At 68.4% G+C, this 45,874-nt stretch carries 46 protein-coding genes and 1 tRNA gene (1 of these 47 only partly in view); 23 read left to right on the top strand and 24 right to left on the bottom strand.

Features of this window, described 5'->3' with window-relative positions; genetic code table 11:
• Positions 1-77: 77 nt before the first annotated feature.
• Complete coding sequence (locus IEY26_RS06545; protein WP_188977044.1) at positions 78-3,905, top strand: Eco57I restriction-modification methylase domain-containing protein; 3,828 nt, start codon at positions 78-80, stop codon at positions 3,903-3,905.
• A 42-nt stretch (positions 3,906-3,947) separates the two neighbouring features.
• Here the strand turns inward: IEY26_RS06545 and IEY26_RS06540 are convergent, their stop codons facing one another.
• A complete protein-coding gene (locus tag IEY26_RS06540; protein WP_188977042.1) occupies positions 3,948-4,613 on the bottom strand; it encodes a tyrosine-type recombinase/integrase in 666 nt (221 codons plus the stop codon).
• A gap of 98 nt (positions 4,614-4,711) precedes the next feature.
• On the opposite strand from IEY26_RS06540, the gene IEY26_RS06535 reads away from it, so the two are divergent.
• Together IEY26_RS06535 and IEY26_RS06530 are read left to right on the top strand one after the other, a co-directional pair.
• On the top strand, positions 4,712-4,933 hold the full coding sequence (locus tag IEY26_RS06535; protein ID WP_188977040.1) for a hypothetical protein: 222 nt from the start codon (positions 4,712-4,714) through the stop codon (positions 4,931-4,933).
• Positions 4,934-4,962: 29 nt separating this feature from the next.
• Entirely contained in the window at positions 4,963-5,226 is a 264-nt protein-coding gene (locus IEY26_RS06530; protein ID WP_188977038.1) for a hypothetical protein, read from the top strand.
• A 381-nt stretch (positions 5,227-5,607) separates the two neighbouring features.
• On the opposite strand, the gene IEY26_RS06525 is transcribed toward IEY26_RS06530, so the two are convergent.
• The 3 genes from IEY26_RS06525 to IEY26_RS06515 form a co-directional block, all read right to left on the bottom strand.
• Positions 5,608-5,682 (bottom strand) — tRNA-Glu (locus tag IEY26_RS06525).
• 95 nt (positions 5,683-5,777) lie between these two features.
• Positions 5,778-6,899, bottom strand: coding sequence for a helix-turn-helix transcriptional regulator (locus IEY26_RS06520; RefSeq protein WP_188977036.1), 1,122 nt, complete (start codon positions 6,897-6,899; stop codon positions 5,778-5,780).
• Positions 6,900-6,937: 38 nt separating this feature from the next.
• Positions 6,938-7,141, bottom strand: coding sequence for an HVO_2922 family protein (locus IEY26_RS06515; RefSeq protein ID WP_188977034.1), 204 nt, complete (start codon positions 7,139-7,141; stop codon positions 6,938-6,940).
• Between the two features lie 120 nt (positions 7,142-7,261).
• On the opposite strand from IEY26_RS06515, the gene IEY26_RS06510 reads away from it, so the two are divergent.
• The 4 genes from IEY26_RS06510 to dpsA (IEY26_RS06495) all read left to right on the top strand — a co-directional run bounded on the left by IEY26_RS06510 (position 7,262) and on the right by dpsA (IEY26_RS06495) (position 9,544).
• Positions 7,262-7,717 carry a universal stress protein gene (locus IEY26_RS06510; protein WP_188977032.1) on the top strand — a complete coding sequence of 152 codons (456 nt, stop codon included), beginning with the start codon at positions 7,262-7,264 and terminating at the stop codon, positions 7,715-7,717.
• A 147-nt stretch (positions 7,718-7,864) separates the two neighbouring features.
• Positions 7,865-8,410 carry a DNA starvation/stationary phase protection protein DpsA gene (gene dpsA / locus IEY26_RS06505; RefSeq protein WP_188977030.1) on the top strand — a complete coding sequence of 182 codons (546 nt, stop codon included), beginning with the start codon at positions 7,865-7,867 and terminating at the stop codon, positions 8,408-8,410.
• A gap of 1 nt (position 8,411) precedes the next feature.
• A complete protein-coding gene (dpsA, locus tag IEY26_RS06500; protein ID WP_188977028.1) occupies positions 8,412-8,990 on the top strand; it encodes a DNA starvation/stationary phase protection protein DpsA in 579 nt (192 codons plus the stop codon).
• Complete coding sequence (gene dpsA, locus IEY26_RS06495; RefSeq protein WP_188977026.1) at positions 8,987-9,544, top strand: DNA starvation/stationary phase protection protein DpsA; 558 nt, start codon at positions 8,987-8,989, stop codon at positions 9,542-9,544. Before dpsA (IEY26_RS06500) ends, dpsA (IEY26_RS06495) begins: the two co-directional genes overlap by 4 nt.
• A gap of 6 nt (positions 9,545-9,550) precedes the next feature.
• Here the strand turns inward: dpsA (IEY26_RS06495) and IEY26_RS06490 are convergent, their stop codons facing one another.
• Entirely contained in the window at positions 9,551-9,739 is a 189-nt protein-coding gene (locus tag IEY26_RS06490; protein WP_188977024.1) for a hypothetical protein, read from the bottom strand.
• 368 nt (positions 9,740-10,107) lie between these two features.
• Here IEY26_RS06490 and IEY26_RS06485 point away from each other — a divergent pair, with 368 nt between their 5' ends.
• On the top strand, positions 10,108-10,494 hold the full coding sequence (locus tag IEY26_RS06485; RefSeq protein ID WP_188977022.1) for a metal-dependent transcriptional regulator: 387 nt from the start codon (positions 10,108-10,110) through the stop codon (positions 10,492-10,494).
• Between the two features lie 20 nt (positions 10,495-10,514).
• Here IEY26_RS06485 and thyX read toward each other — a convergent pair whose 3' ends face one another.
• On the bottom strand, positions 10,515-11,258 hold the full coding sequence (gene thyX, locus IEY26_RS06480) for an FAD-dependent thymidylate synthase (protein ID WP_188977020.1): 744 nt from the start codon (positions 11,256-11,258) through the stop codon (positions 10,515-10,517).
• A gap of 228 nt (positions 11,259-11,486) precedes the next feature.
• On the opposite strand from thyX, the gene IEY26_RS06475 reads away from it, so the two are divergent.
• The 3 genes from IEY26_RS06475 (at position 11,487) to IEY26_RS06465 (ending at position 16,309) form a co-directional block, all read left to right on the top strand.
• Positions 11,487-14,081 (top strand): PGF-CTERM sorting domain-containing protein, encoded by a 2,595-nt coding sequence (locus IEY26_RS06475; protein ID WP_188977018.1) that lies wholly within the window; start codon positions 11,487-11,489, stop codon positions 14,079-14,081.
• Positions 14,082-14,202: 121 nt separating this feature from the next.
• Complete coding sequence (locus IEY26_RS06470) at positions 14,203-14,544, top strand: cupin domain-containing protein (RefSeq protein WP_188977006.1); 342 nt, start codon at positions 14,203-14,205, stop codon at positions 14,542-14,544.
• 580 nt (positions 14,545-15,124) lie between these two features.
• Positions 15,125-16,309, top strand: coding sequence for an orc1/cdc6 family replication initiation protein (locus tag IEY26_RS06465; protein WP_188977004.1), 1,185 nt, complete (start codon positions 15,125-15,127; stop codon positions 16,307-16,309).
• Positions 16,310-16,412: 103 nt separating this feature from the next.
• On the opposite strand, the gene IEY26_RS06460 is transcribed toward IEY26_RS06465, so the two are convergent.
• A complete protein-coding gene (locus IEY26_RS06460; protein ID WP_188977002.1) occupies positions 16,413-17,675 on the bottom strand; it encodes a glycosyltransferase in 1,263 nt (420 codons plus the stop codon).
• A gap of 536 nt (positions 17,676-18,211) precedes the next feature.
• On the opposite strand from IEY26_RS06460, the gene IEY26_RS06455 reads away from it, so the two are divergent.
• The gene (locus IEY26_RS06455; protein WP_229773947.1) at positions 18,212-18,817 is read left to right on the top strand and encodes an MBL fold metallo-hydrolase; all 606 of its coding nucleotides are present in this window, start codon (positions 18,212-18,214) and stop codon (positions 18,815-18,817) included.
• A gap of 21 nt (positions 18,818-18,838) precedes the next feature.
• On the opposite strand, the gene IEY26_RS06450 is transcribed toward IEY26_RS06455, so the two are convergent.
• The 5 genes from IEY26_RS06450 to IEY26_RS06430 form a co-directional block, all read right to left on the bottom strand.
• Entirely contained in the window at positions 18,839-19,105 is a 267-nt protein-coding gene (locus tag IEY26_RS06450; protein ID WP_188976999.1) for a DUF5827 family protein, read from the bottom strand.
• Positions 19,106-19,263: 158 nt separating this feature from the next.
• Positions 19,264-19,866, bottom strand: coding sequence for a superoxide dismutase (gene sod / locus IEY26_RS06445; protein ID WP_188976997.1), 603 nt, complete (start codon positions 19,864-19,866; stop codon positions 19,264-19,266).
• A gap of 72 nt (positions 19,867-19,938) precedes the next feature.
• A complete protein-coding gene (locus tag IEY26_RS06440) occupies positions 19,939-21,636 on the bottom strand; it encodes a histidine kinase N-terminal 7TM domain-containing protein (protein ID WP_188976995.1) in 1,698 nt (565 codons plus the stop codon).
• A gap of 90 nt (positions 21,637-21,726) precedes the next feature.
• A complete protein-coding gene (locus tag IEY26_RS06435; protein WP_188976993.1) occupies positions 21,727-22,707 on the bottom strand; it encodes a UbiA family prenyltransferase in 981 nt (326 codons plus the stop codon).
• 166 nt (positions 22,708-22,873) lie between these two features.
• Positions 22,874-23,386, bottom strand: a complete 513-nt coding sequence (locus tag IEY26_RS06430; RefSeq protein ID WP_188976990.1) for a hypothetical protein — start codon at positions 23,384-23,386, stop codon at positions 22,874-22,876.
• A 94-nt stretch (positions 23,387-23,480) separates the two neighbouring features.
• On the opposite strand from IEY26_RS06430, the gene IEY26_RS06425 reads away from it, so the two are divergent.
• A complete protein-coding gene (locus IEY26_RS06425) occupies positions 23,481-23,780 on the top strand; it encodes a NifU family protein (RefSeq protein ID WP_188976988.1) in 300 nt (99 codons plus the stop codon).
• 10 nt (positions 23,781-23,790) lie between these two features.
• On the opposite strand, the gene IEY26_RS06420 is transcribed toward IEY26_RS06425, so the two are convergent.
• The 3 genes from IEY26_RS06420 to IEY26_RS06410 all read right to left on the bottom strand — a co-directional run bounded on the left by IEY26_RS06420 (position 23,791) and on the right by IEY26_RS06410 (position 26,831).
• Positions 23,791-25,224, bottom strand: a complete 1,434-nt coding sequence (locus IEY26_RS06420) for a cryptochrome/photolyase family protein (RefSeq protein ID WP_188976986.1) — start codon at positions 25,222-25,224, stop codon at positions 23,791-23,793.
• Positions 25,225-25,572: 348 nt separating this feature from the next.
• The gene (locus tag IEY26_RS06415; protein ID WP_188976983.1) at positions 25,573-26,034 is read right to left on the bottom strand and encodes a PaaI family thioesterase; all 462 of its coding nucleotides are present in this window, start codon (positions 26,032-26,034) and stop codon (positions 25,573-25,575) included.
• Positions 26,031-26,831, bottom strand: a complete 801-nt coding sequence (locus IEY26_RS06410; protein ID WP_188976981.1) for an N-acyl homoserine lactonase family protein — start codon at positions 26,829-26,831, stop codon at positions 26,031-26,033. The genes IEY26_RS06415 and IEY26_RS06410 overlap by 4 nt, the downstream gene beginning before the upstream one ends.
• 152 nt (positions 26,832-26,983) lie before the next feature.
• On the opposite strand from IEY26_RS06410, the gene IEY26_RS06405 reads away from it, so the two are divergent.
• The 3 genes from IEY26_RS06405 (at position 26,984) to IEY26_RS06395 (ending at position 29,366) form a co-directional block, all read left to right on the top strand.
• Positions 26,984-27,784, top strand: a complete 801-nt coding sequence (locus tag IEY26_RS06405) for an SDR family NAD(P)-dependent oxidoreductase (protein ID WP_188976979.1) — start codon at positions 26,984-26,986, stop codon at positions 27,782-27,784.
• 58 nt (positions 27,785-27,842) lie between these two features.
• Positions 27,843-28,262 (top strand): pyridoxamine 5'-phosphate oxidase family protein, encoded by a 420-nt coding sequence (locus tag IEY26_RS06400; protein ID WP_188976977.1) that lies wholly within the window; start codon positions 27,843-27,845, stop codon positions 28,260-28,262.
• 99 nt (positions 28,263-28,361) lie between these two features.
• Complete coding sequence (locus IEY26_RS06395; protein ID WP_188976975.1) at positions 28,362-29,366, top strand: TIGR04024 family LLM class F420-dependent oxidoreductase; 1,005 nt, start codon at positions 28,362-28,364, stop codon at positions 29,364-29,366.
• Positions 29,367-29,405: 39 nt separating this feature from the next.
• Here the strand turns inward: IEY26_RS06395 and IEY26_RS06390 are convergent, their stop codons facing one another.
• Together IEY26_RS06390 and IEY26_RS06385 are read right to left on the bottom strand one after the other, a co-directional pair.
• Complete coding sequence (locus tag IEY26_RS06390; RefSeq protein ID WP_188976973.1) at positions 29,406-30,920, bottom strand: lipopolysaccharide biosynthesis protein; 1,515 nt, start codon at positions 30,918-30,920, stop codon at positions 29,406-29,408.
• 111 nt (positions 30,921-31,031) lie between these two features.
• Positions 31,032-32,198: a glycosyltransferase gene (locus tag IEY26_RS06385; RefSeq protein WP_188976972.1), complete on the bottom strand. Its 1,167-nt coding sequence runs from the start codon at positions 32,196-32,198 to the stop codon at positions 31,032-31,034.
• Positions 32,199-32,279: 81 nt separating this feature from the next.
• Here IEY26_RS06385 and IEY26_RS06380 point away from each other — a divergent pair, with 81 nt between their 5' ends.
• Positions 32,280-33,437, top strand: a complete 1,158-nt coding sequence (locus tag IEY26_RS06380) for a glycosyltransferase family 4 protein (protein ID WP_188976970.1) — start codon at positions 32,280-32,282, stop codon at positions 33,435-33,437.
• Here IEY26_RS06380 and IEY26_RS06375 read toward each other — a convergent pair.
• Genes IEY26_RS06375 through IEY26_RS06360 form a run of 4 tightly spaced genes read right to left on the bottom strand, consistent with a single transcriptional unit; the run spans position 33,421 to position 37,116 of the window.
• Positions 33,421-34,182: a glycosyltransferase family 2 protein gene (locus IEY26_RS06375; protein WP_188976968.1), complete on the bottom strand. Its 762-nt coding sequence runs from the start codon at positions 34,180-34,182 to the stop codon at positions 33,421-33,423. The genes IEY26_RS06380 and IEY26_RS06375 overlap by 17 nt on opposite strands.
• The gene (locus IEY26_RS06370; RefSeq protein WP_188976966.1) at positions 34,166-35,137 is read right to left on the bottom strand and encodes an NAD-dependent epimerase/dehydratase family protein; all 972 of its coding nucleotides are present in this window, start codon (positions 35,135-35,137) and stop codon (positions 34,166-34,168) included. Before IEY26_RS06370 ends, IEY26_RS06375 begins: the two co-directional genes overlap by 17 nt.
• On the bottom strand, positions 35,134-36,141 hold the full coding sequence (locus IEY26_RS06365; RefSeq protein WP_188976964.1) for a GDP-mannose 4,6-dehydratase: 1,008 nt from the start codon (positions 36,139-36,141) through the stop codon (positions 35,134-35,136). Before IEY26_RS06365 ends, IEY26_RS06370 begins: the two co-directional genes overlap by 4 nt.
• A gap of 45 nt (positions 36,142-36,186) precedes the next feature.
• Positions 36,187-37,116, bottom strand: a complete 930-nt coding sequence (locus IEY26_RS06360) for a glycosyltransferase family 2 protein (protein ID WP_188976963.1) — start codon at positions 37,114-37,116, stop codon at positions 36,187-36,189.
• A gap of 177 nt (positions 37,117-37,293) precedes the next feature.
• On the opposite strand from IEY26_RS06360, the gene IEY26_RS06355 reads away from it, so the two are divergent.
• The 3 genes from IEY26_RS06355 to IEY26_RS06345 are packed head-to-tail and all read left to right on the top strand — an operon-like array spanning position 37,294 to position 40,205.
• The gene (locus IEY26_RS06355) at positions 37,294-38,334 is read left to right on the top strand and encodes a GNAT family N-acetyltransferase (protein ID WP_188976961.1); all 1,041 of its coding nucleotides are present in this window, start codon (positions 37,294-37,296) and stop codon (positions 38,332-38,334) included.
• Complete coding sequence (locus IEY26_RS06350; RefSeq protein ID WP_188976959.1) at positions 38,327-39,085, top strand: alanyl-tRNA synthetase; 759 nt, start codon at positions 38,327-38,329, stop codon at positions 39,083-39,085. The genes IEY26_RS06355 and IEY26_RS06350 overlap by 8 nt, the downstream gene beginning before the upstream one ends.
• On the top strand, positions 39,072-40,205 hold the full coding sequence (locus IEY26_RS06345; protein WP_188976957.1) for a glycosyltransferase: 1,134 nt from the start codon (positions 39,072-39,074) through the stop codon (positions 40,203-40,205). The genes IEY26_RS06350 and IEY26_RS06345 overlap by 14 nt, the downstream gene beginning before the upstream one ends.
• Here the strand turns inward: IEY26_RS06345 and IEY26_RS06340 are convergent.
• The gene (locus tag IEY26_RS06340; RefSeq protein ID WP_188976955.1) at positions 40,202-41,017 is read right to left on the bottom strand and encodes a hypothetical protein; all 816 of its coding nucleotides are present in this window, start codon (positions 41,015-41,017) and stop codon (positions 40,202-40,204) included. The genes IEY26_RS06345 and IEY26_RS06340 overlap by 4 nt on opposite strands.
• 81 nt (positions 41,018-41,098) lie before the next feature.
• Positions 41,099-42,421, bottom strand: coding sequence for a right-handed parallel beta-helix repeat-containing protein (locus tag IEY26_RS06335; RefSeq protein WP_188976953.1), 1,323 nt, complete (start codon positions 42,419-42,421; stop codon positions 41,099-41,101).
• Between the two features lie 124 nt (positions 42,422-42,545).
• On the opposite strand from IEY26_RS06335, the gene IEY26_RS06330 reads away from it, so the two are divergent.
• Together IEY26_RS06330 and IEY26_RS06325 are read left to right on the top strand one after the other, a co-directional pair.
• Positions 42,546-43,550, top strand: coding sequence for a DUF1616 domain-containing protein (locus tag IEY26_RS06330; RefSeq protein WP_188976951.1), 1,005 nt, complete (start codon positions 42,546-42,548; stop codon positions 43,548-43,550).
• Positions 43,551-43,626: 76 nt separating this feature from the next.
• Positions 43,627-44,634 (top strand): sugar phosphate nucleotidyltransferase, encoded by a 1,008-nt coding sequence (locus IEY26_RS06325; RefSeq protein WP_188976948.1) that lies wholly within the window; start codon positions 43,627-43,629, stop codon positions 44,632-44,634.
• 15 nt (positions 44,635-44,649) lie between these two features.
• Here the strand turns inward: IEY26_RS06325 and IEY26_RS06320 are convergent, their stop codons facing one another.
• Positions 44,650-44,916 carry a hypothetical protein gene (locus IEY26_RS06320; protein WP_188976946.1) on the bottom strand — a complete coding sequence of 89 codons (267 nt, stop codon included), beginning with the start codon at positions 44,914-44,916 and terminating at the stop codon, positions 44,650-44,652.
• A gap of 168 nt (positions 44,917-45,084) precedes the next feature.
• Between IEY26_RS06320 and IEY26_RS06315 the strand changes: the two genes are divergently transcribed.
• Positions 45,085-45,874, top strand: partial view of an NAD-dependent epimerase/dehydratase family protein gene (locus tag IEY26_RS06315; protein WP_188976944.1) — the 5' portion only. Its footprint extends 146 nt past the window's final position; 790 of the gene's 936 nt are visible here — the first part of the coding sequence; its start codon is at positions 45,085-45,087; the stop codon falls past the right edge of the window.

The raw sequence follows: 45,874 nt of genomic DNA, 5'->3' as shown, positions 1-45,874 counted from the left end.
CTCTAGGCCGTCTTCTATCGCCTCTCTGGTTCTCGTAAGACGGGGGCGCGGGCAATCGGCACGCTCCGTAACGAAGGATGTCTGCGAACTCTTCCTCGGGACAGACCGCTTTCGTCGCCCGGGAATTCGAGACGTCCGTTGACGCTGATGCGGTCGATCAGTCCATCGAGACGCTGGACGCCATCGTTTCGAATCTCCGTGAGCAGATCGACGACGACACGCTGGAGAAGGCCCTCCGCGCGGACCCCGGAAGTTACCAGCTCAAAGCGAGCATGACGCGCGACGGTCTCCAACCGGAATCGTTCACGCAGGACGCCGTCGTCGATCCGCTTCTCGACGCACTCGGATACGACTACGCGACCGAAGCCGGTGGCCTCTCGGGAGGTCGGACACTGGTCGCGGATTACGCGGTGTCGCTCCGCGAGCACGACGAAATCGACTCGACGAGACTCCTCATCGAAGCGGAATCCATTAACAAGGACCTGCACAGCCGGAAGCACGGGCTCGGGCAGGTCCGGGACTGGCTCAGTCAGCGGGAGTTCGAGTCGGACTTCGGCTTCGCAACCGACGGCCTCCGCTGGGTCTTCGTTCGGTACGATCCGGACTCGTACACCCACAACGTCATCGAGGAAGTAGACCTCCGCCCGGTCCTCCTCGCGCTCTTCGAGAATCAGGTCGGACGGCGCGAAGATCCGACCGCAGCTGTTCTCGATGCCGACCGAGACCTCGTCTCTCGTCTCCTCCGAACGTTCGAATACGAGAACTTCGTCACCATCGCGGGCGATGCCCGCCAAGTCATCGAACGCAAGCGCGAGGAGATTACGGACGAGTTCTACGACGACTACGTGCGGTACGTCTTCGGTGTCGTGGACGACGACGAGACGACCACGCGCTCGCTCGTCGGTGACGGCGTCGTCGCAGCGGACGGGGCGAACGAGGACGACGTCAGGCTATTCTCGGTCGAACTGATGAACCGGCTCGTCTTCATCAAGTTCCTCGAAGACAAGTCCCTCGTCCACCCCGACCTGCTCGACACCCTCAAGGACACCTATCAGGACGGGATGTATCCCGGGTCGTTCTACGAGACGTTCCTCCAGCCGCTCTTCTACGACGTCCTGAACGAGGAACGCGGGAACCGTCCCGCCAACGTTCAGAACATCGACCTCTTCGAAGGTATCCCCTACCTCAACGGCGGGCTCTTCCGGGCGACGATTGAGAACGAAGCGGACTTCGACGTCCGGAACTCCGTCCTCCTCTCCATCGTTGACCTCCTCGAACGGTACAGTTTCTCGGCGGGGGGCGCGCCGACCGACCTCGACCCGAGCGTCCTCGGGAACGTCTTCGAGAAGACTATCAACTACGTTACGAGCGACAACGCCGACACGAACAAGGAACTCGGAGCGTACTACACGCCCAGCGAGATAACGCGATTCTCCGCCGAGGAGACCGTCCGGCCAGCGCTCCTCGACCGGTTCGAAACCGCGCTGGTCGAACGCGCCGACTGGCCCGAACACGAGGCAAGGGGTTTCGACTCGGTGTACGACCTCATCGAGGAGCTCCCGGGGCGGTGGAGTACGATAAGCGCGCTCCTCGCCGAGGTTGACGAGTTCCGCGTGGTCGATCCGGCCTGCGGGAGCGGGCATTTCCTCACGTCCGTCCTCGAAGAGATCGTCAACGTTCGCCGAGCGCTGTACGCTCGGTCCGATTCCTACCCCGACGCGTACAAACTCCGCAAAACGACCGTCCTCAACAATATCTACGGCGTGGACCTAATGGGGCCAGCGGTTGAGATTGCGAAGCTCCGGTGCTGGCTCTCCGTCATCTCGGCGCTCGAAACCGAGAACCTCGACGACCTCGCCGAGGACGACGCGCTCGCGCTTCCGAACGTCGCGTTCAACCTCCGCGAGGGGAACAGCCTGATCGGGTACACGGGCTTCCCCGAGACGACCGATGAGGGTGATTACAGACTCGGGAGTTTCAGCGAGGACAGCGTCCGCGACCGCTATCATGACATCATCGAGGAAATAGAAGCGCACGAGAACGCGCTCGACAGCGAGACCGCTGAGGAACACCGAACGCGGGCGAACGAGAAACTGGAGATCGCCCGCGAGGAACTCATCGGCGATATACAGCGGGACTTCGAGGAAGCCGGCATTGAAGACATAGCCACGGAGACGGTCGCCGAGATGGAACCGTTCAACTGGGTGCTGGAGTTCGCTGAGGTATACGCCGATGGTGGCTTCGACGTAGTCATCGGAAACCCGCCGTGGGACAGAATCACTCCTCAGCGTGACGATTACTTCACCCGATTTGATCCCGAGTTCAGAACGCTCCTCCCGGAAGCGAAAAAGGCCCGACAAGACGAATTGATGGAAGACCCTGATATCCGGGAGGGGTGGGAAGAATACAAACGGAGCGTGGAGATTCAGGCGGATTACTTCAACAACACAGACGACTACGAACTTCAGCGGCCGACCGTCGCAGGTAGAACTCAGGCAACTGAGAACGATCTCTCTGCCCTGTTCCTCGAACGAGTCTTCCAGATAGCCCGTGACGACGGATACGTCTCGCAGGTACTACCGGGCGCAATTTTCAATGGCTCGTCGACCAAAGACCTTCGACTACATTTACTCGATGAGACAGAGATCAAGTCTCTCATCACATTCGAGAACAAGGGAATCTTCCCCGAGATAGACAACCGGTACAACTTCGGGGTTCTCGCTTTCGAGAACAGAGGTTCAACGGACGAACTCCAAGGAGTCTTCCAGCAAAACGATGTGAACGTGCTGAAGGAGTTCGAAGAACGCGCTATCTCCATCTCACGGAGGGTCCTACGAGAATATTCGCCTGAGGCCGCTATTTTCCCATATCTCGGCTCACAAGAGGAGGCAGACGTACTGGACGTGATCTTGTCTCACCCCGCGATTAGTGAAGAACAAGGAGATGCATGGCGGGTAGAACCATACGCAGAACTGCACCGCGGTAGTGACGTTGACCGCTTCATTGAGTCAGAAGAGGCCGGCGACTATCCTGTGCTTGGCGGGAGTAACATCTACCAGTTCATGTATGACTCGTCTGTCTTGGCTGACTTGGAGGAGCCGAAGTTCTGGAGCGTTGACGAAGAGGAAAACCCCGAGCTGAGCGCAAAGCGCCGGATTCGGGAGAAAAGCCTCCCGAAACTGAAGCGTGGTCTCTACGACGCCTTCGATGGCTCGGGTTCGCAGATTGGCTTCGTAAACGACCTTCTCGAAGAGCATCGCGGGGAGCCGCTGTCGGAGGACGACGTGCTTCTCGATTGCACTGAATATCGTATCGCCTATCGGGATATCGCCCGCTCAACTGACGAGCGAACGCTCATCTCGACTGTTCTCCCGAAAGGAACGGTCTGTCACGATAAGGCCCCGACCCTCCGGCCTTACGAGGTGTCTCCCGAGGAGGACGACCTCTCCGAAATGCCGCTTCACGGCGCTTACGAGCGCATTTACGCTGATGAGGAACTGTTCGTGACGGTCGGTCTCCTCAATAGCCTCCCGTTCGACTTCCTCATGCGGACGAAGGTGGACTCGACTGTCGTCTTTTACAAACTGAAAGAGTCACAGGCACCCCGCCTTACTGAGGGCGACGAGTGGTTCGACTACGTCTGGACGCGGGCCGCGCGGCTCAACTGCTACGGGGAGGACTTCAAGGAGATGCGTAACCGCCTCGGCGGTATCGAACCGGTGACGGAGATGGCCGAGCGCCGCGAGGTGCAGGCCGAACTCGACGCCGCTGCGTTCCACGCCTACGGGCTCGACCGCGATCAGACGGCGTTCGTCCTCGACGACTTCCACCGCGTACAGAACCCCCGCCTGATGGACGAGGAGTACTTCGAGACGGTGCTGGCGAAGTACGACGACCTCGCCTGAGAGCGCTCTCCTCACAGATCTACGGCTGACCGCCGTAACGTGTCAGTGGATATTGCTGAGCGCGCGGCGCGTCATCGCACCGTCGACGTTGAGGTACTGTTGGGCGGTTTCGAGGTCCTTCCAGCCGAACATCGCGCGAAGCGCGGGCATGTCCAAACCCCGACTGGCGTGATAGGAGGCCGCGGTCGCGCGGAGCCCGTGCGGTGACGTCGCGTCCGCCGGTAGTCGCGGCGCGTGATCGAGTGTCGTGTTGAGGCGGCGCTGTACCGTTGAGAACGAGTACGGCCAGCCGCCGTGGCGTTCGTCGAGGAACTCCAGTGCGACGTGGACGCGGGGCGAGAAGTGGAAGGGGACGGCGCGCGCGCCGGCGGTCGTCTTGGGCTGCCAGTACTCCCGTTCGAGTTCCGCGAAGCTCCGGTCCGACGACCGGACCTGCTGTTCGATGACCTGCCGACAGTACCCGCAGAGGCTGCCGTCTCGGCCCTTCGTACACTGGTGGTGGAGCGGAATGCGGATCATCTGGCGTTGCCAGTCGATCCACGACGAGGAGAGATGCGTGAACTCACCGGGCCGAAGTCCGAGGCGACCACCGACGAGGACGAGCGCGCGCGCTTCGAGCGCCTTCTCGTCGTCGTCGATCCGGTAGGTCGCCCGGATCAAGCGTTCGAAATCGCGCTCCGTCAGGGACCGCTCCCGAGTTGCTGGCATAGACCGTGCTACGCCGATCCGGTACACCACACTATCGCTCCACTCGGACGAATAGGGCGAATTATTCGAGTATCGATCCCAGTCAGATCCGGAGAGATATGCCAGTCCGAAACGCGAGTGAGGAGGGGGACGTCTCGGACCGAGCGCTCCGACGGTACTACGTCTCGACGCTCGTCTTCGGCGTCGATGCGCTCCTCCGCGCTGAGGGCGCGTTCTACAAGCCCGCGTTCGCCGGCACGAGATACGTAACGAACCGAGCGAGGTCGGCCTCTATCGCCTCCGCTACGTCCTCGGAGACCGAGCGTGGGCCTTGGGGATGAGCGAGATACACGCCACGCTTCGAGGGTCGATGCTCGGCCTCGTCGATCAGACGATGACGACCGCCGGCGAAATGGGTCCCAAGTTGAGCGCGCACGACGTGGACTGGACGTACATCGCCGGGGCCGCGTTCGTGGTGTCGCCACTTGAACAACATCTTGATCGACTTCTAGCAGTTGCGCTTGTGGGCGGCGCTGATGTCGCGCTTTGCGAGGTGGGTCATCCACGCGTCGGCGTGGTCGTGAGTGACGTTGGCGGTGTAGCCGCCTTCGAGTTCCTCCCAGACGTACCGTAGAAGCGGGCCATGCGGTAGCAGCGCGGTTCGACGGTCCCTTTGGCGTAGCCGGTGGCCGTGTCTGGGTCCTTACCGAAGTGAGGAGCCACTCGATGCAAGATTCGCGTTCGGCCTTGTAATCGAGTCGTTGTCGTGGATCGAGAAACTCGTCGGCGGGTTGGGTGACGAGCGGGAAGTCGTCGAGGTCCATCAGCGATCCCGCCTCAGTCTGCGGGTTTTTCCGTTTTCGGTGAGTCCTTCGAACCGAATTGATGCGACAAACGTCCTAATCGAAAGACGGCGTCGGGGCGTCCGAGTCCGCCTGTCTTTGTTGCCCTGGAGCAATGGTGATCACACTCATTGTTCACAGACCAGAATCTCAAGACGTCGGAAGGAAAGGAGTGCTCCGTCAGGGATTCGAACCCTGGTCCTTGCCGTGAGAGGGCAAGATGATTGGCCGGACTACACCAACGGAGCGTACCTGCATCGCCACGTCCGTTGTGGCGTGCGCATTCGGTAGAAGGACGCGGGTGTATAAAAACGCGTTGAAGCGTGAGCGTCGTGGGAAGGGTTCACTCGTCGGGGTCGGGGTCGGGGCGGTTGTCTCTGGCGGCGTCGGGTTCGTGGCCGGGGAGGGAGACGACGTTTTCGCGGCCGATGCGGAGGCGGGTGATCCGGTCGTCGTCTTCCATGTCGGAGAGGAGCATGCTGACTTTGGATTTGGACCAGTCGGTTTCGTCGACGATGGAGGCCTGACGCATGCGGCCGCCGTGGTCTTCGAGGAGGTTGATGACGCGTCGGTCGTCGGTGAGGAGGTCGGCGTCGGAGACGGCGGGTTCGGCGGCGACGTCGGCGGGCGGAGTGTCGGTGGAGGCGTCGGAGGGAGCGTCGCGGTGGCGGGTGTAGTAGGAGGCGGTGGCGGCGATGCCGAGGAGGGCGGCGAGGAGGACGCCGGCGAGGAGGAGGAGGGGGGAGACGCCGCCGTCACCGGTATCGCCGTTAGCGAGGGTAGTGCCGGTAGTGGTGAGAGCGGTGGTTCCGGGGGTCGTGGTGTTGGCGGTGGTGAGGACGATTCGGGGGCGTTCGTCGGTGAATTGGCGTTCGCCGAGCCAGGTGAGGGTGTCGCTGTCGGCGAGGGTGGTGCCGGAGAGGGCGTCGGGGGTGGGTTCGGCGGTGGCGAAGTCGAGGCCGGGGGCGGCGGTGACGACGAAGCGTTGGTCGTCGGCGATGTAGAGGCCGCCGTCGAAGAGGTCGCCGACGATGACGCGGTCGCCGTCGACGCGGGCGAACCCGGTCCAGGTAAAGCTCATCTCGATGACGCCGAGGTCGTCGTTGAGGCCGCGGACGGCGGCGTCGCGGGAGAAGTGGGTGGCGGTCATGGAGCGGCCGGTGGCGTTCTGGCCGTCGGCGACGAGGTCGGTGGCGCGGGTGCGGAAGGACTGGTAGAGGGCGGTTTCGTTGGCTTCGAAGCGGTCGGCGTAGGTGCGGAAGGCTTGGCGTTGGCTCTCGTTGTCGAGGGCGGTCTGGTAGGTGAAGGTCCAGCGGGCGCTGCCGTTCTCGTGGACGGTGACGGTGTAGTGGACGCTGTCGAAGTCGGTCTGGTTCGTCGCGGCGGCTGCGGGGGTGGCCGCGCCGGTGAGCGCGAGGCCGAGGACGGCGAACGCGGTGAGGAGGCCGGCGAGGACCCTCGTCATACCTTCGTTTTCACGGGTGACTGGATAAAGCCCTTCTCTTACTGTGTTCCGTCGGTGGTGAGGGGGGCGTCGGGAGCGTTGCGTTTGACGCTCTGTGCGCCCTGTTCGGCCTTCTGTTTGGAGGCGTAGCCCTGACCGGAGTCGGCGAGGATGTTGCCGTTGCGGTGGACGAGTCGCCAGCGCCACTGGCCGTCGGCGTCCTCGTAGAGCTCGAACCGGGCGTCGGAGTCAGCGTCGGACATAGGCGGGTGGTGGGGCGGCGGCGTGAAAAACGTGGGTGGCCGTGGGGGTCCCGTGACGTGGTCGGGGTCGCGTGTTCGGCCGCCCAGTCTTATTGTGGTCGGGGGAGAACCTCCGAGTGCATGTACGATAGAATCCTGCTCGCGACCGACGGGACGGTCGCGTCGGAGAACGCGGAGACGCACGCGATCGACCTGGCGGCGGAGCACGACGCGGAGCTGCACGCGCTCTACGTGGTGGACGAGAGCGTCTATAGCGCGTACAGCGGCGACGAGTACGTCGACGAGGCGGAGGGGCCGGAGCACGGGCTGGAAGAGCAGGGTCGAGAGGCGTTGGCGGAGGTGCGGACGGCGGCGGAGAGCGTCGGCGTCGACGTCGTGGAGGCCGTCGAGCACGGCGACCCGGCGGAGGTGACGGTGGCGTACGCGGAGAAGGCGGACGTGGACCTCATCGTGCTCGGGACGAAGCGCCGGCCGGCGGAGTACCGCGCGCTCCTCGGGAGCACGACCGACCGCGTGCTGCGGCTGACTGAGCGGCCGGCTATCGTCGTGAAGACGGAGACGAGCGCGGACCGGTAGCGGCGGGAGAACGAATCGGCAGCGTATCACGACTTTTCGGCTTCTACCGAACGCGCTCAGTTTCTGACAACCGAAATTTAGGCAGTGCGAAAAAATGTTTTCTTGGAAGTAACGTTTAAGTGCTTCACGCGAGTATCTCGAAGTGAAATGAACACCCAGAAGACGGTTCGCCGAGAAGCGGGTACGGTCGAAGAGAACGCGCTGCGTCTGGATCGGGAGAAGGCCGAGCAGGTCGTCGAAGCGCTGAACGTCGACCTCGCCGCGACGTACGTGCTCTACCACCAGCTCCGCAAGCACCACTGGAACGTCGAGGGCGCGGAGTTCAACGACCTCCACGAGTTCCTCGGCGACAAGGCCGAAGAGGCCGAAGCGTCGGCGGACGAGCTCGCAGAGCGCGTGCAGGCGCTCGGCGGCGTCCCCGTCAGCGGGCCCGCGAACCTCGAGGAGCACGCGCCCGTCGAGTTCGAGGGCGAGGACGTCTACGACATCCGGACCTCCCTGGAGAACGACCGCGAGATGTACGGCGACGTCATCGAAACCGTCCGCGAGCACGTCGGTCTCGCGGAGGGGTTAGAGGATTACGCGACGAGCGAGCTCCTCCGCGACGTCCTCGAAGACCTCGAGGACGCGGCGCACGAAGTCGACCACTACCTCGAGGACGACACGCTCGTCTTAGAGAGCGCGGCGCAGTAAGATGACGCAGCCACGGACCGGGCGGCTGGTTCACGACCTCGACGGCGCGACCGTCCGCCAGGCGTGGGGGACGGTCGAGGAGAACGCCGTCCGGCTCGACCGGGCGGACGCCGAACGGGTCGTCGAGGCGCTCAACGTCGACCACGCGAGCGCGTTCAACCTCTTCTACCTCCTCCGCAAACACTACTGGACGGCGGAAGGAGCGGAGCACGAGGAGGTCGCGGACTTCCTGAAGGACGCCTACCAGCGGGCTCGCGCGTTGAACGACGACCTCGCGGAGCGCATCACGCAGCTCGGCGGGGTGCCGGCGAGCACGCCGCCGCAGCTCCAGGAGTACGCGGCCGTCCACCTCGAAGCCGAACACCTCTTCGACCTGCGGTCGTCCCTCGAGGGCGACCTCGAGGCGTACGCGACGCTCGCCGCGAGCATGCGCGAGCACGTCGCGCTCGCCGCCGACGTCGGCGACGAGGCGACGCGCGAACTCCTCCAAGAGGAGCTCGAAGAGGTCGAGGAGGACGCGCACACGCTGGAGAACCTGCTGGCGGACGACACGCTCGTTCGAACGGAGGCGATGCGATGAGCGCGCCACACCTCCACAACCCCGGCGAGGAGGCGCTCCGCCGCGAGTGGGGGAGCGTCGAGGGGAACGCGCTCCGCATCGACCGGGAGCGAGCCGAGCGCCTCGTCGAGGCGCTGAACGCCGACCTCTCCGGGCTCTACATCCTGTTCAATCAGGTGCGCAAGCATTACTGGACGATGGAGGGCCGGGAGGTCGGGCCGGTCGTCGAGTTCCTGAAGGACGCGGCGGACCGGCTGGCGGAGATGACGGACGGCCTCGCGATTCGCGTGCACGCGCTCGGTGGCGTGCCCGTGAACGGCCCGATGGGGATTCGACAGCACGCGCCGTTCGGCATCGAGGCGGGCGACGTCTACGACGTCCGGTCGTCCCTCTCGAACGACCTCGACGGGTACGCGACGCTCGCCGCGAGCATGCGCGAGCACGTCGCGCTCGCCGACGACCTCGGCGACGAGGCGACGCTGGAACTCGTCCGCGAGCACCTGCGGACTATCGAAGCGGACGCACACGTCCTCGAACGGATGCTGGCGGACGACACGCTCGTCCGCACAGAGTAAGGAGACCTATTCTTCGGGCGTGACGGTGAGGTCGGTGGCGATCCAGCCGTCGCCGTTGCCGTCTTCGGTGAAGACGGCGCGGTCGGTGTGGATTTCTCGGCAGTAGACCGTGGGCGAGTCGGTCGCGTCCGGGTTCGGGCGCGCGTCGTCGTTTTCGGGGTCGTCGGGGTGTGCGGTCCGGCGAGAGGAAGCCATCACCCGCCTTTAGGTAGACCTAAACCAAAAACGTTCGGGTCGCCGTGACACCCGCGCGAGAAGCACGTTTTAGGCTTGCCTAAATTCCGAAAGAGGTTTAACGGTTTAGGCCGGCCTAACTCTCGTGTGCAGTGACGCATCGACCACCGGCGCGACGGGACGCCCGTGCGGACGGACGGCGCGTGAGTGCTCGACGGCGCGAGCCCGTCGGAGGCGTGTCGCGTAGGATGCCACGGCGTTCGCGCCGCGCGCGGCTCTGGGCCGGCGTCTTCCTCGGCCTCTGCGGGCGCGGGAAGAGCGAGGACGACACGGAGAGCGCGGAGGGCGGGGAGTGACGGCTTTCGGCCATCGTCGCGTGTTCACCGTCGGTGCGTAGCGTGGCGGGTGCGACCCGCTACCTGCGCGCGCTCTACGAACTCGCCGACGAGCCGGGCGAGCGCGTCTCGACCGGCGATCTCTCGGCGGCCGTCGACCGCTCGCGCGCGACGACCACCGAGACCGTTCAGCGACTCGAAGCCCGCGGCCTCGTCGACTACGAAGCCTACCAGGGCGTCCAACTCACCACCGAGGGCGTGCTCGAAGCGCGAGCCGCCGAGGAAGAGTACGAGGTGCTCCGCCGGTTCTTCGACGACGTCCTCGACGTCCCCGACCCGGAGCGGGAAGCCGACGCCGTCGCCGGCGTGCTCAGCCCCGACGTCCTCGACCAACTCCACGGCCTCGTGGAGACGCAGCGACTGGACAGCAACGCGGAGTGAACGGCGGCGCGTGCGGTGCGTTACGGCGCGAGGCGGTTCTTCCGGTTCTTCATGTTCTCCTCGTAGTAGTCGAAGGTGATGGGACACCAGTCGCCGGCGAGGTCGAGCACGGATTCGGTGAGTTCGCGGACCTCCCACTGGGCGTCGGCGGCGGCGCGCATGTCGGCGACGTGCATGAGCATGCGGGCGTTCAGGCTCATCACCATGTTGACGCTCGTGCCGATGGGCAGGACGAAGCGCGCGTCCTCGGGGGCCATCCCGAGGTCGAGGAGGTCCTGGTAGTCCTGGACGGACTGCTGGACGGAGTTCTCGAAGACCTCGCGGCGTTTCTCTACCGTCTCTTCGTCGACGCTCCCGGTCTTCTGGTTCCGGCCGACCCAGTCGGGGTCGTCGGCAGCGGGCGGCGTGACGACGAACTCGCCCTCGGTGACGTCCTCGGGGTCGACGTCGTCGAAGGCGACGTACCGCATGGACTGGACGTCGAAGGAGACGTGGCGGTGGCGAGTGATCTGCGCCATGCACGAGCGAGAGATGCCCTTCACGTGGAAGGTCGCCTGCACGTGCTCGAAGGGGCCGTAGTGGCCGTGTGCGAGCAGGTGGCCGATGAGGGTCTCCTTCTTCTCGGTTAAACTGTCGCCCTCGACGGACACCATGACGTCCTCGAAGGCCATGTCTCCACCGTACTCTGACATGTAATCGTTCCGAGCGGCGCGGCAGACGAGTTCCTCCGGGTCCGACGTGGCTTCGAGGAGTTCGACTTGCATACCGTGTTGTCGGCCGCGTGCCGGCGTAAAAGTTTCCGAATTTCCGAACCCGACCCAAAATACTATCAGTACATACCAAAAGTATACTATCACTGACTAGTCTGTTGGCCATCACTATTAACACCGGAGAATTCGTTCTCCGATGTGACACATGACAGAGTCAATAGCACACAGTACAGCGAGAGAGTCCGAAGAGAGCCCCGGAGCGGGCCACGGAGGAGGTTTGACATGACACGCGTTCGTGCTGTCGTCCTGTCGACGTTCCTCGTGCTCGCCGCCGTCGGCGGCACCGTCGCCTTCGCGGGCACCGCCGCGGCCGTCTCGAACGCCGGCGTCGCCCTGAACGACTCCACGGCCGGCGTCGTCACGAACCACGCCGTCACCGCGACCGTCGACTCCGACGAAGACGGCAGTTCGCTCGGCAGCGTCTACGTCGACTACAGCTCTGGTACGTCCGCGACTGACGTGAGCAACGTCGACCAATCCGACGTCACCGAGGCCTACATCGTCCGCGACGACGACGACACCCGCGAGAGCGTGATGGACGACCTGACCGGCGTGAAAAAGTCGAACGACGGACACACGCTCAAGGTCACCTTCGGCGGGAGCTACTCCCTCGACAAGAACGACGTCGTCCACGTCACGTACGACGACGTCCAGAACCCGAAGAGCGCCGGTGACTACCAGACCGACGTCACGCTGAACCAGGACAGCAGCACCGCGAAGGAGACCGTGAAATTCGAGGTCACGGAGCGAGACCTCAAGCTGAACGTCACGGCGTCGCCGCCGGACGATGACCGCGCTGCGACCCACCGCGTCGCCGCGACGCCGGGCTCCCCGGTCTCCGGTGAGGTGCTCGACTCCTTCACCCTCGACTACGGGAGCGAGTACTCCGGTGACCTCTCCGCCGTCGACGCCGCGGCCGTGAACGCCGCCTTCGTCGACGCGGACGGGGACTACGAGAAGGACGACGGTGAGACGTCGCTCTCCGTGTCGAAAGTCACGAACGATAACGGCGCGCTCACGTTCACCTTCGACGGCTCGCACGAGCTCTCACAGGACACGCCCGTCGTGCTCGCCTACGACGCGGAGAACCCCGCGTCCGCCGGCAGCGTCGCCGTGACCGGGTACTTCAACGGTGAGACGACGACGACGGCGAGCGACACGCTCCACATCGAGGACCTCCCGCTCGCTCACGTCCACCCGTACGCGCACTACTCCGGGGCGAACACGACGCACGACGTCCACGTCCACGACCTCGGCGCGAACAACGTCGGCGACTCCCTGAACGGCATCAAAATCAACTACGGCGCGGGGTCTCATCCCGCTGACGTTGCTGGCGTCGACCAGAGCGACATCCAGTACGTCGAGATCTACCGGAGCGGCGAAATCGTCAACGCCACCGGTGACTTATCGAGCGCCGACGCGAGCGACGACGGGAAGACGTTGACGCTCGGCTTCACCGGGAACTACAACCTCAAGGAGGGCGACGAGATTCACGTCTCCTTCGACGACGTGAAGAACCCGACCGTCTCCGGAACGACCGCGTCCGAAGTCGGCGTCACGGTGAACCCGCAGTCCTCGGGCAAGACGGCGTACGACACCGTCAACTACCGCGAGGCGCAGCTGCGTGCGACGGTGCACTCGGCCAGCGGTGACGCCGCGCGGAACGCCACGCACACCACGGAGTTCTCGCCCGGGCAGACGCAGGGCGGCGACGACCTGAGCAGCGTCACGGTCTCCTACGACGAGTTAGACGCGGAGTGGTACACGTCGCCGACGTTCGACGGCAACCTCTCGCAGGTCGACGCTGAAGACGTCGAGGCCGTCACCGAGAACGGCCAGGAGCTGAGCGTGACGTCCGTCACGCATCCGATCGAGGCGAAAGTCACGTTCGAGTTCGACGGGAGTTACGCCCTCGAGACGAACACTGAAGTGACTCTGCAGTACCACGACGTTCAGAGCCCGACGACCGCCGGAGCGTACGACGCGAACGTCAACGTGAACAGCGAGAGCGCCGCGGAAACGTCGACGTGGATTCGCGTCTACGCGAACACGTCGACGGCTAACGCGTCTCTGAGCACCGCGGACGACACGCCGGGTTCGACGACGACGCACACGGTGACCGCGACCGCCGCACCCGGTGACGACAGCGACCGCCTCGACGGCATCGAAATCCAGTACGAGGGCGACGTCACGCTCGACTCGCTCACCGTGGAATCCGTCGGCATCGATACGAACGGTGACGGCACCGCCGAGACGTCGGTCGCCGCGTCCGACTACTCGGTCTCCACGTCCGACGGCGGGATCGACATCGCCGTCAGCGGCCACACCGTCGACGCCGACGACCGAGTCGTCGTCGAGTACAGCGGCGTGACGAACCCGTCCAGCGAGAGCGAGACGACCGTGCAGGTCGGAATCAACAACGCCATCGACGCGGGGTACGCCTCGGCGGTCCTCGACGTGAACGCCGAGGACACGAGCGGCGGCAACAGCGGGTCGTCCGACGACGGTGACGACGACTCCAGTTCGAACGACGGGAACTCCAACCCGAACAACTCCGGGTCGAGCGGCTCCGACGACGGCTCGAACTCGGGTTCGGGCTCCGACTCCAGTTCGAACAACACGACGACGGCCACGACCACGTCGACGGTGACGACGACGGCTTCGTCGGACGACGGGTCGAACGCCGACTCGACGACGACCACGATGACCACGTCGAGTGAGACGACGACGTCGACGCAGTCGCCCGGCTTCGGCGTCGCCGTCGCGCTCGTCGCACTCCTCGGCGCGGCGCTCGTCGCGCTCCGCCGGCGGGACTAACGTCCTGACTGGCTCCCGAGAGCGGTAACGCCGCGCAGACACGCGGTTTTTCTTCGGCTTCGGCTCTTTCCGGGCGTTCGGCGAACAGGCCTAAGTCCCGGCCGCCCCCAGTCGGTCGTGCATGCCATTCACGAAAGCGCACGTGAGCGACGCGGCATCGGTGCTCCCTGACGACGTGAAGGGCGAGATGTGGATGCTGCGCGACGAACTCGACACGGACGCGCTCGGGTTCAGCGTGCTCGCGCTGGAGCGAGAAGAAGTGACGAAGAGCCACGCCCACGTCGAGGACGACCAGGAGGAGATCTACTACGTCGTCGAGGGCGGCGTCGACGTCGTCGTCGGCGACCGACGCGTCGGTCTGGAGGAAGACGAGGCGCTCCGCATCAGCCCGGAGGAGGAGCGCCAGATCCAGAACCGCGACCACTTCTCGCAGCTCGTCCTCGTCAGCGCGTCCGTCGAATAGCGACTCCTCGGAGCTGGCGGTCCGACCGCCCAGCTCTCCCGTCTCTCGACGTGAAGGCGGGACGGTGACTGGTTCTCGAGACAGAGAGAGTACGTTTCGTCTGTTCTCCGCGACGAAGGCGGGGTGGGGAAGTACGAGAGAGCAAGAACACAGAGAGAGTACATTTCGTCTGTTCTCTGCGACAGAGGAGGGGGAGGAGAGGACGGTCAATCAGCGGACAAAACGACCCCGGCGCTGTCGACGCCGTCGACGTTGAGCCGAGAGAGTGACCGAGAGAGCGAGCCGGACCATCGAACGAAAACTGCGCGGTGAAGCCTGGGCCGTAGAATTCGGTGTGGATCCGCGTGTCGGAGAGTACGTTTCGCCTGTTCCGACGAACCTGCGCATAGAATAAATCTATCGGTCCCAGCAATTCGCGTCCTAGTTCTCCTACCCCTAGTTCTCTATCGAGTTACAGACGAAACGTACTCTCACTCTCTCTAGCTAGTACGTATAAACTCTAGCTAGTAGAGTAGAACAGACGTAACAGACGAAGAGAGGTTTTAAGTATCCGTGGCGCGGCGTCCTCTACAGACTCTCAATGGGAGGACCCTTTGCGGATATCGACGACACTCTCTTCGCGAACAAGGACGCGCTGTCGGAGGAGTACCAACCGGACACCATCCTCGAGCGGAACGACGAAATCGACCAGTTCCGGAACGCGCTCACGGACGTGCTCTTCGGCCGGAACCCGAAGAACGTCTTCCTCTACGGGAAAGCCGGCGTCGGGAAGACGGCGGTGACGAAGTACATGCTCGACGCGCTCCAGGACGAGGTCGCGACGCGGGAGGAGGCGGACGAACTCTACGTGCACAACCACAACTGCAACGGGGACAGCGCGTTCGCGGCGGTTCGCGCGCTCGTGAACCAGCTCTACCCCGACGACGACCGCGAGTTCCCGAAGCGCGGCCTCGGGCTGAGCGACGCGTTCGCCGAGCTCTATCAGGAGATGGACCGAATCGGCGGCACGCACCTCATCGTCCTCGACGAGATCGACCACCTCGACGACGCGAACGACGTCCTCTACGAGCTCCCGCGCGCTCGCGCCAACGGCCACCTCGACGAGGCCCGGGTGGGCGTCATCGGTATCTCGAACAACTACAGCTTCCGCCAGCGCCTCTCGGCGAAAGTGAAAGACTCGTTGATGGAGCACGAGATATCCTTCTCGACCTACGACGCGACGGAGCTCTGCACGATTCTGGAGGACCGCGCGACCCTCGCGCTCATCGACGACGCCTACGAGCCCGCGGTCATCGCGAAGTGCGCGGCGCACGCGGCGAAGGACTCCGGGAGCGCGCGACAGGCCATCGACCTCCTCCGCGCCGGCGCGGAAGTCGCCGAAGAGGGCGGCGACGGCACCGTCACCGAGGCCCACATCGAACGCGGCCGCGACCGCGCCCAGCGCGGCCGCCTCCGGGACAAGATCGAGGAGCAGACGATGCACGGCCAACTCGTTCTGGAAGCGATCGCGCGCCTCGAAGCCGACGGCGAGACGCCCGTTCGCTCGAAGCGCGCGATGGACGTCTACCAGACCGTCGCCACCGAGTACGGCGAAGAACCCCTCACGACGCTTAAGAGCATCCAGAACCACCTCAGCGACCTCTCCATGCTCGGATTCCTCGTGAAGACCGAGCGGAACGACGGCCGCGCCGGCGGCATCTACTTCGAGTACGAACTCAGTCTCGAACCCGACATCGTCTTCGACGTCCGCGCCGACGCCGCCTGAACGCCTCGACGTCGGCTGAGACTCCGATCTCGACGACGTCGCCTTTCGAAGGCGACGCAACCTCCCGAACGCTCCGACTCACCTCATCCTCCTTCACTCTCCCTCACCGGTCGGTCTTCACGTATACGTTCGGACGGTCGAGGACGAACTCTTGAACGAAGGCGACGAAGAAGAGGACTGACTGAACGGAGTAGTAGAACGGCAGCACGAACATCGCTAGATATTCGGAGCGATGGTGGGTGAGGCCGTCACGCCAGTCCTGAAGGAACACGAGTGTCGCGGCCATAATCGGGACAATCGTGAACGCCGTCCAGAAGACGCTATCGTTCGGGAGGTACGTTCGTGCGTGGAACGTCGAACTCCAGTGGAGCACGGTCAGTGGAGCGCCCAGAACGAAGAACGCGGGCGCAATCGCGTACGTGTACGTGTAGATGGCGTCGGCCTTCTTCCGGGAGGAGACACCGTGCTGGAACGGGAACGTCCGGAGGTAGCGGCGGGCGACCTGCATCCACCCGCGCGTCCACCGGAGCCGCTGATGCCAGAGCCCTCGGAGCGACGTGGGGTGTTCCTCGTAGGTGATAATCGAGGGGTCGACGCGAATCTCCTTCCCGAACTCGTGGATTCGGGAGGTCATATCGATATCCTCGACGAGGATCTCTTCGTCGAATCCGTCGAATTCGTCGAAGACGTCGTGCCGGAAGAACGCCTGGCCGCCGCCGAAGATCGTGAATCCGTCCATCACGTCTCGTGCGAACAACTCCGCCTTCTCCGTGACGTGGCGCTCGACGGTGGCGAGCAGGGCGACGATCGATTCGTCGGGGTTGTCGCCGTAGCACCGGCCTTTCACGCACCAGACCTCGGGGTCGTCGAACCATCGAACCGCGCGGTCGAGCGCGTCCGGTTCGAACCGGTGGTCCGCGTCGATACTCGCAATCACTGACCCCTCGGCGTACTGCAGCGCGTAGTTCGCTGCCGCCGCCTTTCCCCCGCCGGGTTCGTCGCGTTCCACGGCCCGAATCACGTCGTGTTCCGCTGCAGCGCGCTCCGCGATCTCGGGTGTCTCGTCGGTACACGACGCCTCGTAGCAGACGATCACCTCCAGCTTCTCGTTCGGATAGTCCAGGTCGAGGCACGCGTCGAGGGTATCCCCGAGAACGGCGGCTTCGTCGTAAGCCGGGATGATCACGCTCACGTCGGGGCGGTCACCCTCTAAGACCGGTGGGTCCGCGTGCTCGAACGAGAGGAGGGGGGATACGGCAGTTCGAAGCACGAGCCCACAGATTCCGACGAGGAGGATCGTGTTGATGATCCGGGGGTAGCTCGCGTCGAAGAGCATCGGGAAGAAGACGACACAGACGAGTGCCACACCGAACCCAACGTATGGGAGGGCCGCCTGGAGCGAAGTTGAACGCCCGTCAAGGGTGGTGGACTCCATAGACCTATTGAGGCGGTTATTTCGCATGCGTTTAGAGTGTTCTGACTCCGGACTGAAGTCGGGGTTCCGGCGCTGATCCCGTTGTTTCGACTCGCCGTTCTCGTCCTCTCGCACACTACTGAGCGTTCCACGTTGCTCAGAGTCCGTCTCCCGCTTCGGCGACGCGCTCCCGCCGTCGTCTCCCGAGAGGTAGTGAGCGGTACGGAGCGTTTCACGCGGGTTCACCGGGGGAGAGTACGTTTCGTTTGTTTCCCCGTCGCACACCCACTCTCGGCTCGGTTCAGTCGACATCGACACATCACTCCGGAGAAACCCGTGCATGTTCTCCGACCGGCGAACGCCACGCCGTCGACGCGCCCGCGCCGGACTGGGCGTCGCCGGATGCCGAACGGACTTGCCGCCGGATGCCGAACGGACTTGCCGCCGGATGCCGAACGGACTTATCGCTCGAACGCCGACGGGCGGGTGTGACCTCGATTACGAACCTCGCGGCGGGCGTGCAGGCGTTCACGAGCAACGCGTTCCTCGTCGAGGGCGACCGCACTGTCCTCGTCGACGCCGGCGCGAACTTCGACGTCGTCGCGGCGCTCCGCGACCGTTTCGACGAGTCGATAGACGCCGACGCGCTCGACGCCGTCGTCTTCACGCACACCCACCCGGACCACGTGGAGAACCTCCCGGACGTTCGCGCGGCCTTCGACGTCGAGACCTGGGGGTTCGACCCGGAGAGCGACTACGTCGACCACGCTATCGCCGACGGCGACACCGTCGACCTCGGCGACGACGAGTACGTCGCGCTCCACACGCCCGGCCACAAGAACGACCACCTCGTCTTCTACGCGCCGAGCGCCAAAGCCGCGTTCGCGGGCGACCTCGTCTTCGAGGGCGGGAGTTTCGGCCGCACCGACCTCGACGAAGGAGACAGGGACCGACTCGTCGAGAGCATCGAGTACGTCATCGAAACCGTGGACGCGGACGGCCTCGACGCCGTCTACTGCGGACACGGCGACGCCATCACGGGCACACCGGTCGACTCGCTCCGACAGTCGCTCCGCGCCGCGAAGACGTTCTGAACGTCGCCGGGTGTCCCGTCCTCAGTCGCGCAGGCCGTAGTAGCCGGGTTCGTCGTCCGCCGGCGGTTCGGCGACGCAGAGTTCCTCGGAGTTCCGCATGACCCACGGAATCGCCCAGTCGAGGAGGACGTCCTCGGTGCCTTCGTCGAGCGCGGCGTCGGGTTCGAGGCCCTGGAGGAGTCGCGCGATCTCGTAGACGGTGTACATCTCGTCGTCGTCGAGGAGTTCCTCGGGCGTGTAGAAGTCGCAGGGGAACGTCTCCTCGAAGGAGTCTTTGGGTCGTGGCATACGCGGAGCGACGGCTTCGCGCGGGAAAAACGCCCCGACCCGTCGCTCTCTCGTCGACGGCGCTCACCCGTCACGGATGGTCGGGTCGGCGGACGGCGTCGGCGCTGGTCGGCGTGGCGTCGAAAGAAAACTGGTGGGTCGGACGCGCTGGGTCGCTCTTACTCGAACGTCGCGATGACGTCTTCGTACTTGTCGGCGACGTCGTCCCAGTCGACGACTTCGAAGAAGGCGTCGACGAAGTCGCCGCGGGCAGGTCCATAATCGTAGTAGTAGGAGTGTTCCCAGACGTCGAGGGCGAGGATGGGGTGGCTGCCCCAGAGCGCGCCCTGGTCGTGCTTGTCGACGACGATGTTACGGAGCTGGTTGGACTCCGAGTCGTAGACGAGGAGCGCCCAGCCGCCGGCGGCGGACGCCGCGGCCTCGAACTCGCCCTTCCAGGCTTCGTAGGAGCCGAAGTCTTCCTGGATGCGTGCGGCGAGCGCGCCGGCGGGTTCGCCGCCGCCGTTCGGGGACATGTTCTCCCAGAACGTCGTGTGGAGCACGTGGCCGGAGCCGTTGTGCGTCACGTTCCGGATGGCACCCGCGGAGGAGGAGAAGTCGCCCTCGTTGCGGTTGGCTTCGAGGGTTTCCTCGGCGGAGTTCCAGCCGTTGACGTAGCCCTGGTGGTGGGTGTCGTGATGCCACGTCAGCACCTGCTCGGAGATGTGCGGTTCCAGCGCGTCGTAGTCGTACGGTAGCGGCGGGAGTTCGTAGTTGCTCATAGTGATTCCTCCGTTCGATGCTTCGCTCGTTTCCCTGTTAAAGGTTGAGGAGACAGCAGTTAACACGGTTCGTTACGCGTTTTGAGCGTTTCCGTCCGGTCCGGAGGGCTCCGGAGGAGCGCGGGGGACGGTGACGGTGACGATGGTTCCGCGGGGGTCGTTCTCGGTGATTTCGACGGAGCCGTCGAGGGTCTGTGTCGCCCAGGAGACGAGCCAGAGACCGAGGCCGCTGCCGTGTTCGAGTGGGGTCTCGCGGCCGCGTTCGAGGACCTCGCGTTCCTCCTCGGGGATGCCGGGGCCGGTGTCGAGCACGCGGACGGTGACGGTGTCGTCGTCCGCCCAGGCTTCCACGTCGACGATGGGGTCCTCGGCGTCGGTGTGTTCGGCGGCGTTCTCGACGAGCGCGTGCACGATGGATTCGAGGACCGCGCCGGCGTCGACGTCCCGCGGCACGGAGTGGACGCGAATGGTGGCCCGTGGATAGCGGCTTCGGACGCGCGCGACGGCGTTCGCGACGGATTCGTGGACGGGGACGACCTCGCCGAGGCGGGTCTCGTCGAGCGCGCGGTCGACGGCCTGCGCGCCGTCGGCGACGTTGACGAGTTCGAGGGCGTGGTCTTCGATGCGTTCGGCGTAGTCGGCGAGTTCGGAGTCGGTCGTGCGCTCGCGGATGAGGTCGGCGTAGCCGTAGGTGAGGTTCATCTCGGTGCGGACGTTGTGTCGGAGGACGCGGTTGAGGACGTCGAGGCGCTGGAGTTGGAGTCGGCGTTCGGTGACGTCGCGGAAGACGACGATGCGGCCGACGAGGCGGTCGTGGTCGTCCGTGACGCTGCCGACGGAGACGTCGTAGGTGCGGCCGCCGTGCGTGGTGCCGAAGACGACGTCGCCGCGGCCTTCCTCGACGATTTCCGGCCAGTCGGGGATGACGGTGTCGACGGCGTCGCCGGTGGGGTCGTCGCCGCCGAGGACGCGTTTCGCGCCGCCGTTCGCGTCGACGATGCGATTGAGGGCGTCGACGACGAGGACGCCGTCGTCGATGTGTTCGACGATGGAGTCGCGCGCGAGGCGTCTGGAGACGGGGCGGGCGTCGAGGAGGTCGAAGCGCCGGATGGCGGCAAGCGCGAGCGCGTTCGAGACGGTGAAGGTGAACGGCGTGGCGTCGATGGTCTGCGTGCCGCCGAGGACGTAGGCGACGTTCGCGACGGTGGGGACGGCGAGCGCGCCGGCGAGCGCGAGGGCCTGTATCCGGTAGACGCCCGCGCTGGCGACGACGGCGTAGGCGACGAGCGCCATCCCGGAGGCGGCGGCGGCGTAGCCGTAGGCGAGCGCGACGAGGAACCACGGGCCGCGGTCCTGGACGAGGACGGTGAGGTCGCCGACGGCGCGGAGGGTGGCGTCCTGCATCATCACGCCGCCGGGGTTCAGCCACGTGAGCGCGACGGTGAGGACGGGGAGGGCGGCGATGAGCGCGAGGTAGCGGGGCCGGGTGTACTGGTCGAACCCGGCGTACGCGAGGCCGAACGCGAGCCAGGCGACCATCGCGCCCATGACGCCGACCCACTGGACGCGCGCCCAGAAGACCTTCGCGGCGACGCCGGCCGCGCCGAGTTCGAGGCCGTAGCCGACGACCCAGAGCCCGGTGCAGAACGCGAGGACGGCGAGAGCGGTGGCTCCTGCTGCCGGCCGACGACGCAGTGACAGCGACCCGACGAGTGTGTCGATGACAGCCGCGCCGAGAACGAGAATACCGACGACGAGAGAGACCTTCATTCGTTCCCCGGGTGTGTTGGCTTCGTAACGCGTCCCTTCGCGGTCTCGTCTCAAAAGTGTGCGCCTCGAAACGCGCACCGACATCCGAAATCAGGGGACGGCGAGGAGCGCGGCGAGCGCGACGAGCGTGAGCGGGTACGCCGTGTCGCGGTAGGTGCACCACGCGGCGTCCCGGTCGCTGCGGCCGACGCGGTGCGTCACGAGGAGGGAGAGGCCGACGGCGGGGAGGACGGCGAGCGACGCGGCCGGCGGCACGAGGCGGAAGTACGCGCCGGCGGCGACGACGGCGAGCGAGAGGGCTTCGAGGCCGTAGAGGAGGCGGCGGGTCGCGCGGACGCCGCGGACGACGGGGAGCGTGCGGACGCCTTCGGCGGCGTCGCCCTCGACGTCGCGGACGTTCCGGGCTTCCGCGGCGATGGTCGTCCGCAGGAAGAACCACGCGAAGACGACGGCGAGCGCGCCGAACGCGTGGGCGTCGGCGGCGAGGAGGCCGCGCGCGCCGAGCGCGAACGCGAGCGGGAGCGCGGCGAGCGGCGCGGCCCACGCGGCCGCGACGACGCCGGTGTTGACGAGGTAGACGTCCTTCAAGCGGTCGACGCCGTCGCCGGGCAACACCGGGTAGGTGTAGAGCGCGGTGGCGACGCCGGGGAGGAGGGTGACGGCGAGCGCGTCCACGCCGCCGAGCGCGCCGAGGGCGACGGCGGCGGCGAGCGCCCCGGCGGAGAGCGCGACGAACCACGGGCCGGCGGCGCGGACGAACGCGGCGCGTCCCGCGTAGGTCGCGGCGTCCGCCTCGACGTCCGCGGCCTTATCGAGGTTGTAGACACCGAGCGGCGCGAGGAAGCCGACGGCGAGCGCGAGGTTCGGGCCGACGCCGAGCAGGAGGCAGGCGGTCGCCACCTTGCAGACGGAGACGGCTCCGAGGAAGACGGAGGAGTGAACGAGCGCGGCGCTCCACCGGCTCGCGGCGGCTGTCAGGCGGTTCGGGAGCGATGCAGTGACGGTCGCGGGGACGCCGGCGGCGGCCGCGGCGACGCCGCGCGCCGTCCCGGACAGTGATTCTGTTGCCACACTGTCGTATTCGTCGCTACAGCCGGAAAGAGGATTCTGGCGTCCGCTGACCCGTCAGCCCCGTGACGACGCCCGCACACCCGTGACGCGCGCCGCGTCACCGCCCGACCGCGTTCGTCGCTCGTTCCCGACTCCGTTCGCCGTCACCGCTGAGACGCGTTCACCGTCACTGCCCGGTCGCGTTCGTCGTCGTCCGGTTCACGGGCGTCGGGAGGTCGACGAGTTCCGCGGTCGTCTCGCCGTCGTTCGGGGCGGCGGCGAGCACGCGGCCGTCGTAGACGACGCGGAACGACTCGAAGTCGCGCGGCAGGCCGACCGACGCGCCCATCGTCACGCCCGGCTCGCAGTCGCCAGCGCCGGGTTTCGTCTCCCCCGCCGTCGGCGTTATCGTGAGCGTGTAGACGCCCGTCGGCGTGTGGCTCATCGAGGTCTCCACGTCGGACGTGCCGGCGAACGTGGCGTTGAACGACGCGACGTAGCCGTCGCCGCTCGCCGCCCAGTAGAGCCACCCGCCGTTCGGGCTCGGGTCGCCGAGACAGCCGCCACCGTAGTACATCGACCACTGCGCGTCCGAATACCCGTCCTGAGTCGACGGAGCCGATGGAGCCACACAGCCGGCGAGAACGACGGAGACCGCGACCGCGAGGAGCGCGAGTCGGTGGAGGGACTGCTGTCGCATACACGACTCGTCGCGCACGCCCGGGCAAAAACCTTCGCGTCACACCCTCGCGTGCGGCGCTACGCCTATATCCCGTGACCGCGGAGAGTCCGCTATGAGCGCCGACAACTCCGAGCGACCGACCGGCGACGTCGACCCCGAGCGCGACCTCACCGAGCGCGTCGAGACGTTCCTCGCGCGGAACTTCCCGCAGATTCAGCTGCACGGCGGCACCGCCGGCGTCGAAGGCGTCGACGCCGAATCCGGCGAAGTCTGGCTCGCGCTCGGCGGCGCGTGCTCCGGCTGCGGCATCTCGCCGATGACCGTCGGCGCGATTCAATCACGCCTCCCGCAGGAAGTCCCCGAAATCTCCACCGTTCACGTCGACGCCGGCGGAACGGGCGGCCACTTCTAAGCGTTCTTCCTTAGTCGTCGCCGCGCGCTCGCTCGAACATCGCGATGGCTTCCTCGCGTCGCTCGCTGTGGTCGACGATGGGCGCGGGGTAGTCGGGCGCGAGCGCCTCGCGCTCGTCGTCGTCGAGGTCGACCCAGTCGAGGATCTTCTCCGCCGGGACGTCCCGGAGCTCCGGGACGTACGCCTTCACGTACTCCGCGTCGGGGTCGTAGGACTCTAACTGTGACTGCGGGTTGAAGACGCGGAAGTACGGCTGGGCGTCCGTCCCCGTCGACGCCGCCCACTGCCAGCCGCCGTTGTCGTTCGCCGTGTCGTGGTCCACGAGGTGGTCGCGGAAGTGCGCGTAGCCGTGTCGCCAGTCCGCGAGGAGGTCCTTCGTCAGGAACGAGGCGACGACCATCCGCACGCGGTTGTGCATCCACGCCTCCTGCGCTAACTGGCGCATCCCCGCGTCCACGAGCGGGTAGCCCGTCTCGCCCGCCCGCCACGCGTCGAGCTCCTCGGGGTCGTCCCGCCACTCGATGGCGTGCTCGTACTCCGTGTAGTTCTCCGTGACGACGTCCTGATTGAACGCGAGCACCTGGAGGTAGAACTCGCGCCACGCGAGCTGCTGTTGGAACGCTTCCACGTTCTCCGCTTCGTCCTCGCCGTCGGCGTCGGCCATCGCGGACTGCGTGCGCTCGAAGACTTCGCGCGGCCCGAGCGTCCCGAACCGGAGGTGCGGCGAGAGGCGGCTCGTCGCGTCCCGCGCCGGGTAGTTCCGCGCGTCGTCGTACACGAAGATGTCGTCCGCGCAGAAATCCTCTAAGTGCTCTAGACCGGCTCCGCGGCCACCAGAGGGAACGTCCGCCGTCGGCTCCGCGAACCCTAAGGCTTCGAGCGACGGAATCGGGTCGCCGTCGTCGAAGACGTCGTGCTCGCTCCCCGCCGCCAGCGTCTCCGACTCGGGTTCGAGGCGGCTCCGCGGCTTCTCCGCGTCCCGCCACTTCTTCCAGAAGTACGTGTAGACCTGGTAGGGGTCGCCCGCGTTCGTCCGAATCTCCCCCGGCTCGTGGATGGCCGTGTCGCTGAACGCCGACACGTCGACGCCGTCCTCGGCGAGGTCGTCGCGGACGAGGTCGTCCCGGCGCTCGCCAATCCCGGAGTGCGCGCGGTTCCACACCACCCGCTCGGCGTCGACCTCGTGCGCGAGGTCGGCGACGACCCGCGTCGGGTCGCCCCGCCGCACCACGAGGCCGCTCCCGTTCTCCCGATACGCCGTCCGGAGCTCGTCCAGCGAGTCGAGCACGAACGCCATCCGCGCGTCGCTCGCGTACTCGAACAACGCCTCGTCGAAGACGAACACCGGCACGACTTCCCCGAACTCGTCGACGCCATCGGCCGCCGCCGACAGGCCGACGTTGTCGACCGCGCGGAGGTCCCGCCGATGCCAGAACACCTGCATACTCGACTCCTCACCGCCGGCGCGTGAATAGCCTTGGGCTGACACGTACGGTGTCCCTCGGAGGAGCACGGCACGCCACTCCCGCGTTCTCCGAGGACACCGTCATCGCTCACGGGCCATCACCCCCATCCCACCCTCTCCACGAACACCCTCACCGCTCCGCGCGGGCTCACGGCTCCCGTTGGTCGCCGTTCACCTTTCCGCGGTTCTCACTCGGCCGCCTTCGGCGGCCTCGTTCCGAACCGCGTTTGCTCCGAACCGCGCCACTCGCGTGTCGCTCACTTCGTTCGCTCCCGCTCGCCTCACCGCGGTTCTCAGTCGCGTCGACGGCGTTCCTTCCGAACCGCGTTACCTGAAGATGCGGAAGGACCCCATGCCGACGGCGACCTCGCTCCAGCCGTCGTTCGGCGTGTCGCTCTCGACGGTGATGACGGCGACGCCGACGGTGCCGCCGACGCGGATGACGTCCGCGGTGGCGACGAGGTCGCCGACGGCGGGGCGGAGGTAGGAGACGTCGAGGTCGATGGTGGCGACGCCCGCGCTCGTGAAGTCGTCGAGCTGGGAGTGAACGCCGAGCCCGCCGGCGGTGTCGACGATGGTCGCGGCGATGCCGCCGTGCACGCGGCCGGCGTGGCCGGGCGCGTGGTTCGCGAGCTTGTCCGCGTACGGGATGGAGAGGACGAGGCCGTCCTCGTCGACCGCTTCGACCGTGAGGTCGAGCCACCCGAGGAAGCCGTGTTCGTCGACGTGGTGTTGGAGGTAGGCCTTCGGGTCCGAGTCGGCGTCGTGCGGGTTCGACTCGTGGCTCATTCGACGATCGCCTCGAGTTGGTCGACGTCGCGCTGGTCGTGCCCGCAGAAGACGGGGGCGTCGTGGCGTCGCGCGAGATCCTGCACTCGCGCGCGGCTCTCCCGCCAGTCGTCGAGGCCGGAGAGGAGGCCGGCGCTCATCGGGACTCCTTGTTCGTAGTTCTCGCGGCGGTAGACCTCGTCGCCGGCGACGACCAGCGTCCCCTCGTCGCGGTGGAGGAGGAGGCCGAGCAGCCCGGGGGTGTGCCCGGGGAGGTGGAGGAACTCGACGCCCGCGAAGTACTGCGTGCGCTCGCCCGTCACGACCTGCCAGTTCAGGTCGTGGTCGAAATCCGGCTGGAAGTACGCCACGCTCCCCGTGGCCGTGTTCGCCGAGCGATACGCGTACTCGATCTCGCGCTCGTGGACGTACACCGGCACGTCCGTCCCATCGAAGTGGCGGAGGCCGCCGGCGTGGTCGAGGTGGAGGTGACTCATCACGACGGCGTCGATGTCGTCGAGGTCGTAGCCGTGTCGGTCGAGCTCGCCGGGGAGGGTGTGCTCGCTCGCGTCCTCGTGTGCGAAGACGCTGTAGAGGTGGTCCGGCCAGTAGCCGTCCCCCGCATCCGGATGGCTGCCCGTGTCCCAGAGGACGACGCCGTCGGGCGTGTCGAGGAGGAGGTTGTAGACGGGGCTCTCGATGACGTGGTGTTCGGGCTGCGGCGCGTCGAGCGTCCCCATCGCGTCGCCGTCGATCATGAACGCGCGGTCCGCCGTGATGTGACCGCGGTCGAGAACGTGAACGTCGATGTCGACCATACTCCATGGGTTCGCGCCGTCACCGTATAACCACGGGTGGCGTTACCCGTGCCATGGAACGCTGCGAGGGCGTGGCACGCCACCGCACTGGAACGGGCGAGTTCCGCGGCGTCCTCCGGGCTTTTCGGCGGACGGCCCCTCCAACCGAGCAGATGACTGAATCACTCGAAACGACGGAGGGCGTGCGGTCGCGGTCGAGTCTCGACGGGAAGACGGCGGTCGTGACGGGCGGGTCGTCGGGTATCGGGCGGGCGACGGCTGAAGCGTTCGCGGCGGACGGCGCGGACGTCGTCATCTGCTCGCGGACGCAGGCTGACGTGGACGCGGTGGCGGACGAGCTCGCCGGCCTCCCCGGCGAGGTCGTCGCCGTCGAGGCGGACGTGACGGACCGCGAGGACGTCGCCGCGCTCGCCGAGGCCACTGTAGAGGCGTTCGGCGGCGTGGACGTCCTCGTGAACAACGCGGGCGGCGGCGGCGCGCTCGCGCCGCTCCACGAGCTCGACGACGCGGAGTTCGAACGCATCGTCGAGGTGAACCTCCTCGGGACGTACAACGTCACGTCGGCGTTCGCGGACGCGCTCCGCGACGGCGAGTCGGGCGCGGTCGTCAACACCGCGAGCATGGCGGGCGAGTACGGCGTCGCCGGCATGGGTCCCTACTCCGCCGCGAAGGCCGGTGTCGTCTCCCTCACGAGGACGCTCGCCGCCGAGTGGGCCGACGCGAACGTCCGCGTGAACGCCGTCTCCCCCGGCTTCATCGCCACCGAGAAAGTCGTCGAATCGATGGGTATTCCGCGCCCCGACACCCGCGACGACGCCGCCCGCGAGGTCGGTACGCCCGCGGAGGTCGCCGACCTCGTTCGGTTCCTCGCGAGCGACGCCGCCTCCTTCGTCACCGGGCAGTCCGTCAGAATCACCGGCCCCCCGAACCTCTACGAAGCCCCCGACGTCTGAGCGTCGACGTCGAGGCGTCGGGAGTACACCTAACTGACTCCCGATCGAACCCGTCGGTATGAGCGAAACCGACGATGCGAGCGAGGAAGCGGTCCCGAGGGAGTTCCGCGACTTCTTCGAGAAGGAGACCTACGCGCACGTGACGACGCTGAACGCGGACGGGAGTCCGCACACGACGCCGGTCTGGGTCGACTACGACGCCGACGCGAACCGCCTGCTCGTGAACACGGAGCGCCACCGCCGGAAGGCGAAGAACGTCGAGCGCGACCCGCGCGTCTCCGTGAGCATGACCGACCCCGACACGCCCTACCGGTTCCTCTCCGTCACCGGCGAAGTCGACGAGGTCACGACCGACGGCGCGCGCGAGCACATCGACGAGCTCGCCCGGCGCTACACGGGCGACGACTACGCGACGCCGATTCAGAGCGAACGCGTCCTCCTCCGCATCCGCCCCGAGGAAGTCCTCACCGGCGGCTGACCCGGGCTCTCGACCACCGGTAATTCGTTTGGGCGTTCGCGTTAACGCGAGTAGGTGGTTTCCTCCGGGTTTTTGGTGAGGGAGCGAGACGGGTGGAGTATGACGGAACGCGGCGTGCACCTCCCGGTGGCGGCACAGGACTCCTTCGACGACCTCGTGCGACTCGGCGAACGCGCGGAGGAACTCGGCTACGACCGCGTCGCGCTCCCCGAGACGTGGGGGCGCGACGGCGTCGCCGTCCTCTCCGCGCTCGCCGAACGCACAGAAAAAATCGGCCTCGCCTCCAGCATCCTCAACACGTACTCGCGCTCTCCCGCCCTGCTCGGACAGACCGCCGCGACGCTCCAGGAGGCCAGCGACGGCCGCTTCCGCCTCGGCATCGGCCCCTCCGGCCCCGTCGTCGTCGAGAACTGGCACGGCGTCGACTACGGCAATCCCCTCAGGCGAACCCGCGAGACCGTCGAAGTCGTGAAGCAGGTCCTCTCGGGCGACACCGTGACCTACGACGGCAGCGACTTCTCCCTCTCCGGGTTCCGCCTGCGCTGTGACGCCCCCGACCCCGCGCCGCCCGTCGACGTGACGGGGATGGGACCGAAAGCCGTCGAGCTCGCCGGCCGCTTCGCCGACGGCTGGCACGCCCTCATGCTCACGGACTCCGGCCTCGACGACCGCCTCGCCGACCTCGAACGCGGCGCGGCACTCGGCGACCGCGACCCCGACGACATCCACGTCACCCTCGTCACCACCTGCTGTGCGCTCGACGACCCCGAAGAAGCCCGGAACCTAACACGTCAACACATTGGGTTCTACGTGGGGGGGATGGGTACCTTCTACCGGGACGCGCTCGAACGGCAGGGGTACGGGGAGACGGCGAACGCGGTCTACGAGGCGTGGCAGGACGGCGACCACGCCGAGGCCGTCGGTCTCGTCGGCGACGACCTCCTCGACGACGTCGCCGCGGCCGGCACGCCCGAGGAGGCGCGCGACCGCCTCGCCGCGCTCGAATCTCTCGAAGGCGTCGACGAAGTCGCCATCGGCTTCCCGCGCGCCGCCGACCAGTCCCAGATCGACGCGACGATGGACGCCCTCGCGCCCGAGCGGTAAGCCGCTCGCGCGGCCGTCGAATGAGGAATCGCTTCGCGGTCAGCCGCTGAAGGCGGTGACGAGTTCTCTGACGTTGCGTTCGAGCCGCCAGCCGAGGCGTTTGATGAAGAGGAGGGCGACGGCGGCGTAGACGGCGACGCCGAGGAGGATGAGGAGCGCGAGGTCGAGGGTGGGGAAGCCGGTTTCGACGGCGCTGCGGGCGGTGAGGACGACGGCGGCCATGGCGGCGGCGGCGGTGAGGGGGTAGGCGAGTTCGCGGGCGAACCCGGCGAGCGAGAAGTCGAGGAGGCGGGTGGCGAGGTAGAGTTCGAGCGGGAGGCCGACGATGACGTAGGCCGCGCCGGCGGCGGCGGCCGCGCCTTCGATGCCGAACTCGGTGGTGGCGGGGACGATGACGAGCGCCATGGCGACGACGCGGAGGCCGCCGATTTTCGCGGTGTAGTCGGGTTTCCCCATCGCGAGCCAGACCGGCGTGAAAGAGGAGGAGAGCGAGAGGAAGAGGCCGTAGAGGGAGAGAATCTGGAGGGCGACGGTCATCTCGACCCACTGGGTGCCGAGGACGGTTTCGACGAAGAGGGGGGCGACGACGATGACGCCGACGCTCGCGGGGACGGAGACGGCGGTGGTGAGTTGGATGGTGCGGAGGAAGGCGGCGCGGACGTCGCCGACGTTCCCCTTGAGTTTGGAGTAGGCGGGGAACATGACGGTGGAGACGACGTTGGTGAGTTCGGTGGCGGGGGCGAGGGCGACGCGGTAGGCGAGGCGGTAGAGGCCGAGGGAGGCCGCGCCGAGGAGCCAGCCGACGACGAAGTCGTCGCCTTCGTCGGTGAAGAAGTAGATGATGCCGGAGGCGGTGACCCACTTCCCGAATCCGACGAGTTCGCGGACGGCGTCGACGTCGATGCGGGGGCGGGGGCGGTAGTCGTGGAGGAGGTAGGAGGCGAGCATGTCGCTGACGCGCGCGGCGATGTTCCCGAAGACGAGCGCCCAGACGGACCCCCAGAGGACGGCGAGGGTGACGGTGACGACGAAGTAGACGACGGAGTTCGTGACGAGGTAGGTGAACTGCCGGTGGAACTGGAGGTCTTTCTGGAAGTAGACGACGCCGGGGTTCCGCAGGCCGATGAGGAGCGGGAGGACGGCGATGACCTGGATGATGGGTTCGACCTCCGGTGCGGCGAAGAACCGGGCGGCGGGGGCGGCGAGCACGTAGGTGATGCCGGCGAGGAGGACGCCGCGGACGATCTGGAGCGTCCACGTGGTGTCGAGGTAGCGGTCGACGTTGTCCGCGCGGTGCTGGATGAGCGCCGCGCCGAGGCCGAGGTTGGAGAACTGGTCGAGGGCGGTGAGGACGAGGAGGGCGATGCCGATGAGGCCGAAGTCCGCGGGCGAGAGGATGCGCGCGAGGACGAGGAGGGAGACGAGTTCGAGGCCGCGGACGACGACGTTCGTCGCGGTGAGCCAGACGCCGGAGCGCACGGTCTTCGTCGCGAGGCCGCCGCTCGGCGTGAGAAGCGTTCTGAGCGAGCGGAGGCGGTTCGGGACGGGCGTCATGGCTGGACGAGGTGCGAGCGGGCCGAGCCCGAGCGCGAGACCGGGACCGAGTGCGGGGGCGGCCGCGTCGCGTTGGCCGTTCGTTCTCCCGCGTCCGCCTTAGGTAGTTCGTTACCGGGAGTCGGCGAGGAGTCGCTCGTAGAGCGATTCGAACGCGGTCGTCATCCGGTCGAGGGAGAAAGTGTGGCGGGCGCGTGCGGCGGCGGCGTCGCCGAGATCGGTGGCGAACGCGTCGTTCTGGAGGACGCGGACGAGCGCCCACGCGAGCTCGTCGGGTTCGTCGACGCCGACGAACAGCCCGGTCTCGTAGGCGGTGAGGAGTTCGCTGTTCCCGTCGACCGGCGTGGCGACGCAGGGGAGGCCGGCCGCCATCGCTTCGAGGAGCGCGCCGGGGAGGCCCTCGTAGTGGGAGGGGAAGGCGAACGCGTCCATCGCGGCGAGGAGGTCGGGGACGTCGTCGCGGAGGCCGGTGAAGTGCACGCAGTCGGCGACTCCCCGGTCGCTCGCGCGGGCTTCGAGGGCGGCGCGGCGCGGGCCGTCGCCGACGACGAGCAGGTGGGCGTCCGGTACTTCGTCGCGGACCGTCACCCACGCGTCGAGGAGTTCGTCGTGGCCTTTCCGGTCGATGAGGCGGCCGACCGTCCCGACGACGGGCGCGTCCGCCGGGAGGCCGAGGCCGTCGCGGAGGCCCTCGGGCGCGTCGCGCTCGAACCGGGAGAGGTCGCGGCCGTTGTGGATGACGCTCACGCGCTCCTCGGGGACGCCGTAGTCGCGGACGAAGCGCGCGCCCGCGGCGGAGTTCGAGACGACGTGGTCGGCGAACCGCGAGCTCCAGTTATCGATCGCCTGCCTGATGTCGTCCTCGCCGGTGGGGACGAGGCGGACGCCCGTGATCACGACCGTGTCGGGGCAGGCGACGCCGGCGGCGCGCGCGAGGATGTTGTCGCTCGGGAGGAAGGACTGGATGACGTCGGGGCGGTCGCGGCGGGCGGCGCGGACGAAGCGGACGGGCGCGCGGGCGTAGTCGAGCGGGTCGGCCGCGCCCTCGACGGCGAACGCGTGGTCGGCGCTCGTCACGCCCTCGACGCCGAGCGTGCGGAGCGTCACGTGGTCGTCGAGGCGGTCGGCGAGCGGATTCTGCTCGAAGATCGTCCACACCGTCACGTCGTAGCGCTCGCGGTCGAGGTCGTTCGCGAGGTCGACGAGCGTCTTCTCCGCGCCGCCGACGGAGAGCGCCGTGACGAACAGCCAGAGGTCCACGCGGTCGTCGCCGGTCATACGGGAATCTGACCCGGCGCGTGCATAAACGCACCCCCTGCGAGCGGAAGTTCCTTGCCGAGCGCCTGCGTCGGGGCGCGTATGCACGTCGTTCAGGTCTCGCACGTCTACCACCCGTCGTTCGGCGGGATCGAGAACTACGTCGCTCGGCTGAACGAGTCGCTGGAGGCCGACGGCCACACGACGGAGACCGTGACGACGGACGCGAGCTTCGGCGGCGGCCCCCGCACCGAGCGCGCGAACACCGTCTACTGCGAGACGACGCTCTCCGTCTTCCGGAACCCGCTCTCCGTCGAGCTCTTCGCGCACCTCCGGGGGTCGGACGCGGACGTCTACCACCTCCACAGCCCGTGGTTCCTCCCGAGCCTCGAAGCCGTCCTCGCCCTCCCCGACGACGCGCCCGTGGTGATGACGATTCACGGCGTCCACCTCCCCCGCGAGGGCCTCCTCTCGAAACTCCTCCCGTACGCCTACTGGCCGGTCGCGCAGTACATCCTCTCGCGCGTCGACCGCGTCGTCGTCCTCGGCCAGCCCGAGCGCAAACGCCTCCACGACCACTTCTTCGTCGACGACGACCGCGTCGCCGTCGTCCCGAACGGCATCGACCCCGCCGAGTACGACGTCCCCGAGGCGGACGTCGACGACTTCCGCGAGACCTACGACATCGACCCGGACGTGCCGGTGGCGCTCTACGTCGGCCGCCTCGTCTCCTCGAAGCAGCCCGACCGGTTCGTCGACGCCGTCGCCGACCACCTCCCGGACACGGAGGTGCAGGCGCTCGTCATCGGGAAAGGCGACGACGAGTACGTCACGGAACTCAAGGAACGCGCCGACGACCGCACGCGCTTCCTCGCCGACCTCTCCTTCTCGGAGCTGAAGGCCGCCTACCACGCCGCCGACGTCTTCGTCTCCATCGGCACCTCCGAGGGCCTGCCGACCGTGCTCTTGGAGGCGATGAACGCCCGGCTCCCGGTGGTGGCGACGCCGGCGGGAGCGACGGCCGACGTCGTCGCCGACCCGGAGAACGGCCGCGTGCTCGCCCCCCATCCGACGCCGAGCGCGGTCGCCGCCGCCGTCCGCCAGTACCTCGAGAATCCCGAGGAGCGCCGCATCGTCGGCGAGCGGAACCGCGACGTCGTCCGCGAGCGCTTCACGTGGGACCGCGTCTACGCCGACCTCGCCCGCGTCTACGCCGACCTCACAGGGGCGGAGCGACCGGCGTCTACTGACGGGGGCTGAGGAGCGCGCGGAGGTAGCTCGCGTTCCGCACGAGGTTGCCGACGGTCGCGACGACGCCCGCGGTCGGCGTCGGGCCGAGGCGGACCGGGAGGAGGAACGAGAGGAGGCGCTCGCGGAGCGGCGTCTCCCACTTCCGGTCGAACGCGACGTCGCCGGGGCCGAACGCCCACATCTTCCGCCAGTAATCCCGGACTGAGGTCGCGTACCAGTGGTCGACGGCCATGTCGGGCTCGTAGAGGACGCGGAAGCCCGCGCGGACCGCGCGCCGGACGAAATCCGTCTCCTCGTGGCCCCACGCGAAGCGCGGGTCGAAGCCGCCGACGCGCTCGAAGACCGACTTCCGGAAGGCCATGTTGCAGCCGGTGACGCCGGTGCGGCCGTGGCGGAACGACCCGTCGACGGGCGTGACGTAGTGGCGCTCGGGGCCTTTGTCGTAGCCGCCGACGAGCCGGGAGACGGGGCCGCCGCCGGGGTGGTGGATGCGGCCGGCGACGACGGGGTTCGCCGCGAGCGCGTCCGCGGCGGCGGCGAGGTAGCCGTCGCGGGGCGTCGCGTCGTCGTCGAGGAAGACGACGTTGTCCGCGCGCGCCTCCTCGACGCCGGCGTTCCGCGCGGCGGCGAGCCCGGGGTCGTCGCGGACGACGACCTCGTAGTCGTCGAAGTCCTGGGCGTCGAGCGCGCGGAGGCAGCCGGTGTCGTCGGGGTCCGCGACCGTGCAGACGACGACGCTAATCGCGGGCGACATCGCCACCTCCTCGGCTTCCGCCGCGCCCGCCGCGGAGCGCGTCGATGGTCCGGTCGAGGCCGTCGTCGAGCGACACGGACGGCTCCCAGCCGAGGACCTGCCGGGCCTTCGTGAGGTCCGGGCAGCGCCGCCGCGGGTCGTCCTCGGGCACGGAGTGGTAGACGACGCCCGCGCCCCCGCAGCGCTCGTTCACGCGCTCCGCGAGGTCGGCGATGCTCGTCTCGACGTCGCTCCCGACGTTCACGACGTCACCCCCGAGGCCCTCGGCGTCCATGAGCGCGCGGAGGCCGGCGACGGTGTCGTCGACGTAGCAGAAACTCCGCGTCTGCCCGCCGTCGCCGTAGACGGTGAGCGGCTCGCCGGCGAGCGCCTGCGTGACGAAGTTCGGGACGACGCGGCCGTCGTCGAGGCGCATCCGGGGCCCGTAAGTGTTGAAGATGCGCGCCGTGCGCACGTCGAGGCCGTAGGACTGCTCGTAAGCGACGGTGAGCGCTTCCCCGAAGCGCTTCGACTCGTCGTAGCACGCGCGCGGCCCGCGGATGTTCACGTTCCCCGTGTAGGTCTCGGGCTGCGGGTGGACCTCCGGGTCGCCGTAGACCTCGCTCGTCGACGCGTAGACGACGCGCGCGTCCGCCTCGCGGGCGTAGTCGAGGACGCGTCGCGTCCCCTCCGTGTTCGTCACGCCGATGTCGATGGCCTGCGAGACGAAATCCGCGGGCGACGCGCGGGAGGCGAGGTGGTAGACGCGGTCCGCGTCCGGGAGGTCGTCGGGTTCGAGGTCACGGACGTCCGCGTGCACGACGGAGAACGCCTCGTGGTCGCGGAACGCGTCGAGGTTCGCGTCGCGGCCGCTGGAGAAGTTGTCGACGCAGACGACCTCGCGGCCGTCGGCGAGCAGGGCCTCGCAGAGGTGGCTGCCGACGAACCCCGCGCCGCCCGTCACGACCGCCGTCACGAGCCGCCCTCCCGGGAGGCGACGACGAGCGGCTCGTACCACTCGCGGTTCGCCCGATACCACTCGACGAAGCGCTCGACGCCCTCGCGGATGGGCGTCGTCGGCTCGTAGCCGATGACGTCGCGCGCCCGAGAGACGTCCGCCTGCGTGTGCTCGGCGTCGCCCGCGATGCGCTCGCGGTGCTCGATTCCGAGGTCGGGGTTCACGAGGTCGCGGACGGTCTCCGCGAGCTCGGTGATGTCGATCGTGTCGCCGCTCCCGACGTTCAAGACCATGCCGTCCGCGGCGTCGCTCGTGAGGAGCGTGCGGTTCGCGGCGACGACGTCGTCGACGTACGTGAAGTCACGCGTCTGCGCGCCGTTCCCGTAGATGACCGGTGGCTCGTCGTTCAGACACCGCGAGGTGAAGTTCGAAATCGCCATGTTGGGGCGCATCCGCGGGCCGTAGACGGTGAAGTAGCGGAGGCAGACGGTCGAGAGGTCGTAGAGGTCGTCGTAGACGCGGGCGTAGTGGTCGCCGGCGAGCTTCGTCACGCCGTACGGGCTCACCGGCTCCTGCGGGTGGTCCTCGTCGTAGGGGAGGTAGTGTGTCTTCCCGTAGACCGACGACGACGACGCGATGACGACGCGGTCGACGCCGGTCTCGCGGGCGGCGTCGAGGACGGTGAGCGTGCCGCCGACGTTCACGGCGTTCGGATGCGTCGGCTGCTCGACGCTGATGCGGACGCCCGCCTGCGCGGCCTGATGGTAGACGACGTCCGGAGCGGCGGCGTCGAACGCGGCGCGCACGTCCTCGCGCTCCCGGATGTCGCCGCGCCGCAGCGTGTACGACCCCTCGCTCTCCGCCGCAACCGCGCGACACCGCTCCACCGTGTGGTCCTTGATGCCGCGGTGGTAGTAGGCGTCGAAGCTGTCGAAGACGACGACGTCGTGGCCGTCGGCGACGAACGACTCGGCCAGGTGGCCGCCGATGAACCCGGCCCCGCCCGTCACGAGAATCTGCATACGTGCCCGTCGCCGCCGGACACCAAAAGCGTGTGCGTCGCCTGCCTACAACGACCGCAGGAGCGCGATGACGCGGGCTGCCGGGCGGTACGTCCACTCGCCGCCGAGGCACGCCCAGAAGTAGAGCCACGCCGTGATGAGGAAGGGGTCGACGCGGAGCGCGCGCCAGGCCTGCCGGACGGCCTCCCGGTAGTAGCCGTTCTGCGCCGCGGAGATGGCGAGCGTCTGCCGGAGCGTCCCGACGAACTGCCGCTCCAGGCCGCGTTCGCGGGCGAGCGGGAGGTGGCGGTCGAGCATGATGGGAAAGGAGATGTCCCGGCGGTACTCGAACTGCTCGCCGATGCGCCCCGAGTGGTCCCAGTGCCGAATCGTGAGCGGCTCCGGGACGACTTCGAACGAGCAGTGGAGGGAGAGGCGGAGCAGCCACTCGCGGTCCTGCCAGCTCCGCAGGCACTCCTCGGGCAGCCCGGCGTTCGCGATGACGCTCGCGCGCACCATCAGCGCGGAGAACTCCGCGACGTTCGCGCCGGCGAGGAGGGCGTCCGTGACGTCGCCGTGGACGTGGTCGATGAGGACGCGCTCGCCGTCGCGGTGGACGTACCGCGAGCCCGTGTAGACTACCCCGATGTCCGGGCCGCCCGCCTCGAACGCCGCGACCTGGCGTTCGAGTTTCGCCGGCTCCCACTCGTCGTCGTCGTCGAGGAACGCGACGAACTCGCCGGCCGCCGTCCGGATGCCGGTGTTCCGCGCGGCGTTCCCGCCGCGGTTCCGGTCGTGGCGCTCGCACACCACGGCTTCCAGCCCGCTCGTGTCGACCTCGGCGAGGACGTCCGCGGCGGGGCGCTCGGAGCGGTCGTCGACCACGACGAGCTCCACGCGGTCGTACGTCTGCGCCGTGACGGTCTCGACCGCCCGGCGGAGGAGTTCCGGGCGGTCGTGCGTCGGGAGGACGACGCTGACGAGGGGCCGAGCCATACCCTGGTTACGCCGGCGGGGGTCTTTTGCGTTTATCCCTCGCCGCCGCCCGGTCGGCGGCGCGCTCGCCCGCGTCGTCGAACTCGCTCACGACAACCGTTATGTGGCGGACACGAGTACCTCGCGCTATGGCGAAAGAGCCGCGGCGCGGCGTCGACCGCCGGGAGGGCCGGTGACGTGCCGAGCGAGTACGAACTCCGCTCGGCGGACCCCGAGCGGGAGGCGTGGACGGCCGCCGTCGCCGACCATCCGGAGGCGACACCGTTCCACACGCGGGAGTGGTGTCGCGCCGTCGACGTCGGCTTCGACTACGACCCCGCACACCGATTCGTCTACGAGACGGGGAGCGACGCGCTCGCCGCCGTCGTCCCCGGGTTCTCGATCAGCGGCCTCGGCGGCCGGACGGTCGTGAACCCCTTCTGCGAGTACGGCTTCCCGCTGCTCACCCCCGAGGCGGACGAGGTGGGCGTGTTCCGCGCGCTCGCCGCCGACGTCGGCCCGCTGGGCGCGCGCGTCGTGAAGGACGCCCGCTGGCGGGGCGCGCGCGGCTACAACCCCGCGGGCTACGGCGCGACGGAGACGGGCGCGGTCATCCGCATCGACGCCGACCGCGACTACGACGCCGTCCGCGAGACCGAGTTCGCGAGTTCGACGCGGCGATGCCTCCGCAGCGCCGCCACCGCCGGGCTCACCCTCCGCGAAGGAACGGTCGAAGAGTACTACCCCATCTATCTCGCGACGATGCGCCGCCTCGGCAGCCCGCAGTTCCCGCGTTCCTTCCTCACCGCGCTGGAGACGCTGTTCGGCGACGACTGCCACGTCTTCCTCGCGGACGACGCGGACGGCGAGACGGTCGGCGGCCTGCTCGCGCTCGACCACGACGGCACGCGGATGGTGTGGTCGAACGCCTCCTACCAGCGCGCGTGGGAAGCCCGCCCGAACCACTTCCTCTACGCCGCCGCCATCGAGGACGCCTGCGCGGGCGACCTCGACGTGTTCGACTGCGGGCGCTCCCGCCCCGGCTCCACCGTCCACGACTTCAAGGCGGCCTTCGGCGGCCGGGAGTTCCCGCTCGCGAGCTTCGTCACGCCGGCGCACCGCACCGGCCGCGCGTCCCTCGAAGGGTACAGCCGCGCGGGCGCAATCACTCCGTACCTCGGCGGCGTCATCACGAACCGCGCCGTCGGCCCTCGACTCAAACGATTCATCCATGAATAAGGACCGACTCATCGAACTCGGATTGCTCGTCGCGCTCCTCGCGACGATACGCTACTGGCGGAAGCGCGAAGCCTCCCTGCGGGCGAGCCTGACGGTCAGCCGCGAGTGGACCGCCCCCGCGGCGGCGGAGCGCCCGACCGACGACGGGGCGAGCGCCGAGGCGGCGCGCCTCCTCGACACGCGACCGGAGGACCTCCCGGAGCGCGTTGCCGCGCTCACCGGGAAGGTCGACGAGCTGACGAACGACCTCGAACGCGCCCGCGCGAACTGGGCGGCGCGCTGGTGGACGGCCCGACAGGGGAGTCTCGACGAGCCGTTCGTCGCCGTCGTCGACCTCTCGGACGGCGAACTCGCGGACGCGAAGGCGCTCACGAAGGCCGCCCCGGAGGGCGTCGCCGGCGTCGCCATCGTCGTCGCGGGCGACGGGACGCTCGCCGTCGCCGTCACCGGCGGCCTCGACCACGCCGCGTCGGACGTGGCGAAAGAGGTCGCGCAGGCCGCGGGCGGGAACGCCGGCGGAACAGGGCAAATGGCGACCGGCGGCGGCGACGCCGCCCGCCTCCCGGACGCCGCCGAGACCGTCGCCGCCCGCCTCCGCGACGAACTCGACGCCCGCGAAACGGCGAGCGCCGACAGTGCGGGCGACGGAGCGGACGGCGATGGCGAGGCCGACGCCGACGACGGTGTCGACGAGGCCGCCGACGGCGACGGCGCGTCCGAGGCGGACGAGGGCGACGATGTCGACGCCTGAGCGTCCCGGGAGTCGAACGGGACCGATTTCGTTCTACCTCCCGGAGTTGACGGTCGGGGGCGCACAGCGGGTGACGGTGGACCTCGTGAACGGGCTGGCGGCGCGCGGCCACGACGTCGAGCTCGTCTGTTCGTATCCGGGCGGCGAGCTCCGGGGACAGGTCGATTCGTCTGTTACGCTCGTTGACTTCGACACGCGCGTCGTCCCGGGCGTCGGGGTGCTGGCGAGCGTGCCGGCGCTCGCGCGCTACCTCCGACGGCGAGAACCTCGAGTGCTCTTCTCGGTGATGACGTACGCGAGCGTGGTCGCGCTCGCGGCGTCGGAGGTGGCGCGGACGGAGACGCCGGTCGTGCCGGTGGAGCATTCGACGTTCGGGATGTCGCGCGGCGGCACGCGCGACGTGACGGCGCGCCTCGCGTCAGTGCTGTACGCTCGCGCGGACCGCGTCGTCGCCGTCTCCGAGGGCGTCGCCGAGAGCGTGCGCGCGGGAACGAACGTCGACCCCGCGGACGTCGCGGTGCTCTACAACCTCGTGCCCGTGGAAGCGGTGCGGGAGCGCGCGGCCGCGCCGCTCGACCACCCGTTCTTCGCGGCGGACCTCGACCCGATTCTCTGGGTGGGGCGGCTCGAACCCGAGAAGGACCTCGACACGCTCCTCCGCGCGTTCGAGCGCGTGCACGCTCGCCGACCGACCGCCCGTCTCGTTCTCGCGGGCACGGGGTCGCGGCGGGAGGCGCTGGAGACGCTCGCCGCCGAACGCGGGCTCGCCGACGCCGTGTCGTTCACCGGGTTCGTGGACCCCGCGCCCTACATGGCGCGCGCGTCGGCGTTCGCGCTCTCCTCGCGCTACGAGGGCCTTCCAACCGTGCTCATCGAGGCGCTCGCGTGCGGCTGCCCGGTCGTCTCGACGGACTGCCCGAGCGGGCCGCGGGAGATACTCGGCGACGACGCGTACGGCCGACTCGTCCCCGTGGGCGACGACGCCGCGTTCGCCGACGCCCTCCTCGACGCGCTCGACGACCCAGCAGACGGAGAGCGACTGCGCGCGCGAGCGGACGAGTTCGCGCCGGACCGCGTGCTCGACGCCTACGAAGCCTTCGTCGACGGTCTCACGAACTAGCTCTCCCAGTGGAAGCGGCAGTCGAAGCGGGCGTCGCCGCGGGCGGCGACTTCGACGGGGCGGTCGAGGCCGACCGCGAGGCCGGTCGCGAGGAACGACGGAATCGGATGGTCGGGACGAGTGAGTGAGCCGTAGCGAGCGCCGGTGACGGTCGCGGTGACGCTGCCGTCGTCGAGGTTGACTTCGACGTCGACGCCGTCGGCGAGGTCGAAACCGCCGACCGCGCCCTCGGCGAGGTGGCCGGCGAGGTCCGTCGGTGACGGGGAGCTGTCGGCGGTCGTCATCTCGTCGAAGGCCTCCCAGAGCGCCGCGCCCGTGGGGTAGACGACCGCGCCGTCGTAGGCGTCGCCGTCGGCGAAGATGGGGCGGAGCGCGGACTGCGGCGGGAGGCCGTCGTCGGATTCGGCCGGGAGGAAGAGGCGGACGGGCGCGAACGAGCCGTCTGCCTCGTCGAGGTGCTCCGCGAGTTCCGCATCCGCGTCGGCGTCGACGGGAGCGTAGATGCGGGTGTCGCGGAGGTCGCGGTCGGCAGCGAGCGCGGCGAGCGTCGAGGCGTGCGCGTCGTAGACGCGGTCCGTCGGGCGCGCGCCGGTCGTGCCGGTGCGGAGCCAGAAGAGGAGGAGCCCGCCGTAGACGCCGATGCCGGCGAGGACGAGGAGGACGGCGCGCGACTGGCTCTCCGGGGAGAGGTAGGCGGCGACGGCGGCGATGACGCCGACGACGGCGAGGCCGACGCCGATACGCCGGTAGTCGTAGGCGGCGGCGCGTTCGGCGTCACCTTCGGCGCGCCGCCACCGGTTCGCGCGCGACATCTACGCGACCCCGAGCGGCAGACGGTTCCACGTGATTCGCATACACGGACGGAGACTGCCCGCACCGAGTTAAACCCTGCTCTACTCGCTGCGGCGTTCGTACGCGCCGAGATCGGGGGCGTCGCCGACGTAGGCGAGGCCGACGTCGGTGCCGGCGTCGACGGCCGGGCTGTCCGCGGTGAGCGCGAGGAAGTCCCGACTCGACGGGTCGGTGCTCGCGAAACCGGGGTCGTCGACGTCGAGCGTCCACGAGTTCACGTCGTCGTCCACGCCGCTGGCGGTCGAGATGCGGCCGTCCTGATTGAGGTTGTTCCGGAGGACGTGCGCCGGGCAGCTCCGGCCGCTCTGGCAGTCGAAGCGGAAGCCGGTCGGGTTGTCCCACGCGGTGCAGTTGTAGACGGTGAGCGCGCGCGTCGCGGTGTTGTCGTCGAATCCACGCCGGCGGTTCCGGTAGGCGACGCAGCGCTCGACGCGGCTGTCGCCGCTCGGGAGGGAGCCGCCGCCGAGCTTGAAGCCGTTCCCGTCGCCCGCGGGGTTCCCGTCGGGGTCCCAGCCGTTCTCGAAGGCGACGCAGCGGCGGAGCGTGATGTCGACGCCCTCCCAGAGGTCGAAGCCGTCGTCGGAGTTCCCGTGCGCGACGCAGTCCTCGACGACCGCGCCGGGCGACTGGCCGACGTCGAAGCCGTCGGCGTTCCCGCCGCCGCTCGACGGGTCGTAGTTCCTGCGGCTGACGACGCGGCGGACCGTGCAGTCAGTGGTGTCGTAGAGCAGGACGCCGGTGCCGCTGGCGTTCCGGTCGCCGCCGGAGCCGGTGACGACGACGTCCTCGATAGTGATATTCCGCGAGCCGTCGGTCACCAGGACGCCGTCGCTCGGCGCGTTCTCCACGGTGAGGTCGCGGACGTGCACGTGCTCGCAGTTCCGAATCTGGAGGCCGCCGACGGTCTCCTCGACGAAGTCGATGGTGGCGGCTTCGCCCGGCGCGCTCGCGACGGTGACGGGCGCGTTCGGCGTTCCCTCGACCGACGTGAGGCGGACGTGCCCGGCGACGCGGTGCGTGCCGCCGCGGAGGTAGACGCTGTCGCCGGGGGCGACCGCGCGGAACGCCCGGCGGAGCGACGCGAACGGCTGGTCGTCGCTACCCTGGTTTCCGTCGTCGCCGTCGGGCGAGACGTAGTACGCGCGCGGGTCCGGAATCGGCGTCGGCTCCTCAGTCGTCGTCGGCTCGCCGGTCGTGGTCGTCTCGTTCGCCGCGGGGTCGCCGGGACGCGGGCAGCCGGCGAGCGCGCCGGCGAGACCGACGGCGAGACCGACGGCCGCGCGGCGGGAGACCCCGCTCGGCTCACCGCTCTCGTCGCTTCCCGCGTCGCTATCGGCGTCGTCCGACGGCCGTCGAGCGGTCACTCCCGTCCCCCGCTCGTCGACGACGCGCGCCCGAATCGGTTCACGCCCCGCAGATTCGGCCCGAGCGTCCTTAGGCGTTCGCGTCCCCGAACCGTTTTTCTCGCTCGCCGCCGAACCACGACCAATGCGTTCACCGACCGACGCCGACGCGGACTCGCGAGCGCCCGTCGACCTCGTCGTCGTCGCGCTGCTCGCGGTCGCTGTCGCCGCGCTCACCGTCGCCGACGCGCCGTGGCGCGGCCCGGTCCGCGCCGCGCTCGCCGTCGTCGGCTTCTTCCTCCCCGGCTACGCGCTCGTCGCCGCGCTCTTCCCGCGCGGCCCCGTCGGGGACCGCGAGGCCAGCCCCGTCGACATCGAGCGCGTCCACTACCTCGACGGGTTCACGCGCGCCGTGCTCGCCGGCGCGCTCGCGCTCGTCGTCTCCCCGCTCCTCGGCATCGCCGCGGACCTCGCCGGCGGTTCCATCACGACCGGCCCCGTCATCGGCGTTCTCGTCGGGTTCACGCTCGTCGCGTGCGCCGTCGCGGCCGTGCGCCGCCGCCGCCTCCCGCCCGCCGACCGCTACCGCCCCGGCGCGCGCTGGGCCGCCACGCTCCGCCGCCTCGTCCGCAACCCCGACCGCGAGACCGTCGCGGGCGTCGTCGTCGCGCTCGCCGTCGTCATCGCCGCCGGCGGCGTCGTCTCCGCCGCCGTCTCCCAGCCGTCCGGCGAGCAGTTCAGCGAACTCTCCATCGTCACGGCGAGCGAGAGCGGCCAACTCACCGCTGCGAACTACCCCGAGAACCTCACGCTCGGCGAGCCGGCGACGGTCCGCCTCGGCGTCGAGAACCACGAAGGCCAAACGGTCGAATACACCGTCGTCGTCGTCCTCCAGCGACTCGACGGCCCGCCGCGGGACGCGACCGTGACCGAGACGGCGACGCTCGACCGATTCGCCCTCACCGTCGCCGACGGCGCGACCGACCGCCGCGACGTCACCGTCCAGCCGACGATGACGGGGAAGAACCTCCGACTCGCCTACCTCCTCTACGTGGACGCGCCGCCGGACCAGCCGACCCCGGAGAACGCCGACCGCGAAGCCCACGTCTGGGTGACCGTCGAGGACGACACCGGGGACGCGACGGCGTAACGGCGAGACGGCGGGCAGCGAGGCGTTCGGGAGCGTTCGTCGACACATTGATTGTCGGACCGGCGGACTACCGGGTATGAAGGCAGTCATTCCGGCGGCCGGGCGCGGCACTCGGCTCTACCCCCAGACGCTCACGAAGCCGAAGGTGATGGTTCGGCTCGCTGGCAAGCCGCTCCTCGGCCACATCCTCGACCGCCTCATCGCCGCGGACATCGAGGACGTCGTCGTCGTGGTCGGCGGCGAGCTCCGCTCGCAGATCACGGAGTACGCGACGGAGGCGTACGGCGACGACCTCTCGCTCTCCTTCCCCGAACAGGAGGTCGCGCGCGGCCTCGGGCACAGCATCTATCAGGCGCGCGAGGACGTCGCGGGCGACCCGATTCTCGTCGTGTTGAGCGACATGCTGTTCGTGGACGGCTACGAGTCCTTCCTCGACGCGCACCAGGCGACGGACGCCGCGGGGACCATCGGCGTGCGCGAGGTCACGGACCCGCAGAACTACGGCGTCGTCGAGCTCGGCGCGGACGACCGCATCACGCGGCTGGCGGAGAAACCGAAGGAGCCGAAGTCGAACTACGCCATCAGCGGGCTGTACGCCGTCGACGACACGCCCGCGCTCTTCGGCGCGCTGGAGGCGCTCATCGAAGCGGGGCAGACGGGCGCGGGCGGCGAGTTCCAGCTCACCGACGCGCTCCAGCGGATGCTGGAAGCCGGCGTGTCGCTCGCCGCCGCCGAAGTCGACGAGTGGTACGACTGCGGGCGCTCCGAGACCCTCCTCGACGCGAACGCCGTCCTCCTCGACCGCCGCGGCGGCTCCGGTGACACGGACGTCGAGAACGGCCTCGTCATCCCGCCCGTCGACATCGGCCGGGACGTCACCATCGAGTCGAGCATCGTCGGCCCGCACGTCAGCATCGACCGCGGCACCGAAATCAACCACAGCATCGTCAGCGAGAGCATCGTCGGGAGCGACAGCACGCTCACCGGCATCAACGTCGAGCGGAGCCTCGTCGGCGACTCCGTCCTCCTCTCCGATACGGCCGACCGCCTGAACGTCGGCGCGAACAGCCGCGTCGAGTTCTGAGCGGGAGAACGAGCGCTAGATCTCCGAGATGATGCGCGCGACGTTCATGACGACGACGGCCCCGAAGACGAGGACCCAGAGGACGCCGACGGCGCGGACGCGCCACCGCCACGCGGATTCGACGCCGTAGGTGGCGGTGAGTTCGGCGGTGAGGAAGAAGCCGACGACGCCGACGACGAGGAAGCGGCCGACGTCGAACGCGCCGAGCGAGACGAAGACGAGCAGCGTGCCGAGGAGCCACGCGACGTTCAGCCCGACGAACCGGAGGCGCTGCTCGACCATACCGCCCCTTTTCCACCGCCGCCACCTAACTGTTCGGCCCTGCGGTCGGCGAGTGCGGGCCGGCCAGTGAGCGCGAGTCAGGGCCGGCGAGCGTGGGCGAGGGCCCGCGAGTGTGAGTCGGGAGTGGTGAGTGTGGGTTTTAGTAGCCGGCCGCGTGAAGGACGCGTGATGAGCGAGCGAGTGGCGGGCGAGACGGTGCTCGTGACGGGCGGCGCGGGGTTCATCGGTCGACACCTCGTGGACGCGCTCGTCGACGAGAACGACGTGCGCGTGCTGGACAGCGGCGCGTCCGGCGAGCCATCGAGACTCCCGGACAGCGTCGAGTTCGTCGAGGGCGACGTGCGGGACGCCGGCGTGGTGGCGGACGCGATGGCGGGCGTGGACGTTGTCTTCCACGAGGCGGCCGTCGTGAGCGTCTCCGAGTCCGTCGACGCGCCCGCGGAGACGAACGCGGTGAACCTGACGGGGACGCTGAACGTCCTCGAGGCCGCGCGCTCCGTCGGGTCGCGCGTCGTCTTCGCGTCGAGCGCGGCCATCTACGGCCGCCCCGAGTCGGTGCCGGTCGCGGAGACGGACGAGACGCGGCCGCTGTCGCCCTACGGCGTGCAGAAGCTGATCGCCGACCACTACGTCCGCCTCTACCACGACCTCTACGGGCTGGATACGGTCGCGCTCCGGTACTTCAACGTCTTCGGGCCGGGGCAGCGCGGCGGCGACTACAGCGGCGTCATCACGGCGTTCGTGGACCGCGCGCTCGCCGGCGACCCGCTCCGCATCGACGGGGACGGCGGGCAGACGCGGGATTTCGTCCACGTCGAGGACGTCGTGCAGGCGAACCTCCGCGCGGCGACGACGGACGCCGTCGGCGAAGCCTACAACGTCGGCACGGGGAGCAGCGTGACGATCCGAGAACTCGCGGAGACCGTCGTCGACGTGACGGACGCGGACGTCGCTATCG

Origin of the sequence: Halocalculus aciditolerans (genome assembly GCF_014647475.1) — an archaeon.
In the GTDB taxonomy this organism is placed as follows: domain Archaea; phylum Halobacteriota; class Halobacteria; order Halobacteriales; family Halobacteriaceae; genus Halocalculus; species Halocalculus aciditolerans.
This window is presented reverse-complemented; position numbering and strand designations above follow the sequence as displayed.

Bases quoted from the DNA above. Each gene is read 5' to 3' on its own strand.
- IEY26_RS06400 (WP_188976977.1), top strand. From the start codon at position 27,843: ATGAGCGAAACCGACGATGCGAGCGAGGAAGCGGTCCCGAGGGAGTTC.
- IEY26_RS06440 (WP_188976995.1), bottom strand. From the start codon at position 21,636: ATGAAGGTCTCTCTCGTCGTCGGTATTCTCGTTCTCGGCGCGGCTGTC.
- IEY26_RS06420 (WP_188976986.1), bottom strand. From the start codon at position 25,224: ATGCAGGTGTTCTGGCATCGGCGGGACCTCCGCGCGGTCGACAACGTC.
- IEY26_RS06340 (WP_188976955.1), bottom strand. From the start codon at position 41,017: ATGTCGCGCGCGAACCGGTGGCGGCGCGCCGAAGGTGACGCCGAACGC.
- IEY26_RS06320 (WP_188976946.1), bottom strand. From the start codon at position 44,916: ATGGTCGAGCAGCGCCTCCGGTTCGTCGGGCTGAACGTCGCGTGGCTC.
- thyX (WP_188977020.1), bottom strand. From the start codon at position 11,258: ATGCAAGTCGAACTCCTCGAAGCCACGTCGGACCCGGAGGAACTCGTC.
- IEY26_RS06375 (WP_188976968.1), bottom strand. From the start codon at position 34,182: ATGTCGCCCGCGATTAGCGTCGTCGTCTGCACGGTCGCGGACCCCGAC.
- IEY26_RS06360 (WP_188976963.1), bottom strand. From the start codon at position 37,116: ATGGCTCGGCCCCTCGTCAGCGTCGTCCTCCCGACGCACGACCGCCCG.
- IEY26_RS06385 (WP_188976972.1), bottom strand. From the start codon at position 32,198: ATGACCGGCGACGACCGCGTGGACCTCTGGCTGTTCGTCACGGCGCTC.
- IEY26_RS06425 (WP_188976988.1), top strand. From the start codon at position 23,481: ATGAGCGCCGACAACTCCGAGCGACCGACCGGCGACGTCGACCCCGAG.
- sod (WP_188976997.1), bottom strand. From the start codon at position 19,866: ATGAGCAACTACGAACTCCCGCCGCTACCGTACGACTACGACGCGCTG.
- IEY26_RS06520 (WP_188977036.1), bottom strand. From the start codon at position 6,899: ATGACGAGGGTCCTCGCCGGCCTCCTCACCGCGTTCGCCGTCCTCGGC.
- IEY26_RS06395 (WP_188976975.1), top strand. From the start codon at position 28,362: ATGACGGAACGCGGCGTGCACCTCCCGGTGGCGGCACAGGACTCCTTC.
- IEY26_RS06490 (WP_188977024.1), bottom strand. From the start codon at position 9,739: ATGGCTTCCTCTCGCCGGACCGCACACCCCGACGACCCCGAAAACGAC.
- IEY26_RS06380 (WP_188976970.1), top strand. From the start codon at position 32,280: ATGCACGTCGTTCAGGTCTCGCACGTCTACCACCCGTCGTTCGGCGGG.
- IEY26_RS06540 (WP_188977042.1), bottom strand. From the start codon at position 4,613: ATGCCAGCAACTCGGGAGCGGTCCCTGACGGAGCGCGATTTCGAACGC.
- IEY26_RS06530 (WP_188977038.1), top strand. From the start codon at position 4,963: ATGCTCGGCCTCGTCGATCAGACGATGACGACCGCCGGCGAAATGGGT.
- IEY26_RS06405 (WP_188976979.1), top strand. From the start codon at position 26,984: ATGACTGAATCACTCGAAACGACGGAGGGCGTGCGGTCGCGGTCGAGT.
- IEY26_RS06345 (WP_188976957.1), top strand. From the start codon at position 39,072: ATGTCGACGCCTGAGCGTCCCGGGAGTCGAACGGGACCGATTTCGTTC.
- dpsA (WP_188977028.1), top strand. From the start codon at position 8,412: ATGACGCAGCCACGGACCGGGCGGCTGGTTCACGACCTCGACGGCGCG.
- IEY26_RS06415 (WP_188976983.1), bottom strand. From the start codon at position 26,034: ATGAGCCACGAGTCGAACCCGCACGACGCCGACTCGGACCCGAAGGCC.
- IEY26_RS06470 (WP_188977006.1), top strand. From the start codon at position 14,203: ATGCCATTCACGAAAGCGCACGTGAGCGACGCGGCATCGGTGCTCCCT.
- IEY26_RS06535 (WP_188977040.1), top strand. From the start codon at position 4,712: ATGCCAGTCCGAAACGCGAGTGAGGAGGGGGACGTCTCGGACCGAGCG.
- IEY26_RS06515 (WP_188977034.1), bottom strand. From the start codon at position 7,141: ATGTCCGACGCTGACTCCGACGCCCGGTTCGAGCTCTACGAGGACGCC.
- IEY26_RS06545 (WP_188977044.1), top strand. From the start codon at position 78: ATGTCTGCGAACTCTTCCTCGGGACAGACCGCTTTCGTCGCCCGGGAA.
- IEY26_RS06475 (WP_188977018.1), top strand. From the start codon at position 11,487: ATGACACGCGTTCGTGCTGTCGTCCTGTCGACGTTCCTCGTGCTCGCC.
- IEY26_RS06430 (WP_188976990.1), bottom strand. From the start codon at position 23,386: ATGCGACAGCAGTCCCTCCACCGACTCGCGCTCCTCGCGGTCGCGGTC.
- dpsA (WP_188977030.1), top strand. From the start codon at position 7,865: ATGAACACCCAGAAGACGGTTCGCCGAGAAGCGGGTACGGTCGAAGAG.
- IEY26_RS06350 (WP_188976959.1), top strand. From the start codon at position 38,327: ATGAATAAGGACCGACTCATCGAACTCGGATTGCTCGTCGCGCTCCTC.
- dpsA (WP_188977026.1), top strand. From the start codon at position 8,987: ATGAGCGCGCCACACCTCCACAACCCCGGCGAGGAGGCGCTCCGCCGC.
- IEY26_RS06325 (WP_188976948.1), top strand. From the start codon at position 43,627: ATGAAGGCAGTCATTCCGGCGGCCGGGCGCGGCACTCGGCTCTACCCC.
- IEY26_RS06410 (WP_188976981.1), bottom strand. From the start codon at position 26,831: ATGGTCGACATCGACGTTCACGTTCTCGACCGCGGTCACATCACGGCG.
- IEY26_RS06390 (WP_188976973.1), bottom strand. From the start codon at position 30,920: ATGACGCCCGTCCCGAACCGCCTCCGCTCGCTCAGAACGCTTCTCACG.
- IEY26_RS06365 (WP_188976964.1), bottom strand. From the start codon at position 36,141: ATGCAGATTCTCGTGACGGGCGGGGCCGGGTTCATCGGCGGCCACCTG.
- IEY26_RS06330 (WP_188976951.1), top strand. From the start codon at position 42,546: ATGCGTTCACCGACCGACGCCGACGCGGACTCGCGAGCGCCCGTCGAC.
- IEY26_RS06450 (WP_188976999.1), bottom strand. From the start codon at position 19,105: ATGCCACGACCCAAAGACTCCTTCGAGGAGACGTTCCCCTGCGACTTC.
- IEY26_RS06465 (WP_188977004.1), top strand. From the start codon at position 15,125: ATGGGAGGACCCTTTGCGGATATCGACGACACTCTCTTCGCGAACAAG.
- IEY26_RS06510 (WP_188977032.1), top strand. From the start codon at position 7,262: ATGTACGATAGAATCCTGCTCGCGACCGACGGGACGGTCGCGTCGGAG.